The 57,671-nt window shown below is 69.9% G+C and carries 37 protein-coding genes and 1 tRNA gene (1 of these 38 only partly in view); 12 read left to right on the forward strand and 26 right to left on the reverse strand.

Going from position 1 to position 57,671, the window contains the following annotated elements:
- Positions 1 to 137: 137 nt before the first annotated feature.
- The 10 genes from treY to GO999_RS23260 all read right to left on the reverse strand — a co-directional run bounded on the left by treY (position 138) and on the right by GO999_RS23260 (position 24,962).
- Positions 138 to 2,960: a malto-oligosyltrehalose synthase gene (treY, locus tag GO999_RS23215; RefSeq protein ID WP_211906937.1), complete on the reverse strand. Its 2,823-nt coding sequence runs from the start codon at positions 2,958 to 2,960 to the stop codon at positions 138 to 140.
- Positions 2,957 to 5,281: a 4-alpha-glucanotransferase gene (gene malQ / locus GO999_RS23220; protein ID WP_211906938.1), complete on the reverse strand. Its 2,325-nt coding sequence runs from the start codon at positions 5,279 to 5,281 to the stop codon at positions 2,957 to 2,959. The genes treY and malQ overlap by 4 nt, the downstream gene beginning before the upstream one ends.
- A complete protein-coding gene (gene treZ / locus GO999_RS23225; protein WP_211906939.1) occupies positions 5,278 to 7,146 on the reverse strand; it encodes a malto-oligosyltrehalose trehalohydrolase in 1,869 nt (622 codons plus the stop codon). Before treZ ends, malQ begins: the two co-directional genes overlap by 4 nt.
- Positions 7,143 to 9,401: a glycogen debranching protein GlgX gene (gene glgX, locus GO999_RS23230; RefSeq protein WP_211906940.1), complete on the reverse strand. Its 2,259-nt coding sequence runs from the start codon at positions 9,399 to 9,401 to the stop codon at positions 7,143 to 7,145. Before glgX ends, treZ begins: the two co-directional genes overlap by 4 nt.
- Positions 9,402 to 10,056: 655 nt before the next feature.
- The gene (glgB, locus tag GO999_RS23235; RefSeq protein ID WP_211906941.1) at positions 10,057 to 12,384 is read right to left on the reverse strand and encodes a 1,4-alpha-glucan branching protein GlgB; all 2,328 of its coding nucleotides are present in this window, start codon (positions 12,382 to 12,384) and stop codon (positions 10,057 to 10,059) included.
- On the reverse strand, positions 12,381 to 15,863 hold the full coding sequence (treS, locus tag GO999_RS23240) for a maltose alpha-D-glucosyltransferase (protein WP_211906942.1): 3,483 nt from the start codon (positions 15,861 to 15,863) through the stop codon (positions 12,381 to 12,383). The genes glgB and treS overlap by 4 nt, the downstream gene beginning before the upstream one ends.
- The gene (locus GO999_RS23245; RefSeq protein WP_211906943.1) at positions 15,860 to 19,465 is read right to left on the reverse strand and encodes a maltotransferase domain-containing protein; all 3,606 of its coding nucleotides are present in this window, start codon (positions 19,463 to 19,465) and stop codon (positions 15,860 to 15,862) included. Before GO999_RS23245 ends, treS begins: the two co-directional genes overlap by 4 nt.
- Positions 19,466 to 19,565: 100 nt before the next feature.
- Complete coding sequence (gene glgA / locus GO999_RS23250; RefSeq protein WP_211906944.1) at positions 19,566 to 21,191, reverse strand: glycogen synthase GlgA; 1,626 nt, start codon at positions 21,189 to 21,191, stop codon at positions 19,566 to 19,568.
- A gap of 380 nt (positions 21,192 to 21,571) precedes the next feature.
- Positions 21,572 to 22,711 (reverse strand): hemin-degrading factor, encoded by a 1,140-nt coding sequence (locus tag GO999_RS23255; RefSeq protein ID WP_211907210.1) that lies wholly within the window; start codon positions 22,709 to 22,711, stop codon positions 21,572 to 21,574.
- Between the two features lie 25 nt (positions 22,712 to 22,736).
- The gene (locus tag GO999_RS23260) at positions 22,737 to 24,962 is read right to left on the reverse strand and encodes a TonB-dependent hemoglobin/transferrin/lactoferrin family receptor (RefSeq protein ID WP_249215094.1); all 2,226 of its coding nucleotides are present in this window, start codon (positions 24,960 to 24,962) and stop codon (positions 22,737 to 22,739) included.
- Between the two features lie 401 nt (positions 24,963 to 25,363).
- Here GO999_RS23260 and ahpC point away from each other — a divergent pair, with 401 nt between their 5' ends.
- From ahpC to GO999_RS23280, 4 genes are all read left to right on the forward strand, one after another.
- Positions 25,364 to 25,927: an alkyl hydroperoxide reductase subunit C gene (ahpC, locus tag GO999_RS23265; RefSeq protein ID WP_011003559.1), complete on the forward strand. Its 564-nt coding sequence runs from the start codon at positions 25,364 to 25,366 to the stop codon at positions 25,925 to 25,927.
- A gap of 116 nt (positions 25,928 to 26,043) precedes the next feature.
- Positions 26,044 to 27,618 (forward strand): alkyl hydroperoxide reductase subunit F, encoded by a 1,575-nt coding sequence (ahpF, locus tag GO999_RS23270; RefSeq protein ID WP_211906946.1) that lies wholly within the window; start codon positions 26,044 to 26,046, stop codon positions 27,616 to 27,618.
- A gap of 436 nt (positions 27,619 to 28,054) precedes the next feature.
- Positions 28,055 to 28,510: a ferric iron uptake transcriptional regulator gene (gene fur / locus GO999_RS23275; RefSeq protein ID WP_011003561.1), complete on the forward strand. Its 456-nt coding sequence runs from the start codon at positions 28,055 to 28,057 to the stop codon at positions 28,508 to 28,510.
- Between the two features lie 122 nt (positions 28,511 to 28,632).
- Positions 28,633 to 28,878, forward strand: coding sequence for a hypothetical protein (locus GO999_RS23280; RefSeq protein ID WP_016724923.1), 246 nt, complete (start codon positions 28,633 to 28,635; stop codon positions 28,876 to 28,878).
- 39 nt (positions 28,879 to 28,917) lie between these two features.
- Here GO999_RS23280 and GO999_RS23285 read toward each other — a convergent pair whose 3' ends face one another.
- The 5 genes from GO999_RS23285 to GO999_RS23305 all read right to left on the reverse strand — a co-directional run bounded on the left by GO999_RS23285 (position 28,918) and on the right by GO999_RS23305 (position 34,649).
- Positions 28,918 to 29,223, reverse strand: a complete 306-nt coding sequence (locus tag GO999_RS23285) for a hypothetical protein (RefSeq protein ID WP_011003563.1) — start codon at positions 29,221 to 29,223, stop codon at positions 28,918 to 28,920.
- 90 nt (positions 29,224 to 29,313) lie between these two features.
- A complete protein-coding gene (locus tag GO999_RS23290; protein ID WP_011003564.1) occupies positions 29,314 to 29,631 on the reverse strand; it encodes a DUF6587 family protein in 318 nt (105 codons plus the stop codon).
- A complete protein-coding gene (feoB, locus tag GO999_RS23295) occupies positions 29,628 to 31,487 on the reverse strand; it encodes a ferrous iron transport protein B (protein WP_019719222.1) in 1,860 nt (619 codons plus the stop codon). The genes GO999_RS23290 and feoB overlap by 4 nt, the downstream gene beginning before the upstream one ends.
- A 45-nt stretch (positions 31,488 to 31,532) precedes the next feature.
- Complete coding sequence (locus GO999_RS23300; protein ID WP_011003566.1) at positions 31,533 to 31,844, reverse strand: FeoA family protein; 312 nt, start codon at positions 31,842 to 31,844, stop codon at positions 31,533 to 31,535.
- A 354-nt stretch (positions 31,845 to 32,198) separates the two neighbouring features.
- Complete coding sequence (locus tag GO999_RS23305; RefSeq protein WP_028854022.1) at positions 32,199 to 34,649, reverse strand: sensor domain-containing diguanylate cyclase; 2,451 nt, start codon at positions 34,647 to 34,649, stop codon at positions 32,199 to 32,201.
- A 277-nt stretch (positions 34,650 to 34,926) separates the two neighbouring features.
- Between GO999_RS23305 and GO999_RS23310 the strand changes: the two genes are divergently transcribed.
- On the forward strand, positions 34,927 to 38,463 hold the full coding sequence (locus GO999_RS23310; protein WP_197361769.1) for an EAL domain-containing protein: 3,537 nt from the start codon (positions 34,927 to 34,929) through the stop codon (positions 38,461 to 38,463).
- A gap of 18 nt (positions 38,464 to 38,481) precedes the next feature.
- On the opposite strand, the gene GO999_RS23315 is transcribed toward GO999_RS23310, so the two are convergent.
- Positions 38,482 to 40,071, reverse strand: coding sequence for a methyl-accepting chemotaxis protein (locus tag GO999_RS23315; RefSeq protein WP_211906947.1), 1,590 nt, complete (start codon positions 40,069 to 40,071; stop codon positions 38,482 to 38,484).
- Between the two features lie 193 nt (positions 40,072 to 40,264).
- Between GO999_RS23315 and GO999_RS23320 the strand changes: the two genes are divergently transcribed.
- Complete coding sequence (locus GO999_RS23320; RefSeq protein ID WP_011003570.1) at positions 40,265 to 40,519, forward strand: hypothetical protein; 255 nt, start codon at positions 40,265 to 40,267, stop codon at positions 40,517 to 40,519.
- Positions 40,520 to 40,533: 14 nt separating this feature from the next.
- On the opposite strand, the gene GO999_RS23325 is transcribed toward GO999_RS23320, so the two are convergent.
- The 4 genes from GO999_RS23325 to GO999_RS23340 all read right to left on the reverse strand — a co-directional run bounded on the left by GO999_RS23325 (position 40,534) and on the right by GO999_RS23340 (position 43,396).
- The gene (locus GO999_RS23325; RefSeq protein ID WP_011003571.1) at positions 40,534 to 41,367 is read right to left on the reverse strand and encodes a siderophore-interacting protein; all 834 of its coding nucleotides are present in this window, start codon (positions 41,365 to 41,367) and stop codon (positions 40,534 to 40,536) included.
- A 119-nt stretch (positions 41,368 to 41,486) separates the two neighbouring features.
- The gene (locus tag GO999_RS23330) at positions 41,487 to 42,143 is read right to left on the reverse strand and encodes a PadR family transcriptional regulator (RefSeq protein ID WP_011003572.1); all 657 of its coding nucleotides are present in this window, start codon (positions 42,141 to 42,143) and stop codon (positions 41,487 to 41,489) included.
- 108 nt (positions 42,144 to 42,251) lie between these two features.
- Entirely contained in the window at positions 42,252 to 42,899 is a 648-nt protein-coding gene (pcp, locus tag GO999_RS23335; protein ID WP_165592127.1) for a pyroglutamyl-peptidase I, read from the reverse strand.
- 77 nt (positions 42,900 to 42,976) lie between these two features.
- The gene (locus GO999_RS23340) at positions 42,977 to 43,396 is read right to left on the reverse strand and encodes a MarR family winged helix-turn-helix transcriptional regulator (RefSeq protein WP_019719217.1); all 420 of its coding nucleotides are present in this window, start codon (positions 43,394 to 43,396) and stop codon (positions 42,977 to 42,979) included.
- Positions 43,397 to 43,852: 456 nt separating this feature from the next.
- Here GO999_RS23340 and GO999_RS23345 point away from each other — a divergent pair, with 456 nt between their 5' ends.
- Positions 43,853 to 44,233, forward strand: a complete 381-nt coding sequence (locus GO999_RS23345; protein ID WP_043898003.1) for a DUF3757 domain-containing protein — start codon at positions 43,853 to 43,855, stop codon at positions 44,231 to 44,233.
- A 180-nt stretch (positions 44,234 to 44,413) separates the two neighbouring features.
- Here the strand turns inward: GO999_RS23345 and GO999_RS23350 are convergent, their stop codons facing one another.
- On the reverse strand, positions 44,414 to 46,027 hold the full coding sequence (locus tag GO999_RS23350; protein ID WP_211906948.1) for an OpgD/OpgG family glucan biosynthesis protein: 1,614 nt from the start codon (positions 46,025 to 46,027) through the stop codon (positions 44,414 to 44,416).
- Between the two features lie 372 nt (positions 46,028 to 46,399).
- Here GO999_RS23350 and GO999_RS24900 point away from each other — a divergent pair, with 372 nt between their 5' ends.
- Together GO999_RS24900 and GO999_RS23360 are read left to right on the forward strand one after the other, a co-directional pair.
- Entirely contained in the window at positions 46,400 to 46,894 is a 495-nt protein-coding gene (locus GO999_RS24900) for a serine hydrolase (RefSeq protein WP_249215095.1), read from the forward strand.
- A gap of 170 nt (positions 46,895 to 47,064) precedes the next feature.
- Positions 47,065 to 47,613, forward strand: coding sequence for a GNAT family N-acetyltransferase (locus GO999_RS23360; RefSeq protein WP_211907211.1), 549 nt, complete (start codon positions 47,065 to 47,067; stop codon positions 47,611 to 47,613).
- Positions 47,614 to 47,794: 181 nt separating this feature from the next.
- On the opposite strand, the gene GO999_RS23365 is transcribed toward GO999_RS23360, so the two are convergent.
- Positions 47,795 to 49,015, reverse strand: a complete 1,221-nt coding sequence (locus tag GO999_RS23365) for a M20/M25/M40 family metallo-hydrolase (protein WP_211907212.1) — start codon at positions 49,013 to 49,015, stop codon at positions 47,795 to 47,797.
- 466 nt (positions 49,016 to 49,481) lie between these two features.
- Positions 49,482 to 49,566 (reverse strand) — tRNA-Leu (locus tag GO999_RS23370).
- A gap of 219 nt (positions 49,567 to 49,785) precedes the next feature.
- On the opposite strand from GO999_RS23370, the gene ggt reads away from it, so the two are divergent.
- On the forward strand, positions 49,786 to 51,522 hold the full coding sequence (gene ggt / locus GO999_RS23375; RefSeq protein ID WP_211906949.1) for a gamma-glutamyltransferase: 1,737 nt from the start codon (positions 49,786 to 49,788) through the stop codon (positions 51,520 to 51,522).
- A 70-nt stretch (positions 51,523 to 51,592) separates the two neighbouring features.
- On the opposite strand, the gene GO999_RS23380 is transcribed toward ggt, so the two are convergent.
- Complete coding sequence (locus GO999_RS23380; RefSeq protein WP_016727418.1) at positions 51,593 to 52,798, reverse strand: chitinase; 1,206 nt, start codon at positions 52,796 to 52,798, stop codon at positions 51,593 to 51,595.
- Positions 52,799 to 53,063: 265 nt separating this feature from the next.
- Positions 53,064 to 54,038: a cysteine synthase A gene (locus GO999_RS23385; RefSeq protein ID WP_019719206.1), complete on the reverse strand. Its 975-nt coding sequence runs from the start codon at positions 54,036 to 54,038 to the stop codon at positions 53,064 to 53,066.
- 314 nt (positions 54,039 to 54,352) lie between these two features.
- On the opposite strand from GO999_RS23385, the gene treA reads away from it, so the two are divergent.
- Positions 54,353 to 56,008: an alpha,alpha-trehalase TreA gene (treA, locus tag GO999_RS23390; RefSeq protein ID WP_211906950.1), complete on the forward strand. Its 1,656-nt coding sequence runs from the start codon at positions 54,353 to 54,355 to the stop codon at positions 56,006 to 56,008.
- Between the two features lie 138 nt (positions 56,009 to 56,146).
- The gene (locus GO999_RS23395) at positions 56,147 to 56,521 is read left to right on the forward strand and encodes a 2OG-Fe(II) oxygenase (protein ID WP_043876919.1); all 375 of its coding nucleotides are present in this window, start codon (positions 56,147 to 56,149) and stop codon (positions 56,519 to 56,521) included.
- Between the two features lie 315 nt (positions 56,522 to 56,836).
- Here GO999_RS23395 and GO999_RS23400 read toward each other — a convergent pair whose 3' ends face one another.
- Positions 56,837 to 57,671: the 3' portion of a TolB family protein gene (locus tag GO999_RS23400; RefSeq protein WP_019719203.1), read on the reverse strand. 593 nt of this gene lie beyond the right edge of the window; only the last 835 of its 1,428 coding nucleotides appear in the window; the start codon falls outside the window, past its right edge; its stop codon occupies positions 56,837 to 56,839.

A 57,671-nucleotide genomic window follows, 5' to 3' on the forward strand; every position in this document is an offset into this window, starting at 1 on the left:
TCTCCTCCGGGTGACAGGCGCGCCGCGTCTCGGACGCAGTGCTCTAGTCATCTATATGAATGAAGGAATTCTAGGGAGCGGCCGTGGCCGGCGCAGTTGGTGTTAACCCGCGCGGCGGCTACGGCGGGTGTTGTCAACTAACCGTGCAGCAGGGCGACGGGCAAGGCGCCCAGCGTTTGCCCCAGGGCGAGGCGGGCGCCGCACAGCGTCTGGCCGTCGAACACGCTGTGCAGCGGTATCGACGCCAGCGGCGCGGGCAGGCAGACCGTCGTGTCGCGCCATGCGCCCGCGGGAAACACCGGCACGGCGGCGTGGCCCAGCAGCGCGGCTGCGTGCAGCGGCACGATCGCCACCACCCAGCGGCCGGCATGCTCGCGCGCGAAGGCCAGCGCATGGGCGCCGCCGCTGCCGCTGAGGACCAGCGGCAGGTATCGGCCCGCCGCAAAGACCTCGGGCATGGCGGCGCGCACGCCCAGGGCGCGCGCCAGCACCGCCTGCTTGATGCGCCCGTCGGTCCAGTGGGCAAGCAGCGGGGCGAGGCTGTGCTCCGGATGGGTCTGCAGCGCGCGCAGCGAACGGTGGCGCACCGCGAAGTCGACGGGGCGACGGTTGTCCGGATCGACCAGGCTGGTGTCCCAGAGGTCCGTGCCCTGGTAGAGATCGGGGACGCCCGGCACGGTCACGCGCAGCAGCATTTGCGCGAGCCCGTTGACGGCGCCGGCCGGCGCGATGGTGCGCACGAATGCGGCCAGCGACGGCAGGAACGCCGGGGCCGCCTCGCCGGTGAGCAGCGTGAAGACGAAATCGTGGCAGGCCTGCTCGTAGTCGAGGTCGGGCGCGAGCCAGTCGGTGCGCAGCTTGGCTTCGCGCAGGGCCTTGTGCTGCCATTGCGCGATGCGCTCGGCGAAGGCGCGCACGCCGTCGGCATCGCGCCAGTCGAGGCCGGGCGGCCAGGCGCCGACCAGCGTCTGGTAGAGCATCCATTGCGCATCGGGCGGGGGGGCCTGGCCCTGCGGCAGCGGCCGCAACCAGCGCGCGTGCGCGGCGCGCCATGGCAGCGCGGCGGCCAGCCAGTGCGCGGGCCGCTCCGACAGCACGGCCAGCCGGGCGCGCACGTCTTCGCCGCGCTTGTGATCGTGCGTGGCGGTGGCCAGCATCGCGTGCGGCCACAGGCGCGCGCGCGCCGCCATCGCCTGGTGGAAGGCGGCGGCATCGAGCGTGAATGCACCGGGGTCGGCGCCGACTTCGTTGCGCGACAGCAGCCGTCCGTAGCGGTAGCACGCGGTGTCTTCCACCGCCTTGGCCGCCACCGGCGACGACAGCTGCTGGCCGCGCCGCAGCGCAAGCTGGCGCAGCCGGTCGTGCCCGGCCGGCTCGCCGCCGAGCCAGGCGTCGAGCCGCGCCAGCAGCGGCTGGTCGACGCGCCGCAGGTGCGGCATCGCGTCGTGGATGGCGCGCCGCACGATGGCGGTGTCCTGCGCATCGCGGCCGTGCGCGTCGGCATAGGTGCGGTAGACGCTCAGGTGCACGACCAGTTCGGCGAGCGCGCGGCGGATGGCGTGCCAGGTCACGTCGTGCGCGTCGCGCTGCTGCTGCGCCACCGCATGCAGGGCCCAGGTCGCGGCGTCCAGTTCGGCGGCGAAGTGTTCGTGCAGGATGCGGCGCCGCGCCGCCAGGGCCGTGACACGGAAGTGCGCTTCGGCGGCCGGCCTGCCGGTCCAGTCGAGCCAGGCTTGCGTCAGCGTGGCCTCGCCGGCGGCATCGTGCAACAGCGCACCGGCCTGGTTCATGAAGTCGTAGCCGCTGGTGCCGTCGATATCCCAGCCGGTGCGCATGGGTTCGTCGGCGGCGAGGATTTTTTCCACCACGATCCAGGGCCGGCCGAGCCGGCGGTCGGCGGGGCGGTGGGCGTCTTCGGCGGCGAGCCGCTGGCGCAGCGCGCGGCAATAGCCGGCGGGGTCGGCCAGGCCATCGACGTGGTCGATCCGCACGCCGTCGATCCAGCCCTGCCGGTAGAGCCGGAAGATCAGCGCGTGCGTTGCCTCGAAGACGTCCGCCCGCTCGACGCTCAGCCCGGCCAGCGAACCGATGTCGAAGAAGCGGCGCCAGTTGATCTCGTCGTTGGCGCAGCGCCAGTGGGCGAGCCGCCAGGATTGGCGCGCCATCAGGGCATGCAGCTGTTCCGGGGCGGCGTTGAGGGCGGCCACGGCGCGGTCGATGCGCGCGCGTCCGGCGTCGGTCGCGGCGAAGTCGCGCAGGGCGGTGCGCGCGGCGTCGGCGTGCTCGCGGCGCGCGTGGAGGGCACGCGTCGATTGCAGCGCCGCGAAGCGCTCGGCCACGGCATCGAGCGCGGCATCCGTATCGCGTTCGCCCGACGGACCCGCGCCGCGCAGGACGCAGGCGTAGTCCGCCAGCGCGATCGGGAAGCGATGGTCGTGGTAGGCGATCGCCAGGCGCGCGGCCCCGGGATCGTAGTGCAGCGTCAGGCGGCCGCCTTGCAGCGCTGTGTCGTACGGCTCGCCCAGGAACGGCGCGAGCACCTTGCCGTGCAGCGCCGGCTGCGGCGGCTGCCACTGGATGTCGAAGGCGTGCGCCCAGGCGCTGGCCGGGCCGTTTTCGAGCACGTCCAGCCACCAGGCGTTGTGCGCGCCGCCCACGGCCATGTGGTTGGGCACGATATCGACGATGAGCCCCATGCCGCGCGCGTGCAGCGCCGCCACCAGCCGGCCCAGCGCATCTTCGCCGCCGAGCTCGGGGTTGACGCGCGTCGGGTCGACCACGTCGTAGCCGTGCATCGAGCCGGGCTGCGCCGTGGTGATGGGCGAGACGTACAGGTGCGAGATGCCGAGCGCGGCGATGTCGTCGAGCAGCGCGCGGGCATGGTCGAAGGTGAAGGCGCGGTGCAGTTGCAGGCGCAGCGTGGCGCGCGGCACCGCCGCGGGCGAGGCGGGCGGCGTCATGGCGGGGAATCCGGGTCGGCGTTCGCGCGCGAGCGCGCCAGGGCCGCCAGCCGCGCCCGGATGGCGGGGGCCGCCAGCAGCCCGGCCGCGGGCGCGGACAGGCGGCGGCGCCAGTTGGGATGCGTCTCGATGGTGCTGGGCAGGTTGGGCTGCTCCAGCAGGCCGAGCAGGTCTTCCATCGGGGCGATCGCCAACGGCACCGGCGCGGCCGCCGCGTAGGCGAGGGCGGCGGTGGCGAAATCGCCCGCGGTGGCGGCCAGCAGGGTGTCCACTTGCGCGGGGGGAGCGGTGCGTGCCTGCGCGAGCGCGGTCTGCAGGGCGGCGATGCGCTGTGCCGCGTCGTCGCCGGCCGTGGGCACGGTGGTGCGATGGTGTTGCGCGAAGGCGCCGACCAGGGCGCGCCGGTCCGCCATGCGGCGCGTGCGCGCTTCGGTTTCGTTCATGCCGATCGGCAGCAGCCCGAGCCGGGCTTGCCAGTGCAGGTCGTGGCCCGTCCACCAGCCTGCCACGGTGGGCAGGTCGTGCGTGCTGGTCATGGCCACCGAGGCGGGCGACCACGCTTGCGGCGGGCGGAACGGCGCCTCGGGCCGCGCATCGTCGCGCTCGAACCACAGGATGCGCATGCCGAGCAGGCCCGCGTCGGCCAGCTGTTCGCGCAGGCCCGCCGGTACGGTGCCGAGATCTTCGCCGATGACGATGCAGCGGTTGCGCCACGACTCCAGTGCGATCAGCCGCAGCAGGTCGCGCAGCGGATACCGCAGGTATACGCCGTCCAGCGCCCGCGCGCCGTCGGGAATCACCCACAGCCGCATCAGCCCCAGCACATGGTCGATGCGCACGCCGCCGGGCACGGCCATCACGGCCCGCAGCATCTCGAGGAAAGCGGCGAAGCCCTGCGTGCGCATCGCGCGCGGGCTGAAGGTGGTGAGCCCCCAGCTTTGTCCCTGCGCGTTGAACACGTCCGGCGGCGCGCCCACCGTCAGGCCGATCAGCAGGTCCTGCTGCCGGCTCCACGCATGGCTGCCGGCGCCGTCGGTGCCGACCGCGAGGTCGGCGATCAGGCCGATGGCCATGCCGGCGTCTTCGGCGGCGCGCTGCGCGGCGGCCAGCTGGCGCGCCGCCGCCCATTGCAGGAAGCGGTGGAAATCCACGGCGTCGGGGTGGTCGCGGGCGAAGGCGCGCACCGCCAGGTACGACGGCGACCGGTAGGGCGCGGGCCAGTGCTGCCAGTGGTGCAGCGGCGGATGTGCCTGGCGCAGGTGGGCGTCGAGCGCCTCGAAGTGCGCGTGGTCGAGCAGGCTGCTGCCCTGGCCGGCGTAGTGGGCGAGCATGTCTTCGTGCCGGCGGCGCGCGGCGCTGTCTCCGGCGGCGGCCTGCATCCGCAGGCGGCGATGCAGCGCGCGCAGCACCGTCAGCCGCGCGGCGGCGCTGGCGGGCCAGTCGATCAGGGCATTCGCCTCCAGCCGGGCGCAGTCGTCCGCCAGGCCGGCGTCGCTCACCGCCTGCCGCGCGGCCTCGGCGCCGAGCAGCGCGGCCGGGTCGATCATCCATGCGTTGAGGAACAGCCGGCTCGATGGCGAGTAAGGGGCGTAGCGATGCGTGTCCGCACTGAACATGGCGTGCACGGGGCTCAGTGCCAGCGCGTCGGCGCCGTGCCGCGCCAGGCTGCGCGCCAGCAGGCCGGCCGCGGTGTAGTCGCCCAGCCCCGCCGAGAGCGCGGCCCGCTCGCCGTCGTGGCGCAGGCCGTAGAGCTGCGCGGAGCCGCCCCACAGCCGCGCATCGGGCGGGCGCCCGCGCGCCTGCAGCGCATCGGACACCGCGTAGCAGCGCGCCGGCGCGATGGCCAGCGTGGTCTCGATGGCGGTGCGGCTGCCGGTGTCGATGCGCAGCCGGTGGTAGCCCGGCGCTGGCACCGGCGCCAGCCGCAGCGTGGCCCGGTCGTGCCCGATGCTCGCGTGCACCGTGCCTTCGGTGCCGCCGCCGTGCTCGAAGCCGATCCGGTAGGGTCGTCCGCCGAGCGTGGCCGCCCACGGTGGCGCGGTTTCCAGCAGGACGGCGTGTCCGGCCACCCCGGTGACCAGCGGCGGCACCGCGTGCTCGGCCGCTTCGACCAGCAGCCTGCCCCGGCTGTCGGCCTCGTCGGCGGCGCTGTCGGCGGGCAGGCCCAGGCAGCGCAGCACGGCGCGCAGCACGTCGTCGCTCACGCGCATCGGGCGGCCGGCGGCGTCTTCCCAGTCGACCAGCAGGCCGGCGTCCAGCGCCAGCCGGTGCAGCGCGCTGGCGGCATGCGGGGACGAGGGGGGCGCGGGGCGTTGGCTCATCGCTGCAAGTCAGGGGGCGATGCCGCGTGCAGCAGGGCGATGCACGCGCGGGGCGGCACGCGGTGCGCGGCGAGTGCCGCGGCGACGCCATCGCGCGATTCATGGAGCAGGTCGGCCGGGTTGCCGGCCAGCGCGGTCGGCACCGCCACCGGCTGCGTGCCCAGGTTGATGGCCAGCGTCAGCACGCTGCCGTCGCCCAGCCGCCAGCGCGCCAGCGCCCCCGTGGCGCCGAGCGGCACGGCATCGAGTGCGCGCGCACCGGGCAGGCGCGGCACGATGCGGGCATGCCGCAGCGCCAGCAGGCCCTGCGTGCGGTTCAGCCAGTCCAGCTGCTCGGGCAGTGTGGGATCGGTGCTGCCGGGCTGGGAGTCGAGGAAGGTGCGCTCGTCGTTCGGGTCGGGAATGCGTTCACGCTGGTGCGGATCGGCAAAGGCGGCGAACCGCGCGAATTCGCGCCGCCGGCCTTCGCGCACGGCCTCGGCCAGCGCGCCGTGGTGGCTGGTGAAATACAGGAACGGCCGCAGGCAGCCCCATTCCTCGCCCATGAACAGCAGCGGAATCTGCGGACTCAGCAACAGCAGCGCCTGCGCGGCGCGCAGGGCGTCGGGGTGCGCCAGGCGCGTGAGCCGCTCGCCGAAGGCCCGGTTGCCGATCTGGTCGTGATTCTGCAGGAACAGGACGAAGGCGGTGGGCGGCAGCCAGCCGCTGGGCTCGCCGCGCGGTGCGCCGTCGTGGATGACCGATGGTTCGCCCTGGTAGCAGAAGCCGTCCTGCAGCACGCGCGCCAGCCGCTGCGCGGGGGCGTCGGCATAGGCGGCGTAGTAGGCCTCGTGCTCGCCGGTCAGCAGCACGTGCAGCGCGTTGTGGCCGTCGTCGTTCCACTGGGCTTCGAAGGCGCCGGTGCCCAGCGTGCCGGGCGGGGCGCCGCGCAGCAGCGAGGCGGTGTTGTGCTCGTTCTCCAGCACCAGGTGCACGTGCCGCCCGGGCTCGACCGCCTGCCGCACGCGGGCGGCAAGCTCCTCCAGCCAGTCGCGCGCGCCGATGGCGTGCACGGCATCCAGCCGCAGCCCGTCGAAGCGATATTCCATCAGCCACATCAGCGCGTTGTGGAGGAAGAACGCGCGCACTTCCGGCTGGCGGAAGTCGATGGCGGCGCCCCAGGGCGTGTGCACGTCGTCGCGGAAGACGCGGCGGGCGTAGTGGTGCAGGTAGTTGCCCTCCGGCCCGAAGTGGTTGTAGACGACGTCGAGGAACACCATCAGCCCCAGGCCGTGCGCGCTGTCGATCAGGGCCTTGAGCGCATCGGGCGGGCCGTAGCCGGCCTCCGGCGCGAACGGCAGCACGCCGTCGTAGCCCCAGTTGCGCGCGCCGGGAAACTCCGCCACCGGCATCAGCTCGATGGCCGTGATGCCCAGGCGCGCCAGCTCGGGCAGGCGCGCGCGCACGCCGTCGAAGCCGCCCAGCGCGCCGACGTGCAGTTCGTACAGCACGGTCTCGTGCCATGGCCGGCCCATCCATCCGGGGTGCTGCCACGCGTAGCGCAGCGGGTCCACCACCAGGCTCGGGCCGTGCACGTCCTGCCACTGTGCGCGCGCTGCCGGGTCTGGGACCGTCAGCGCGATGCCCTCGCGGTTGGTGACCCGATAGCGGTAGCACGTGCCGGCGCCGACCGGCACGGTGGCGGCATGCCAGCCGCCGGGCTCGGGCGCCATGCGCACGGCCTCGCCCTGGTCGATGTCGACCCAGGCCTCGACGGCATCGGGCGCCCACAGGCGGAAGCGCGTGCGGTCCGGGCCGAGGCAGGCAGCCCCGAACGGCAGGTCGTGCGCGTGGCGGACGGGCGGCGCGGAGGTGGTGTCGGTCATGGCAAGGCCTCTCCCTGGCCGGTGGCGGGCACGGTTGCGTCGGGATGGGGCTGCACGCCGGCACCGGCTTCGACCGGCCTGTCGGGCACGCGGCCGACCGTCTGGCCGGCGGCTTCGCGTTCGGGCGCCGAGGCGATCTGCGCGATCGCGGCGAGCTGCGTGGCGAGCAGCAGCACCACGCTGCGTCCCTGCACCCGCACGGTCGGTTCGGCATGGGGCCGTGCCTCGCGCTCGGGCGCGGCGCTGTCGATGGCGAGCAGCCAGTCCATGGCGGGCCCGGGCAGCGTGAAGATCAGGTCGGCGGCGGCGCCGTTGATCAGCGTCAGCGCCACGTGCGGCCGCGCCTCGCCGTCGATGGTCTCGATGCAGGCGCGGCGCAGCGCCAGCGCGCGGGCTTCGGCGTCGTTCCAGGCGTCGGGCGTGAGCGGGTGGCCGCGCTCGTCGAACCAGGCGATGTCCGGCACGCCGGGCAGCACCTCCGCCTCGCCGTGCACGAAGTGCGGCCAGCGCAGGGCGGGGCTGGTCTTGCGCAGCGCGATCAGGCGCGCGGTGTAGGCGAACAGCGCCCGCCCTTCGGCCTGCGCGCGCATCGACCAGTCCAGCCACGAGATCGCGTTGTCCTGGCAATAGGCGTTGTTGTTGCCCTGCTGCGTGCGGCCGAATTCGTCGCCGCCCAGCAGCATCGGCGTGCCGTTGGAGAGCAGGACGGTGGCCAGCAGCGCGCGCGCCACCCGGGCCCGCTGGGCCAGGATGGCGGTGTCGTCGGTCGGGCCTTCGACGCCCCAGTTGGCGCTGCAGTTGTCGTGGTGGCCGTCGCGGTTGTCTTCGCCGTTGGCTTCGTTGTGCCGGTGGGTGTAGCTGACCACGTCGCGCAGCGTGAAGCCGTCGTGCGAAGCGGCATAGTTGATCGAGGCCCACGGCCGCCGGTAGCGCCGCCCGAACAGGTCGCCGCTGCCCGTGAGCCGCGCGGCCAGCTCCGGGCGCTGCCCGGCGTCGCCGCGCCAGAAGCGCCGGACGCCGTCGCGGAAGCGGTCGTTCCATTCGGCGAAGCCGGGCGGATGGTTGCCGAGCTGGTAGCCGTCGGGCCCGACATCCCACGGCTCGGCGATCGTCTTGACGGTGGCGAGTACCGGGTCCTGCCGCACGGCATCGAAGAACCCCGAGCCCGGATCGAAGCCGAGCCCCTCGCGCCCCAGCGTCACGCCCAGGTCGAAGCGGAAGCCGTCGATGTGGCAGGCGTTGACCCAGTAGCGCAGCGCATCCATCACCATCTGCAGCACGCGCGGATGCGACAGGTTGAGCGTATTGCCGCAGCCCGTGTCGTTGATGTAGTAGCGCTCCTGGCCCGGCACCAGCCGGTAGTAGCTCGCGTTGTCCAGCCCGCGGAACGACAGCGTCGGCCCCAGCTCGTTGCCTTCGCAGGTGTGGTTGAACACCACGTCGAGCAGCACCTCGATGCCCGCCGCGTGCAGCCGCCGGATCGCCACCTTCATCTCGTGCAGCGTGGGCGTCGACAGGTAAGCCGGCTCCGGCGCGAAGAACGCCAGCGTGCTGTAGCCCCAGTAGTTGCGCAGGCCGCGCTCGACCAGGAAGCGGTCCTGCAGGAAGGCGTGCACGGGCAGCAGCTCCACCGCCGTCACGCCCAGCGCCCGCAGATGCTCGATGAAGACCGGATCGGCCAGGGCCGCAAAGGTGCCGCGCTCGGGCGGCAGCAGATCGTCGCGCAGCATCGATGCGCCGCGCACGTGCATCTCGTAGATCACCGTGCGCGACCACGGCGTGTTGGGCCGCACATCGTTGCCCCAGTTGAACGACTCGTCCGTCACCACGGCCTTGGGGCAGGCGGGTGCGCTGTCGCGCCGGTCGAACGACAGATCGGCGCGGGAGGAGTTCAGGCGATAGCCGAACAGCGCATCGGACCAGCGCAGCGCGCCCACCAGGCGGCGGGCATAGGGGTCGAGCAGCAGCTTGTGCGGATTGAAGCGGTGGCCGCGGTACGGCTCCCACGGGCCGTAGGCACGGTAGCCGTAGACCAGGCCCGATTCCACGCCGGGCAGGTAGCCGTGCCAGACTTCATCGGTGCACTCCGGCAATGGCAGGCGCGCCAGCTCCTTGCGGCCGGTGGGGTCGAACAGGCAGAGATCGATGCGGGTGGCGTTGGCCGAGAAGACGGCGAAATTGATGCCCAGGCCGTCCCATTGGGCGCCCAGGGGATAGGGCTTGCCGGGGGAGAGGGTGCTGGGTAGGCGTAGCATGGTTTGGGTCTTGTTGGGTTATCTGGTTGGTTCTCCTGCCAGGGTTTGGTGTTGGTGGTGCATCTCCCGTTTCGTCCCCTGCCGGGGCCGACCTACTTTCTTTGTCTTGCCAAAGAAAGTAGGCAAAGAAAGGCGCGCCCGAGATGGCGACCCCCTCCTTGAATTTTTGTTACGGGGAGGGAGAGGGGGCAAACTCGCTGCGCTCAGACAGCCCCCTCTCTTTTTCCTCCCCGTAACAAAAATTCAAGGCGCCATCTAGGGCAGGAACGGCCAAACCGACGCAAAGCCAGCGTGGACGCCAAGATCAGCCTTGGTAGTAAGCCTAGTGTCAGATTGTTTGCCTTTCCCTTGCCCTATGCGGCGCCTTGAATTTGTGTTGCAGGGAGGAAAAAGGAAGGGGGCTGTCTGAGCGAAGCGAGTTTGCCCCCTTCCCCTCCCTGCAACACAAATTCAAGGAGGGTGTCGCCGCATCGGGCGCGCCTTTCTTTGCTTACTTTCTTTGGCAAGACAAAGAAAGTGAGTCAGCCCCGGCAGGGGATGAAACAAGGGATGGACCACCAAGCCCAGCCCCGCCAGGGGACGAAACCAGGGATGCACCACCAACAAAAAAACCAGCCCATCCCCACAACAAACAAATCAACACCCATCACCAGATTCAAACCTTCAACACCACAACAGCCAACGGCGGCAACCGCACCACCACCGACCGCCGCCACCCGTGCGACTCCACATCCTCTACATCCACAACACCGCCATTCCCAAGATTGGTCCCGCCATACACCGCACTGTCGGTATTGAGCATTTCGCGCCACCGCACCGCGCCATCGACATCCGGCACGCCGATCCGGTAGCCGTCGCGCGGCACCGGGGTCATGTTGGCCACGATCAGCATCGGCGTGCCCGCGGTGTCGAGCCGCAGGTAGGCGAAGACGCTGTTGGCGCGGTCGTCGCCGATCACCCAGCTGAAGCCTTCGGGCGCGCAGTCGCGCGCGTGCAGGGCGGGTTCGCTGCGGTAGAGGGCGTTCAGGTCGTGCACCAGCCGCTGCACGCCGCGGTGCCGCGGGTCGTCCAGCAGGTGCCATTCCGGCGCGGCATCGTGGTTCCACTCGCCGAGCTGGCCGAACTCGCCGCCCATGAACAGCAGCTTCTTGCCGGGATGCGTCCACATGAAGGCCAGGTAGGCGCGCAGGTTGGCCAGGCGCTGCCAGTCGTCGCCGGGCATCTTGCCCAGCAGCGAGCCCTTGCCGTGCACGACTTCGTCGTGCGACAGCGGCAGGATGAACCGTTCGGAGAAGGCGTAGACCAGGCCGAAGGTCAGGCCGTCATGATGGTGCTGGCGGTAGATGGGGTCGCGCTGCATGTAGTGCAGCGTGTCGTGCATCCAGCCCATGTTCCACTTGTAGTCGAAGCCCAGTCCGTTGACTTCGACGGCGGCGGTGACGCCCGGCCACGCGGTGGACTCTTCGGCGATGGTGATGGCGCCGGGGCAGCGCGCGTGCACCACGGCGTTCATCTGCTGCAGGAAGGCGACCGCCTCCAGGTTCTCGCGGCCGCCGTAGCGGTTGGGCACCCAGGCGTCGGCCGGGCGGGAGTAGTCGCGATAGAGCATCGAGGCCACCGCGTCGACGCGCAGGCCGTCGATGTGGAAGTGCTCGAGCCATTCCAGCGCGCTGGCGATCAGGAAGCCGCGCACCTCGTGGCGGCCGAAGTTGTAGATGAGGGTGTTCCAGTCCTGGTGGAAGCCTTCGCGCGGGTCGGCGTGCTCGTAGAGCGCGGTGCCGTCGAAGCGCGCCAGGCCGTGCGGGTCGCTGGGAAAGTGCGCCGGCACCCAGTCGACGACGACGCCCAGCGCCGCCTGGTGGCAGCGCTCGACAAAGCGCGCGAAGGCCTCCGGCGGGCCGAAGCGCGCCGACGGCGCGAACAGCCCCAGCGGCTGGTAGCCCCAACTGCCGCCGAACGGATGCTCGGCCACCGGCAGCAGTTCGACATGCGTGAAGCCGAGCCCGGCCACGTACGGAATCAGCCGCTCGCCCAGCGCGTCCCAGTCCAGGCTGCGGCCGCCGTCTTCCACGTCGCGCAGCCACGAGCCCGCGTGCACCTCGTAGATGGCGATCGGCGCATCGGGCCGCTGGCGCGCGGCGCGGGTTTCCATCCATGCCGCGTCGGACCATCGGAACGGCAGCGGATCGGCCACCACCGAGGCGGTCGCGGGCGGCGCTTCGGTGCGGCGTGCCACCGGGTCGGCCTTGACCAGCAGATGCCCGTCGGCGCCCACCAGCTCGAACTTGTAGCGCGAGCCCGGGCCCGCGCCCAGGCCGGCGGGCACGAACAGCTCCCACACGCCGGTGCCGTGGCGCAGCCGCATCGGGTGGCGGCGGCCGTCCCACTGGTTGAAGTCGCCGACCACCGACACGCGCCGGGCATTGGGTGCCCACACGGCAAAGCGCACGCCGGCCACATCGTCCTGCCGCATGGCCTGGGCACCCAGGCAGCGGGCCAGTTCCCAGTGCCGGCCTTCGGTGATCAGGTGCAGGTCCAGGTCGCCCAGCAACAGGCCGAAGGCGTAGGGGTCTTCCGCTTCCTGCACCGCTTCATGGCCGGCGCCGGCCGGCCAGATCACGCGCAGCCGGTAGGCGCCGGGGTGGCCGTCGGCATCGGGCGCGTCGTCGGGCAGCCGTCCGTGGAACAGCCCAGTGCGCCCGACCGGCGCCAGTTCGGCCATGACCTGGCCGCGCGGGTCGATGGCCTGCACGCGCCGCGCGCCGGGATGGAAGGCGCGCACCATCCGGTGCGGCCTCTCCCCCTCGGCCGTCTCCAGCCGATGCGGCCCCAGCACCGCGAACGGGTCGCCCAGCCGGCCGTGCGTCAGCGCGTCCAGCGTGTTCCGGTCGAGGCCGGGCGGCAGCGCGGGCGCAGGCTCCTGGGCCGCCGCGCTGGGCGTGGCCGGCCGGGTGGCCGTGGCGAAGTCATGGGCCGAGGTCACGGCGGGCCTCCGAGCGGATCCCGCGCCACGGGCGGCGCCACGTCCGCCGGCAGCAGCCGGCGCGCCACCCGCGCCAGGCCCGCCAGCGGGATCGGCAGCCACGTCGGCCGGTTGGCCGCTTCGTAGTTGACCTCGTAGGCCGCCTTCTCCAACAGGAACAGGTCGAGCAGGTCCAGATCGAGCATGCAGGCGCCGTCATCGGAACCGGGGGCCAGGATGGCGGCCGCGTAGGCCTCCAGGAAGCGCTCGGTGGACGCATTGCGGAAGCGTTCGAGCAGCTGGTCGCGCCGCTCCTGCGCCGGTCCGGCCACATGCTCGGGGCCCTGCCGCATGGCGCCCACCACGTAGTCGAGCGAGCGCACCAGCCCGGCCACGTCGCGCAGCGGGCTGGTCTTGCGCCGGCGCTCGTCCACCGGCCGCGACGGCTCGCCCTCGAAGTCGATCAGGTAGGCATCGCCCTGCGCCACCAGCACCTGGCCGAGGTGGAAGTCGCCGTGGACGCGCGCCAGCATCGCGCCCAGGCCGCCCTGCGCGCGTTCGCGGGCGGCTTCCAGCAGGGCATCGCGCTGCGACAGCAGCCAGCCGACCTCGGCGCGCGGTCCGTTGGCCGCCTGCCATGCCGCGAGGTGGTCGAGCGCGCGGGCCAGCTCCTCGTCCACGCGCGCGGTCCAGAAGGCTGCGTCGTCGGCGTCGGCGGCGCGGGTGCCGAAGGCCGGATCGTCAGACGGCCCGGCCAGCGCGACGTGCAGCTCGCCCAGCCGCGTGCCGATCGCGCCGATGAAGGCCAGGTAGCCCGCCAGCGCTTCGTCGGTATCGGTGCGCGCTTCCGAGACGGCGGTGGGCGCCGCGTCGCCGTCGCCGGCCGAGACGGCCTCCGTCAGCACCGCCAGCTCATCGATGGTGCGGCGCAGGTAGTCGAGTGCCCATGTCCACGCATCGCCCTGGTTGGGCACGAAGCTCTGGAGCACGGCCAGCGTGCTGCGCTCGCCGTCCGCGCCCTCGTGCGCGATCTCGCCGATCAGCGCGGCCGTGTTGGCATAGCCGATGCGCGTGAGGTGGCGCGTCATCTCCACTTCCGGATGCACACCCGCCGCCACCCGGCGGATCAGCTTGACGATGACCGATTCGCCGATCACCAGCGAGCTGTTGGACTGCTCCGCCGCCAGCCACTGCACCGGCGCGTCGGGCGCCAGCGGCAGCGGCGCCGGGCGCACCGCCGCGGTTTCGGCGGCCACCGGCGGCTCGGCCAGTTCGGCCAGGTGCGGCTCGGGCTCGAAATGCACGCGGCCGTCGCTGGCCTCCAGCGTGACGCCGCGCACCAGGTTGGCCAGCAGCACACGGGCGAAGGTCTCGGTGGTGAAGGCATCGGTCAGGTAGCCGACATGGCGGCCGCGCCGCACGCGCGCCAGCGCCAGCTGGATCGGCAGCGCGGGCAGCGTGGCGCTCTCCCACGCGATCGACAGCGGCAGCAGGTAGCGCTCGGTGCGCTCGGTGCCGTCCGCGTCGCCCAGCGTGACGGCGATCTCGTTGATGAACACCTCGGGCCGGGTCGCCCCCGCCAGCGGCCGGTTGGTGGAGGCCGCATCCACCGGCAGCTCGGTGCCCCAGGCGAAGTGCGCGCCGCGCAGCACGCTGTCCTTGGCCGCGAACCAGCGGCGCTTGGGCAGGTAGGTCGGCAGGATCTCGCGCTCGACCAGCTGGCGGTGCGCCTCGCGCTGGCGTGTGTCGGCCAGCGCATCGAGCCTCGCGCGCAGCACCAGCGTGGTGAACTCGGGCAACTGCTCCGCGGCCGGCTGCGCCCACGACGGGCCGGGCTCGTTCTCGCGCAGCTCCAGCCAGTAGAACGCATAGGGCGGCAGCGTCAGCAGATAGGGCAACTGGCCGATCGGCGGGAAGGCCGTCCCGCCGATCAACTCCACCGGCACGCGCTGCGCATAGGCGGCCAGGTCCAGCTCCACCGCCTGCGAGGCCCGGGACAGATTCGCCACGCACAGGATGGGGGCCTCGCCTTCCAGCGCGCGCGCATAGGCCAGCACCTTGCGGTTGGCCGGCTGCAGGAACTGGATGCTGCCGCGCCCGAACACGCGGTGGCGCTTGCGCGTGGCCAGCAGCCGGCGCGTCCAGTTCAGCAGCGAATGCGCGTCGCGCGTCTGCGCCTCCACGTTGACCGATTCATAGCCGTACAGCGAGCCCATGATGGCCGGCAGCACCAGCTGCTCCGGATCGGCGCGCGAGAAGCCGCCGTTGCGGTCGGGCGACCACTGCATCGGCGTGCGCACGCCGTCGCGGTCGCCCAGGTGGATGTTGTCGCCCATGCCGATCTCGTCGCCGTAGTACATCACCGGCGTGCCGGGCATCGAGAACAGCAGGCTGTTCATCAGCTCCACGCGGCGGCGGTCGCGCTCCAGCAGCGGCGCCAGGCGCCGGCGGATGCCGAGATTGAGCCGCGCGCGGCGGTCGCTGGCGTAGACCTCCCACAGGTAGTCGCGCTCCGCGTCGGTCACCATCTCCAGCGTCAGCTCGTCGTGGTTGCGCAGGAAGATGGCCCACTGGCAGGTGGGCGGCACCTCGGGCGTCTGCCGCATGATGTCGGTGATCGGGAAGCGGTCCTCCCGCGCGATCGCCATGTACATGCGCGGCATCAGCGGAAAGTGGAAGGCCATGTGGCACTCGTCGCCGTTGCCGAAGTATTCCTGTGTGTCTTCGGGCCACTGGTTGGCTTCGGCCAGCAGCAGGCGGTTCTTGAATTCCGCGTCCATCGCCGCGCGGATCTTGCGCAGCACGGCGTGCGTCTCGGGCAGGTTCTCGTTGGCGGTGCCCTCGCGCTCCACCAGGTAGGGCACGGCATCGAGCCGCAGGCCGTCCACGCCCAGGTTGAGCCAGAACTTCATCACGCCCAGCACGGCCTTGAGCACGCGCGGGTTGTCGAAGTTCAGGTCGGGCTGGTGCGAATAGAAGCGGTGCCAGTAGTAGGCGTTGGCCACCGGGTCCCAGGTCCAGTTGGAGGGCTCGGTGTCGATGAAGATGATGCGCGTGCCGGCGTATTTCTTGTCGTGGTCCGACCACACGTAGAAGTCGCGCAGCGCGGAGCCCGCCTTGGCGCGCCGCGCGCGCTGGAACCACGGGTGCTGGTCCGAGGTGTGGTTGATGACCAGCTCGGTAATGACGCGCAGGCCGCGCGCGTGCGCCTCGGCAATGAAGCGGCGCGCGTCGGCCATGGTGCCGTAGTCGGGGTGCACGCCGCGGTATTCGGCGATGTCGTAGCCGTCGTCGCGGCGCGGCGAGGGGTAGAACGGCAGCAGCCAGATCGCATCCACGCCCAGCTCGGCGATGTAGTCGAGCTTGGAGATCAGGCCCGGGAAGTCCCCTACGCCGTCGTTGTCCGAGTCGCAGAACGATTTGACGTGCAGCTGATAGATGACCGCGTCCTTGTACCAGAGCGCGTCGTCCACCAGCAGCACGGTCGGGTTGCGCGTCATGACGGTTGCTCCTCCGAAGGCAGCGCGGGTCGTACGCGCCAGATCGCGAACGGTTGCTCGGGCGCCAGCCGCACGTGCTGCCGCTTGCCGCGCCACACGAAGCGCGCGCCGTCGACGAGGTTCTCCGCCATCAGCGCGCCGTGGTCGGGCAGGCCCCACTGCCACAGCGGCAGCTCGATGTCGGCCTCCTGCGGGTGATGCGGGTCGAGGCTGATGGCGACCAGCAGCGTGTTGTCGCCGAAGCGCTCCGGCGCGGCATCGGCGGGTTCGGCCGGGTGGGTCGGCAGCGGCGCCGGCGTCGATTTGCTGAAGTACAGGATGCCCTCGCCCGAGGCCGGCTGGAACTGCACGCCCAGGTGCGAATGCAGCGCCGGATTGGTGCGGCGGATGCGGTTGAGCAGCGCGATCTCGGCGACGATGTTGCCCGGCCGGTCGTGGTCCCACGCGCGCAGCTGGTACTTTTCGGCGTCCAGGTATTCCTCCTTGCCGGGCAGCGCCTGCCCCTCGCACAGCTCGAATCCGTTATAGACGCCCCACAGCCCGGAGAGCGTGGCCGCCAGCGCCGCGCGGATCAGGAAGCCCGGCCGCCCCGAGGTCTGCAGGAACACCGGATTGATGTCGGGCGTGTTGACGAAGAAGTGCGGCCGGAAATACTCGCGCACCGGCGTGCGGGTCAGCTCGGTCAGGTAGTCGATGAATTCCTGCTTGCCGTGGCGCCACGTGAAGTAGGTGTAAGACTGCGAGAAGCCCACCTTGGCCAGCCGGTACATCACCTTGGGCCGCGTGAACGCCTCCGACAGGAAGATCGCATCGGGGTAGCGCGCGCGCACCTCGCCGATCATCCATTCCCAGAACGGCAGCGGCTTGGTGTGCGGATTGTCGACGCGGAACAGCCGCACGCCCTCGTCGGCCCAGAACATCACCACGTCGCGCAGCGCGAGCCACAGCGCGGGCTTGGCGCTCGCGGCGTAGAAATCGACGTTGACGATGTCTTCGTATTTCTTGGGCGGGTTCTCGGCGTACCGGACGCTGCCGTCGGGGCGCCAGGCGAACCAGCCCGGGTGCGCGCGCAGCCAGGGGTGGTCGGGCGAGCACTGGATGGCGAAGTCGAGCGCCAGCTCCAGCCCCTGCCCGCGGGCGGCATCGCGCAGCCGGCGGAAATCGTCCAGCGTGCCGAGCTGCGGGTGGATGGCATCGTGCCCGCCTTCCGCCGCGCCGATCGCGTAGGGGCTGCCCGGGTCGTCGGGCTCGGCGCGCAGGCTATTGTTGCGCCCCTTGCGGTGGGTGCGCCCGATGGGGTGGATGGGCGGGAAGTACAGCACGTCGAAGCCCATCGCGCGGATCACCCCCAGCCGGCGCGCCACGTCGCGGAAGGTGCCGTGCCGCTGCGCGTCGCCGCTGGCCGAGCGCGGGAACAGCTCGTACCAGCTGGCGAACGCGGCGCCGCTGCGCTCCACGTCGAGCGGATACGGTGCGCTGCGCACATGGAACGGCCGGAAGTGCGAGGCCTGCGCCATCACGTGCGCGGTGGCCGGGTCCAGCAGCAGCTTGAGCCGGTGCGCGGGGTCCGGGGCGGTGGCCCGGAGCAGGTCCGCCAACTGGTGCAGTGCGTCCACCGGGGCGTCCTTGGGCGCGTGGTCGGCCGCATGCGCCACCAGCTGCGCGCCTTCTTCCAGCTCGACGGCCACCTCCACGCCGGCTGCGTGCTTCGTCTCCAGCTCGGCGCGGAAGGTGCCGAAGGCATCGCGCCAGGCGGCCACGGCATAGGCATGCCGCCCCAGCCGTTCGGGCCGGAAGGCGCCGCGCCAGCGGTCGTTGCCCAGCGGCACCATCGGCACGCGCTGCCAGGCGTCGTCATCGTCCGCGCGCCACTGCAGTTCTACAGCCAGCTGGTCGTGCCCGTCCATCAGCACGTCGGCTTCGACGACGATGTCGTCGCCCACCAGCCGCTTCACGGCAAAGCGGCCGTCGTCCACGGCAGGGGCCACGTGTTCGATGGCGATGCGCGGCGCGGCCACGGCGGTGCCGGCGCGCCCGCTGTCTGCATCGCCCGGGATTGCCCGCTGCCCGCCGGGCGCCACGATGGGGCGCCACCGGACCGGACGGCTGCGGAACACGCGCCAGGCCTGCACGCCGCCCGGCGGCAGGTCGATCTCCGCCAGCGCGCGCGCCTTGGCGCGCAGGGCCTCGTCGCGGCTGCCGGCCGGCTCGGTCAGCAGGTCGAGCGCCACGCCGCGCGTGAAGCCGCCCGCCACGCCGGGCAGGAAGCGGTCCGCCTGCGCCGCGACGCCGGTGTGCAGGTCGGGGTTGATGACCAGCAGCGTCGCCGCATCGTCCGCCCGCAGGTCGGGGCCGTCGGCGCGCAGCAGGGCGCTCATGCGTGCGTCGGGGCCGGTCAGCATGCGCAGGTCCGCGCGCGCGGCCACCGTGCCGGCGGCCTGCGCGGCACGCAGCGTCGCGTTCACGTCGCGCACCGCGTCGGACAGGTCGAAGGCCGCATGCGCGTCGATCCACTGCGCGTCGGTCGGGTCGCCGCGATCGGGCTGCATCGGCAGCAGCGCGCCGCGCTCGAAGCCGAACGGCATCAGCCAGCCGGCACCCAGCACGTCCGCCACGTCGAGCATGCGACGGTAGGCCCGCTCGCGCGTCATGGCATCGCCGAAGGCCTGGCCGTAGCGCGTGCCGAACGGCGCCTCCACCGTGGCGATGGGCGGCGCGACGGCGGCCAGCCGCGCGTGTTCCTCCACCATCCAGCCGGCGCGGAAATCCCACCAGCGCAGCGACGAGAAGGTGGCATCGAAGCCGGCGTCGGCCAGGGCCTCGACGGCCCGGCCGTCCAGGCCCGGCGTCCAGGCCAGGAAGCGCACCGGCCGCGCGCCGGCGCCCTCGCGCGTGGCCGCGATCAGCGGGTGCCAGCGCGCCGCCGGCAGGCGGGCCGGCGCCTCGCAGCGGAAGCCGCCGATGCCGAGCGCCGTCCACGCGCGCAGTTGCTGCATCCACCACGCGCCGATGGCCTCGGCGCAATGCGCATCGTCGTGGCGGAACGAGGCCACCTCCAGGTGCGACGGCGGCAGGCGCGGGTCCAGCGCGTCGCCGTGCTCGGCGCGGCAGTGGAACCAGCCGGGGTGGTCGGCGCGCAGCGGGGCGTCGGTCGCCACGCGGTCGATCACCAGGTCCATCAGCAGGGCCAGGCCGCGCTGCCGGCAAGCGTCGGCCAGCCGGCCCAGCGCCGCATGTGCGGGTCCGCCGCCGAGCGCGGCATGCAGCCGCGCGTGGTCGCGCGTGACGAACACGTTGCCGCCCGCGCCCACCGCAAACGGCGGCGCGATCAGCACGTGGTCGAAGCCGAGCGCGGCGATGCGGTCCAGCAGACCGCCCCACTGGTCGAGCGGACCCTGCTGCAAGGGATGGAGATAGCAGATCGCCGGCGTGAATGCCGCCGCGCTCCACTGCGCCTCGGGCCGGGCGTGCGGGGCTGCCGCGGGAGGTGCTTGCGTGGGCGTTTGCGCGGCGGCCGGCTGCTGCGTGTCTTCCGCCGCGCGGGGCGGCGGGGCGGGCGGGGTGCGGGAGGCGGGTGCCGCGAACGTCTTCGGATCGGTCATGCGTCGGTGCCGTTGGAGCGTTGAGCGCCGGGCGCGTCGAAGGCAGCGTCCGGCCGGATCGTGATGGCCGGGCGATGGCCCGGCCCGTGCCGCCGGCATGTCATGCGCGGATCTTTTCCCGGCCGGCGGCGCGCGCCACCGGGTGCGCGCGGGCCGTGGTGGACAACGCCGTCGTCCGGCGCCGGCGCGCGGGTTTGCCCACCGGCGCCGTGTCCGGGGGGCTCGCGGGCCGCGCAAGCGTGCGCATCGGCCAGTGCTGCAGATGCGGCATCGGCGTGGCGCGCGGTGCCAGCGAGGCATACAGCGCCAGGTACTCGCGCGCCGGCTGCGACCAGCCGAAGTCCGTCGTCATGCCGTTGTATTGCAGGACGCGCCATGCGCGCGGCTGGACGAACACGCGCAGCGCGCGCGCCACCGCGCCCGCCATGGCCTCGGGCGTCTCGCCGTCGAACAGGAAGCCGGTGGCGCCGCGCAGCGCCGCCTCGGGCGAGCCGCGATCGGCGATGGTGTCGACCAGCCCGCCCACCCGCGAGGCCACCGGCACCGTGCCGTAGCGCATGGCATACAGCGGTGTCAGGCCGCACGGCTCGAAACGGCTGCCGTGCAGCAGCAGGTCGGCGCCGGCGTGCAGCATGTGCGCGTTGCGCTCGGTATAGCCGATCACGGCCGCCATCCGGCGCGGATATCGCTCGGCCAGGGCGGCCATGGCGCTTTCATAGCGGCGCTCGCCGCAGCCCAGCACCGCCACCTGCAGGTCGGGATGGGCTTCCAGCATCTGCGGCAGCGCCTGCAGCGCCACGTCCGCCATCTTCTGGTGCGTCAGGCGGCTGCCCAGCGCCAGCAGTGGCGCATGCGCGTCTTCCGGCAGGCGCAGCAGCGTCTGCAGCTGCAGCTTGGCGGCGTGCTTGCCGCTCAGGTTGCCCGCGAAAAACGGCCGCGACAGGTAAGCATCCTTCGAGGGATTCCACACCGCGTTGTCGATGCCGTTGAGAATGGCGACGAGGTCATGCCGGCGCGCCCGCAGCACGTCCTGCATGCCGTAGCCGAAGGCGTCGGTCAGGATCTCGCGCGCATAGGTCCGGCTTACGGTGGTGATGCGGTCGGCCCACATCAGCCCCGCTTTCAGGAAACTGAACTGCCCAAAGAATCCGGCCCCGCGCACCGCCTCCGGGGGAAGACCGAGGTCCTGCGCGATGCGCGGCGGGAAGTTGCCCTGGAACGCCAGGTTGTGCACGGTCAGGACCGTCTTGACCGGCCGTCCCGCGCGCTTGACCAGCAGCGGCACCAGCGCGGCATGCCAGTCATGCGCCTGCACGATGTCGAATGCGGGCAGGTCGGGCACGCCGCCGGCCACGTGCGCGGCCGCATGGCTGAACGCGGCGAAGCGCAGCGCGTTGTCGGCGTAGGGCTCGCCGCAGGCATCGAGGTACGGGTTGCCCGGGCGATCGAACAGCGCCGGGGCGTCGAGCAGAAGCACCGGCACGCCGGTATCGGGCATCGCGCCCAGCAGCACGCGCGCGGGGCCGCCCGGCAGATCGGGCAGCGCGCAGGCCACCCGGGCATCGCGCAGCTGCGCCTGCGCGGCGGGGTACCCCGGCAGCATCACGGTCACGTGCAATCCGGCGCGCTGCAGCGCGCCGGCGCATGCCCCGACCATGTCTCCCAAGCCACCGGTCTTGGCCAGCGGCACCGCTTCCGATGCGACAAAGAGGACGTTCAGCGACAAGATCGTGCTCCCAGCGAAGGCCACCGGCGCCGGACCGAAGCCCGTCCCTGCGTGTCGCTGGGCTGGCATCAACCGTCGGCGCGGGCGGCGAGTTTGCGATCTCCCGGGTCGCGCAAGTCCTATGCCAGTCGGACAGACACCGACACGCAGGCGCGGGCATCCGCCTGTTTGCTGGCCGCCACGCGGCACCTCGCCGCCGGCGCCCACGTGCGGTGCGTGCAACCCGTGCGCGCGCCGTGTAATTTCGCCTATGCCGCCGGGCGCACGTGCGCAGGGCACCGCGCCGTCACCTCGCGGCGACGATGGCCGGGTGCCGGGCCGTCAGCGCGAAGCGGGCCCGGCCATGGCCAGCCATGGGCGGCGGCCCGCATCGCCGGCGCTCATGCCGAACCCGCCATCGCGCAACCCAGCGGCAGGCATGCCGGCCGCTCGTCCAGCAAGCGGCGCATCAGGTCGCGCCAGGCGGGCCGCTCCGGCTCACCCGGCTTGCGTGCGCCGAACAGCATGGCGATGGTCTCTCCTTGCGCATCGAACAGTTCGAGCGCGGTCACCACGCCGTCCGAGGTCGGCTTGCAGACCACCCAGGCGCGGTCGATCAGGTCGCCGCGCACATGCAGGCTGAAGCCGGGATCGAGCACGTTGACCCAGCCGTCGAGCCGCCGCACGGTCGTGACCGGTCCGGTGTGGATCTGCACCATGCCCCGGTTGCCGACGAACACCATGATCGGCAGGCCGGTGGCGGCCGCTTCCTCCAGCACCGCGCTCAGCGCAGTCGGCGCCACGGCCAGGGTGAAGCGCCCTTCGGCCAGCCGCAGCGCCTGCGTGCGCGCCACCTCGTGCGCCTTGAGCAGGCCGAAGAACTGGTGCGTGTCGGTCATCGCTTCCCATGCGGACAGCAGCGCGGGCACGTCGATGGCACTGTCCGGGCGCGGCGCGTCCGGGGCGGGGCGCGCCTGCATGGCGTCGCCGGGCGCTTGGTCATCGGCGCGCCATTGCGCCACCAGGCGGTCGCAGGCGGCGTGGTCGCTGTGCTCGCGCAGGTAGACCTTGTGCACCGCCTCGCCACAGGCATCGTAGAACTGCAGGCTGTGCAGCGTGCCGCGCGGCGAGGTGTCGGTCACGGCATAGGCATGTGCCCAGTGCGCGTAGAACATGCGCAGGTCGATCTCCGCGCCGAGCGCCAGCCCGACCAGGCCTGTGTGGCTCAGGCTGGTGAAGGTGCCGTCCTTCTCATGCACGGCGGCGGCATTGCGCGTGAGCGCCATCACGCGGCCCAGCGCGCCGAGCTGCTCGAACAGGCCGATGAAGTGGCCGTCCTCGCCGGCACGCAGCCGCGTGACATCGGCGCCGACACGCGCGGCGACCAGTTCGCCTTCGGACACGCCCAGCTCGGCGGCGGCATCGCGCTGGCGCAGGCTGCGTTCGGCGAGCAGGGCGCGGTGGCGCTCGCGCAGTCGGGCCGCGCGGGCGATGCGTTCGTCCGGCGTGCCGGTGGGCAGGGAAGGGGCGGGCGGGTTCATCATCACATCACTCCTTGTCGGCGGGTCAGAACTCGATCTTCACGGTGGCCGCGAAGGTGCGGCCGGGCGCGGTGTAGGCGTCGAGGGCGGTCGAGCCGGCCAGGCCCAGGCCCGCCACGTCCGACCAGTTCCACACCTTGCGGTCCAACAGGTTGCGCACGGCCAGGTAGAGCGAGGCGTGCTTGTTCAGCCGGTAGCCGCCCGCCACATCCACCACGAGCGACGACGGCGTCGCGAAGTCGGCCGTGGCGCCGGTGCCGGGCGGGCGGATGGTGCTCGGGCTCTTGGCCATCTGCCAGGTCATGTCGGTCTGCGCGAACCAGCGCTCGCCGGGCTCGTAGCGCACGCCGAACACAGCCTGCAGCGGGTTGATGCTATTGAGCGGCGTGGTAGCGCCGCCGGCGTCTTCGGCCGTGCCGCGCGTATAGGCCGCCGCCGCGCGCAGCTTCACGCCGGCCGGCAGCCGCCATTCGCCGCGTGCCTCCACGCCGCGGATGAACGCGCGGCTGACATTGACGTACTGATAGGTCAGCGGGTTGGTCGGGCTGGTGATGCTGCCGCCGACCGTCACCTGATCGATGAAGTTGCGGTAGCGCCCGGCAAAGGCGGCCACGCTGTATGCGATGCGGCCCCGCGTGATATCGAGCTTGCCGCGCAGGCCCACTTCCACCGTGTCGCTGGTCTCCGGCTTCAGGCGGGGGTTGCCGATGCTGCGGTAGTACACGCGCGAACCGGCGGTGCTGGTGAAGCCGTTGTTGACCTGGTCGGGTGTCGGCGTGCGGAAGCCGCGCGCGTATTGCACGTAGGCGGTGGCGGCCGGCGCGAAGGCATACATCAGCGCCAGCTTGGGCGACAGCGCACCGTCGCTGCTGCCCGCCTGCACGCCGGTGTAGAGCGGATCGCCCGGGTTGCGCGGCTTCAGCCGGTATGTGTCGTAGCGCAGGGCCGGAATGACGCTCAGGCTGCCGCGGCGGATCTCATCCTGCATGAAGGCGCCCAGCAGCGCGTATCCGGTGTCGGGGAAGACCTTGTTGACGAAGTTGTCGGACGCCGCCGGCCCGGTGCCCGAGCGGTCGCTGTCGATGCGCGAGAAGCTGGCGTCCGCGCCGTACACGAGCTTGTGCGAGAGCGAACCTGTGCGGAAGTTGCTTTCCAGTTGCGACGACAGGCCGAAGGTGTGGTCGCGGTAGTGGTTGTTGCGCGAGCGCTGCGAGGCGACGCTGATCTCGTCCTGCGCTTGCCCGATCTCGGCGCGGCGGAAGTAGACCAGGGCATGGGCGTTCTGGAACCAGCGGTTGTCGGCGTCGGCATGGTCGTAGTCGAGGCTGACACGCTGGCTCTCCAGCCGGTCGGCCGAGCGCAGGCTGCGCAGCGTCGGGGTGACGGCCGACAGCGCGTCGCTGTCGATGCGCTGGCGCACCGACTCGCCGGTCAGCTTCAAGGTGTCGCGGGCCGTGGCCTTGAACACCAGCTTGCCGAGCAGCGCGGTGTTATCGGTGTCCTGCGGGTTGGGCGTGGTGCGGGCCGCCCCCGCGCTGCCGTTGCTGCCCTGGTTGTCGACAGCGTGTCCGCGCCGGCCGTCGGCGATCAGCGTGCCCTGGAACCGTTCGCCGCCCAGGGCGGTGGAAACCGTGGTGCCGAAGCTGCGATCGGTCGAGTCATAGCCCGAGCGCAGCCCGAAGTACGACGCCTTGCCGAACACGTCCAGCAGATCCTGCGGGTCCTTGGTGAGGAAATTGACTGCGCCGGTCAGCCCGTCGCTGCCGTACAGCGACGAGGCCGGCCCGCGCAGGATCTCGATGCTGCGCAGCAGCGCCATGTCGGCGTAGTCGCCGCGGCCGGCATTGAGCGGCCCATAGGCAAAGGCGGCCGGCAGGCGGATGCCGTCTTCCATCAGCAGGATGCGGTTGCCGTCCAGCCCGCGAATGTTGATGCCCTGGTTGCCGCCAAAGCCGCCGGCCGATCCGCTGGACGCCGCCGATGTCGGCCGGAACGCGCTGCGGCGCACGGTCACGCCCGGTTCGTAGCGCAGCGCTTCCTTGATGTTGTCGGCCTGCTGTTCCTCCAGATCGGTGTCGGTGATCACCGAGACGCTGGCCGGCGTGCGGCTCAACGCCGTTCGCGACCGCGTGGCGGTGACGATGACCGGGTCCAGCGTCAGGTCGGCGCGTGTCGCCAGTACCGGGGCGTAGGCGGGGGGGGACGGTTCAGCACCCGCCGCCGGTGCGCACAGCAACGCGGCGGCGGTCACGATGGGCGCCATCCGGCACGGTGGCCGAACGCCACCGGCGGAATCGGTGGCGCAACGGAAACGGGCAGGCGCGCCCGGGGTGCCCTGACGGGGCGGGTACAACGGCATGTCGTGCTCCAGTGTCGAGAAGGGGAAATCCCGTGGCTGGCTGGAGCGCGGCGCGGGCCGGACGCATGGCTTGCAGAGGGAAGTGCCTTAAATGCAAATAAGAATCATTATCAATAATGGTAACAAAGCGTGAAGAAGGCAAGAAATAGGATTGATGAATCACTTTTGTTGGTGATCTTGACCGCGCAATAGGAGTGGGTAATCGGTGTAATCAGATCAATCAATTTGTGCAATGCGGCGGACCACGTTACGATCACTCCCGTTGTCAACCACGCAACCAACCGAAAACCACCATGTCGCTGATCAACACCCAAGTGCAGCCTTTCAAGGCACAAGCTTTCCACAACGGCAAGTTCGTCGAAGTCACCGAGCAGAACCTCAAGGGCAAGTGGTCCGTGCTGATCTTCATGCCGGCCGCCTTCACCTTCAACTGCCCGACCGAAGTCGAAGACGCTGCTGACAACTACGCCGAATTCCAGAAGGCCGGCGCCGAGGTCTACATCGTCACCACCGACACGCACTTCTCGCACAAGGTGTGGCACGAAACCTCGCCGGCCGTCGGCAAGGCCCAGTTCCCGCTGGTGGGCGATCCGACCCACGTGCTGACCAACGCCTTCGGCGTGCACATCCCCGAAGAAGGCCTGGCCCTGCGCGGCACCTTCGTGATCAACCCGGAAGGCGTGGTCAAGACCTCGGAAGTGCACGACAACGCCATCGCGCGTGACGTGAAGGAAACGCTGCGCAAGCTCAAGGCCGCCCAGTACGTCGCCAGCAACCCCGGCCAGGTCTGCCCGGCCAAGTGGAACGAAGGCGCCAAGACGCTCAAGCCGTCGCTGGACCTGGTCGGCAAGATCTAAGCGGTAACCGCAGCCCTCTCCTCGCGCGGCCGGCTTGCCCGGCTGCTGCCCCCCGGGGCGCGGCGCGTGCCGCGTCCCCGCACCGAATTCCAACGTAGCCAAGAAGAGAAATCGCCATGCTGGACGCTGATGTCAAGGCCCAACTGAAAGCCTACCTCGAACGCCTTGTGCAGCCCATCGAACTGGTTGCCTCGATCGATGACAGCGAAGGCTCCCGCGACATGATGGACCTGCTGCGTGATGTCGCCGCGCAGTCCGGCATGATCGCGCTCACCGAACAGCGCGACGACGCCGAGCGCAAGCCGTCGTTCCTGATCCGCCGCACCGGCACCGATGTCGGTGTCCGTTTCGCGGCCATCCCGACCGGCCACGAGTTCACCTCGCTCGTGCTCGCGCTGCTGCAGGTGGGCGGCTACGCCCCCAAGCTCGATGACGATGTCATCGAACAGATTCGCAACATCGAAGGCGATTTCCGCTTCGAGACCTATATGTCCCTGACGTGCCAGAACTGCCCGGACGTGGTCCAGGCGCTGAACGTCATGTCGGTGATCAACCCGCGCATCCAGCACGTCGCCATCGACGGCGCGCTGTTCCAGGACGAAGTGGAAGCGCGCAAGATCATGGCCGTGCCGACCCTCTTCCTGAACGGGGAAGTCTTCGGTCAGGGCCGCATGGGTGTGGAAGAGATCCTCGCCAAGATCGACACCGGCGCCGCCGCCCGCGACGCCGAGAAGCTCAACGCCCGCGCACCGTACGACGTGCTGATCGTCGGCGGCGGGCCGGCCGGCGCGGCGGCGGCCGTGTATGCCGCGCGCAAGGGCGTGCGCACCGGCGTGGTGGCCGAGCGCTTCGGCGGCCAGGTGCTCGACACGATGAGCATCGAGAACTTCATCTCCGTGCCGGAGACCGAAGGGCCGAAGTTCGCCGCCGCGCTGGAGCAGCACGTGCGCCAGTACAACGTCGACATCATGAACGTGCAGCGCGCCGTCAAGCTCACGCCGGCCGACGAGCCGGGCGGCCTCGCCGAGGTGACGCTGGCCAACGGCGCGGTGCTCAAGGGCCGCTCGATCATCGTGTCGACCGGCGCGCGCTGGCGCAACGTCAACGTGCCGGGCGAGCAGGAATACCGCAACCGCGGCGTGGCGTACTGCCCGCACTGCGATGGTCCGCTGTTCAAGGGCAAGCGCGTGGCCGTGATCGGCGGCGGCAACTCCGGCGTGGAAGCCGCGATCGACCTGGCGGGCATCGTCAGCCATGTCACGCTGCTCGAGTTCGGCGACCAGCTCAAGGCCGATGCCGTGCTGGTGCGCAAGCTGGAAAGCCTGCCCAACGCGACCATCCTCACCAACGCCCAGACCACCGAGATCACCGGTAACGGCGAAAAGGTCAACGGCCTGCGCTACAAGCACCGCACCAACGGCGCCGAGCACGACGTCGCGCTGGAAGGCGTGTTCGTGCAGATCGGCCTGGTGCCCAACACCGAGTGGCTCGACGGCGTGGTGGAGCGCAACCGCTTCGGCGAGATCATCGTCGATGCGCGTGGCCACACCAGCGTGCCGGGCGTGTTCGCGGCGGGCGATTCGACCACGGTGCCGTTCAAGCAGATCATCATCGCCACGGGCGAGGGTGCCAAGGCCGCATTGTCCGCCTTCGATCACCTGATCCGGGTGCCGCTGGCCGAAGCCGCCTGAACTGATTTCGACCCTGTGTTAGCAGCCGGGCCGCGCGCAAGCGGGCCCGGTTTTTTTTTGTTTGCCGTGCGGAAACCGGGTCGCCGGCACGGACACAAAAATAGTTCTTGTAATGCGAATGATTCGCATTTATAGTGTGTCCATCGACGCCGCTGCTGCATCGGCAAATACCGCAGCACCGGCGCATCGAACCGAATTCCGTCGTGCCGCGCCGCTCATGGCGCCAAGACAACCGGTCTTTTGTGGGGACCGCTCTGATACACAGAGCGTTTGGCCGTAGCAAGCCGCCCGACAGTCGGGAAAGCACTCAGACCCCGCTTTCCCGACTGCGACTTTCCCGGGCTGCCAGCCATGCCGCTTTTTTTCGGAAACCCGATCCGCCGGATCCCCGTTTCCGCGCCCCAGGGCCGTATCTCGCACTTCTCGCCCCAACACCATGCCTAATTCGACCGACCTGCGCCGGGCCGGGCTCAAAGCCACGTCGCCGCGCGTCAAGATCCTGGAAATCCTTGCCGCCGGCACGGACCACGGCCGCCACCTGAGCGCGGAAGACGTGTACCGGCAACTGCTGTCGACGGACATCGACATCGGCATCTCGACGGTCTACCGCGTGCTCAACCAACTGGTGGATGCCAGCGTGCTGCTGCGTCATACCTTCGAGGCCGGCCATGCGGTGTACGAGATCAACGAAGGCGCGCACCACGATCACCTGATCTGCCTGAGCTGCGGCCGCGTGGAGGAATTCCACGACGACGCCATCGAGTCGCGGCAAGAGAGCGTGGCGGCCGAGCGCGGCTTTGTGCTGCGCGAGCACGCGCTGGCGCTGTATGGGGTGTGCCCGGCATGCCAGGCCCGTGCGGGGGCGGGCAGTGCTGTCGGCCTGAATGCATAGGCGTTGCACGCGCTTCACACTGGTGTGACGCGGTAACGTCCTGAAACATCATCGTCGGGATCATGCGGAAACTCACCCTGTGTCAGGCGGTTCCAACCCTGCATGTTAGCCAGGAGATACCGATGCGACGCCGTCTGAAGTCCGAAGATGAACTCAAGACCCTGCTGGCCCGCTGTGTCCAGCAACATCCCGAATGCGAGCACTGCGAACTGCGCGCGATGTGCATCCACCGGCCGGATCACACCGGCTGCAACTGGAGTGCCGAATTCGATTTCCTGAGCGACGACGACGACGCGGCCATCCGCGGCCTGTCGGTCGCCAAGCGCTTGCTGACGCGGGCGCGTACGCAGTACAACGTGGCCCGCTAACTCCCCGGGCCGCATGCCGGCGCGATGCCGGCCGCGGGCTCAGCCCCGCGCCTGGCGGGCGATGCGCTCCAGCAGTTCGCGTGCGCTTTCGCCGTGCCCCTGCAGTGTCAGCAGGCGCGCATTCAGCACGAGATTTTCCAGCACCAGCTTGGCGATGCTCGCAGACAGCGAGGCGATCACATCGTCCTGGCTGAAGTGCGCCGCTTCCATCTGCGACAGCTGATGCGCCACCAGCTTGCAGACCAGGTTGCGCAACATCTGCTCGTCGAACGGCAGGTTGGCGAAATCCACCGGGTCTTCCTTCTCGATTTCCGCGATCAGCTGGACCAGCAGGTCTTCGGTCATGGCGCGTTCCCCCGTGAAGGTTAGGGTCAGTCTACGCCTGTCGTTTGCGCAAGCACAACGGGCCCGCTGGGTGCGGCGGCGCCGTGTCCGTTACCGGTGGCGCACGATGCGGATCGGCTGCTCGGCCATCTGCGCGGGCGCTTCACCCGACGCACAGCCGCTGCAGCCGCTGCCGCAGGCGCTGCCCGACAGCGGATCGGAGTGGCACGACGGTGCCGCGCCCGGCACCAGCAGCCGCCGGCCGAAGGCACGCACCCAGCCCGGCCGCGACGGACGATCGCACCAGAGCGCCATGCGCGCCACCGTGCGGGCGCGCATGGCCGGCGCGTAGCGGCCGGTGATCGACAGGGCGCTCAGCGCCACGAGCGTTGCGACGACGCCGGTTTCGACCACGTGATACACGCTCATGTCAGCACCCGTGCGATCTGGTAGGTGGCGAAGGCGGCCAGGTAGGCCAGCACGAAGAGGTAGCCGGCGGTGGCGGCCATCACCTTCCACGAGTTGGTCTCGCGACGGATGGCGGCCAACGTCGAGATGCACTGGGGTGCATAGATGTACCAGGCCAGGAAGGCCAGCGCCGTCGCCAGCGGCCACTGCGCGGCGATGACCGGTGCGAGCTGCGCGGCGGCGTCTTCATGCGTGGCGGACAGCGAATACACCGTCGCCAGCGCCCCGACGGCCACCTCGCGCGCGGCCATGCCGGGAATCAGCGCGATGCACATCTGCCAGTTGAAGCCGATCGGCGCGAATACGACTTCCAAGGCGTGGCCGATGTAGCCGGCGAAGCTGTAGTCGATGGCCGGTCCGGTCGCGCCGGCGGGCGGCGACGGAAAGGTCGACAGGAACCACAGCACCACCATCATCTTCAGGATCACGGTACCGATGCGGCGCAGGAAGATGCGTGCGCGCTCGATCAGGCCGATGGCCAGGTTGCGCGGGCTGGGCAGGCGGTACGACGGCAGCTCGAGGATCAGCGGATGCTCGGCGCGATCGCGCTTGACGTACTTGAGCACGTACGCCACCACCAGCGCGGAGACGATGCCCGCCATGTACAGCCCGAACAGCACCAGCCCTTGCAGGTTGAAGGCGCCCCACACCTGGCGGGCCGGAATGAAGGCGCCGATCAGCAGCGCGTACACCGGCAGCCGCGCCGAGCACGTCATCAGCGGCGCGACCAGAATGGTGACCAGCCGGTCGCGCGGGTCCTGGATCGTGCGCGTGGCCATCACGCCCGGGATGGCGCAGGCAAAGCTCGACAGCAGCGGGATGAACGAGCGGCCCGACAGGCCCGCGCCGGCCATCAGGCGATCCAGCAGGAACGCCGCGCGCGGCAGGTAGCCGGACTCTTCCAGCGCCAGGATGAAGAGGAACAGAATCAGGATCTGCGGCAGGAACACCAGCACGCTGCCCGCACCCGCAATGATGCCGTCCACCAGCAGGCTCTTGAGCATGCCGTCCGGCAGCAGGGCACCGATCCAGATGCCCGCGCTTTCCACGGCGGCCTGGATGCCGTCCATCAGCGGCTTGGCCCAGGAGAACACCGCCTGGAACATGAAGAACATCAGCACCGCCAGCAGCACGAGGCCCAGCACCGGATGCAGCACGATGCGGTCGAGCCGGTCGTCCAGTTCCGCCGTGCTGCGCGGCATGGTGACGGCGGCATCCAGCAGGCGCTTCACTTCGCGGTGCGGATCGGCATCCGCCGGCAGGGCGGTCGGGACGGCGGGCAGGCGCTCGCGGTCGATGTGCGCGACCAGGTCGGCGGCACCGTTGCGCTTGATTGCGACGGTCTCCACCACGGGCATGCCCAGCGCTTGCTCCAGTTTCGCGCGGTCGATGCGGATGCCGCGCCGTGCCGCCGCGTCGACCATGTTCAGCGCCAGCACCATCGGCAGGCCCAGGCGCTGCAGCTCCAGCACGAAGCGCAGGTGCAGCCGCAGGTTGGTGGCGTCCACCACGCAGACAATCAGGTCGGGGCGCGGCTCGCCGTGGAACGTCCCCAGGCAGATGTCGCGCGTGATGGCTTCGTCGGGGCTGGTCGCCACCAGACTGTAGGCGCCCGGCAGGTCGAGAATCTGCACATGCTGTCCGGAGGGCGAGACGAAGCGGCCTTCCTTGCGCTCGACCGTCACGCCGGCGTAGTTGGCCACCTTCTGCCGGCTACCCGTCAGCAGGTTGAACAGCGCGGTCTTGCCGCAGTTCGGATTGCCGACCAGCGCAACGCGCAGTGCGGGTGCGGAGGGCGGAGAGGAAGAAGCGTGCATCTGCAAAGGCCTGAAAGCGAAGGGCCGACAATTACCCGGCGGACGTCATGCCGCCTTGCGCACCTGCGCGGGCGGTGCGGTCTCGGACGCCATCACGACGGGCTGGGCCTGCTGGGTCGCGGCCTCGGCGCGCACGCGCACGCGGGCGGCCTCCTGTTTGCGCAGCGCAAAACGGGTAAAACCCACCTGAACGACGAGCGGATCGCCGCCGAACGGGCCGACCGCCACCACGCACACCTGTTCGCCCATCACGAAACCGAGTTCGCGCAGGCGCTGGCTGATGGGATCGGCGGGCTCACGGTCTTCAACGTGGTCCACCACCGCCGTGGCCCGGCGGGAAAGCTCGGAAAGCCGCATCGTGCGTGGTCCGTGACTCAATAGCGTACGTAATTGCCTAGGGCGTAAATGCGAATCGTTTTCATTATATCGCAACATTGCGCGATTCCGCGTGGCACCTGCTTTGGCAGAGGGTATTTTCTGCAAACCGGGGGCGTTGTACAGTCTCCACATCGGACGGTCTCCGTTGCCCGCAAAACCTGCAGTGGCGCAGGGTTTTTGCCAAATTACCTTATCCTGGGTATTGGCGGGGTTGGCGACCATTGCCTATGCTTCAAGTGCGCTGAACTTCCCCGTTCAAAGCGTATTCTTCGAGCCACCGGGTACTACTATCCGGTGGCTTTTTTCATGGGCGCACGCCTGTACCCGTTCCTCTCAGCCCGTGGCGATGGTGTTGCGGCCTTCGCTCTTCGCGCGGTAGCAGGCGGTATCCGCGCGTGCCAGGAAGGCCGCGGCATCGGCATCGCCGGCCAGCAATTCCACCACCCCCTGCGACAGCGCGACCTGGGCGCGTGCTCCGGCGGCCAGCACCGGCTGGCGGGCAAGCGCCGCGCGGATGCGGTCGGCGAAGGTCACGGCGGTCTGCAGGTCGCAATTGGGCAGGATCACGGCGAACTCGTCGCCGCCCAGCCGGGCGACGTGATCCTGCGTGCGCGTGTTCTGCACCACCCGCTCGGCGATGCCGCGCAGGACGTCGTCGCCGGCGGCATGGCCGTAGCAATCGTTGATCGCCTTGAAGCCGTCGAGGTCGATCATGAGCAGCGCCAGCGGTGCGCGTGGCGCGCCGCGGGCTCCGCGATGGGCCTCCACCTGCGCATGCAGGATGGCGTCGAAGCCGCGGCGGTTGAGCAGGCCGGTCAGCACGTCGTGGGTGGCGTCCCAGGCGATGCGCTGCACGGTCTCGCGTGTGGCGGAGACATCCCGCAGCACCAGCACGCCGGCGCCCGACGTGCCGGGCAGCGGCCCCCAGGACAATTCCACATCGTGCCGCCGGCTGTCGGCGGCCTCCATGCGCAGTCCGCCCGGCAGCGTGCCGCCCGCGCGCAGCAACTGCGTGGGGATGACGCGCCGGTTGGTCTCGTGCTCGATCAGGTGCAGCAGCCGGTTGATCGACTGGCCGATCGCGCTGGCGGGGTGCGTGCCGGTCAGTGTCTCGATGGCGCGGCTGGCATGCGTGACGATGCCGTCGCCGTCGATGGTCAACAGGGGTTCCTGGATGGCGTCGAGCACGAGCAGGGCGGCACGCACCTCCTGCTCCAGCGCTTCCTTGGCGCGCTGCTCGGCCGTGGCATCGACCACGGCGATGATCCAGCCGACCGGCGGTGCGCCCGCGCCGCCCGCGGGCCGGGCCGTCAGCAGGACGGCACCGCTGCCGGCGCCTTCCCCAGTTGCGATCACCACGGGGCGGTCCGCCAGCGCCAGCGGCACGCGGGGCAGTTGCCGCAGCACGGCCGCCACGGCTTGCGCCGCAGGGGAGGTTGTCGTGCTGTCACCGTCGTGCAGGGCGCGCACGATGGTGGCACTGCTGGCGCCCACCAGCCGTTCGAAACGGACATTGGCAAACGGGACCGCCAGCGATCGGTCCAGGAAGGCCAGCCCCACCGGCGCCTGCTCGGCGATCGCGCGGAAGAACGCGGCTTCCTGCTCGGCGGCGCCCAGCGCCCGTTCCCAGTACTGCACCAGCCGGCCCACGCTGCCGGCCAGGGCGCCGACCTCGGTGGCGGGGTCGAACGTCCGGGTGTCCGGCTGGGCAAGATCGGCCAGCCGCGCGAGCGGTCCGGGCGCAGGGGACTCGCTCAGGATTGGCCGGCCGATGGGGGCCGGCGGCGTGTGGATCGGCATGCCGGCATCCACCTCGTGGCGCAGCCGTTCGAGCGGGCTGGTTGCGCGTTCGAGCCAGAACCAGGCGAACAGCAGGCAGGCCGCGCCGAAGGCCAGCCCGGCGGCCACCAGCGTGCGCGTGGTGCGCGCGGCGCCGGCATAGGCTTCCTGCGCGGGCCACCAGGCGCCGATGCTCCACGGCACGGCGTTCAGCGCGCGATAGCTGACGATGACCGGCGACTGCCCGGGCCGGTGGATTTCCGTGCTGTCGTTCCAGCCTTGCGCCCGCGCGCGCGCTGCCGGCTGTCCGTCGGCCAGGTCCGGGGCCTGCTGCAGCAGGCGCGCGTGGTCTGGCCCGACGATATAGCGGCCCCGCTCCGAGACCACCAGCAGATGCCCGGTGCGGCCGATGCGCGTGTTTTCCACGTCCGCCAGGATGGGATTGCGCGCCAGTTCGATCGAACCGATCACCAGTCCGGAGAAGCCGCCATCCGGTCCATGCAGCGGCGCGGCGAACGAGGCTACCGGCCGCTGTCCCGCCGACGACAGGAAGGGTTCGGGGATCTGGAGGCGCCGCGACTCGCGCACCGCCTTGAAGATGGGATGCCACGCCATGTCGGTGCCGCGCTGTTGCGGCAGGGCGGGGGCGTCGGCCAGCACGATGCCGCTGGCGCTGACGACGACCAGGTTGTCGAAGACGCCGCGCAGGTCGGGGTGGGCATCGAGCCAGGCCTGGCCTTCCGCGGTGCTGGTCGGGGCGGTGTCGGCCTCGGTGGCGGTGGACAGGCGGTCGATGGCATCGGTCAGGTGCGCTTCCAGCGGGCGGGCCGCCTGCGTGATGGCCTGTTCGAGGCGGCTGTCGATCTCCCTGCGCGTATCGTCGTAGACCGTCGAGATCGCCACCGCGATCAGCCCCACGAACGGTAGCAGGGCGGCAAGGACCACGCCGGGCAACAGGCGGAACAGCAGGCGGCGCGGGGCGGAGGGCGGTTGGGCGGTTGACATGTCGCGGCATTGTAGAGCCAGATGGCCGCGCCACGGCGTGGAAAGGGCACGATTCGCTTGCTGTCGCGGCGCCGTGCGCCTACGGTTCACAAGTTGCGTGCGATAGGAATTGCAAGCAAAATGCTTGCGCACTGCGTCAGCCGTGGATTTCGCGGCTGTTGAGCCGCGCTCGCATCCGAGATGCGCAATCAAGGGCAGAAGGTGTCGTTCCCATGCGGGAACCGCTACGCTGGATCCTGATGCGCTTCCCAATCCCCAGGCTCTACCGGTCATCCAAGTGCCGAAGCATGCTTTCTTTCCCACCACGCTGCGCGGTCGCTTGCTCGCCTTGGCCGCTGTGGCCGCGTTGCCGGCCGTCGTCGTGGCGATCGCCGGCGTGGCGCTCTATCGGGACCGGCTGACCGATCACCTCGAACAACGTCTCTCGTACGAAACCCAGAGCGCCGCGGCGCGCGTGGGCATGGTGCTGTCCAACGCGGACCAACTGCTGTCGGTCGTGGTGGCGGACGAATCCGTCTTGCGCCTGGACCGCGACGAATGCACCCGCTTCGTCAGCCGCGTCATCCACAACCAGAGCGACTTCGCCACGCTGGGCGTTGCCGATGCGCACGGCAAGCTGGTGTGCACGCCGGTGCCGGGGGCCATCGGGCTCGATGTTGCCGACCGCGAGTTTTTTCGCGAGCTGATTGCGACAGGGCGTCCGTCACTGTCGAATTTCCTGACCGGCCGGACTTCGCACCAGCCCGTCATCGTTGCGACGCGCGCCGTGGTCGGCCCCGACGGCGGCATCCGGGGCGTGGCCTACGCGGCGATCCGGCAGAGCGCGCTGATGGTGGCGGCCGGCAGCGCGGCGTCGGGGCCGGTCTACCTGGTGGACGGCGCGGGCACGGTGCTGTCCGGCACGCATGCCGCCCTGTCCGGCGAGGGGCCCGGCGTGACTCGGGGCGACCTGGTGAGCGCGGCCGGCCCCGAGCCCGGCGCCACGGTCTTCGAGACCGACGCCGACGGCACGCTGCGCGCCTATGCCGCGATGGCCGTGCCCCATGCGACCAGCGGGCGGCTGCGCCTCGTGCGCGGCATCGATGCGACCGACATGGCGCGCCAGCAGCGCGACGTGACGCTGGCCGGTGGCGGCGCCATCGTGCTGATGCTGGTGTTGCTGCTGGCGCTGATCCAGATGGCGATGCGGCGCCTGGTGCTGCCGCGCGTCGATGCGCTGGTCGATGCCGCCCGGCACTATGCCGCGGGTGACTTCTCCGCGCGCGTGGCCGAGCAGGGCGGCGCCCGCGACGAGCTGTCGCTGCTCGAGCGCACCTTCAACGAGATGCGCACGGCCATCCTGCGCCACGACGAGACCGTCCACCACCTGACCGAGCGCTTCCAGCGCGTGGCGCGCGCCACCAACGACTGGATCTTCGACTGGGACATCGCCACGGGCGAGTCCTGGGCCAACGCCAGCCTGCACCGCCTGCTCGGCAGCGACGCGCTGCTGGCGCAGGGCGACGAGGACGGCGTGTCGCGCACGCTGACCTTCCAGCAGTTCGTGCATCCCGAAGACATGGCGGCATTCGGCCGGGGCCTGCGGGCCGCGCTGCATTCGGATCGCGATGCCTGGCACCACGTCTGCCGCGTGATCGACGCCAGCCGCGCGGTGCGCACGGTGGAGATCCGCGCCAGCATCTATCGCGGCAAGGACGGGCGCGCCGTGCGCATGGTCGGCGGGGTCACCGACATCTCGCAGCGCTCGGCCATGGAGGCGGATCTGCGCGCCAGCGAGGCCAACCTGCGCGTGGCCGAGCAGATCGCCCTGCTCGGCAGCTGGCGCTGGGACGTGCTGCGCGACACCGCCACCTGGTCGTCGGGCATGTACCTGCTGACCGGCGTGTCGCCGGGGCCGCCGCCGTCGTTCGCGCAGCAGGCGCAGTTCTTCACCGGCGACAGCTACAACCGCCTGCGCGAGGCGGCCAGCCGCGCCGTCACCGAGGGCGTGCCGTACTCGCTGGAGCTGGAGATGATCCGCCGCGACGGCGAGCACCGCTGGGTGCTCTCGCGCGGCAACATCGAGCGCAACGAGCGCGAAGAGGTGGTGGCGCTGTTCGGCACCATGCAGGACATCACCGAGCGGCGCGAGTCCGATGAGCAGTTGCGCCTGCTGCGGCGCGTGGTCGAGTCGGTGCCGTCGGGCATCACCGTGGCCGATGCGCAGCAGCCGGACCTGCCGCTGGTCTACGTCAACCCCGGCTTCGAGCGCATGACCGGCTACCGCGCGGAGGAGGTGCTGGGCCGCAACTGCCGCTTCCTGCATTCGTCCGAGCCGGGGCAGCCCGCGCTGAACGAGGTGCGCGCCGCGCTGCGCGATGCCAGCGAGATCCGCGTGCTGCTGCGCAATTTCCGCAAGGACGGCCATGCGTTCCTCAACAACTTTCTGCTCTCGCCGGTGCGCGACAGCCAGGGCGTGGTCACGCACTACGTCGGCATCCAGGACGACGTGACCGAGCAGGAGATGACACGCGCGCGCCTGGCCCAGCACGCCACCGTCGATCCGCTGACCGGCCTGCCCAACCGCACGTTGCTGGCCGACCGCGTGCAGCAGGGGGTGGAGATGGCCGCGCGCCAGCGCAGCCGCTTCTACGTCGCGCTGATCAACATCGACCGCTTCAAGGTCGTCAACGACAGCCTGGGGCACCTGCTGGGCGACGAGGTGCTGCGCCGCATCGCCGAGCGCCTGCGCGATGCGGCCGACACCGTCGATACGGTGGCGCGCTTCGGCGGCGACGTCTTCGCGCTGGTGATCTCGCACGCGGGCTCGCACGGCACCGATCTCGGTTTCGACCTGTTCGCCGAGCCGATCCGGGTGGAGGGGCACGAGGTGTTCGTGACCGCCAGCATCGGTGTGGCGGAGTATCCGGCGCACGGCTCGGACAGCGAGACCCTGGTGCGCCACGCCGAGATGGCGATGTATTTCGCCAAGCAGAACGGCCGCAACCGGCTGGAGTTCTTCGCGCCCGAGATGGATATCGGCGTGTCGTACCGGCTGAACCTGGAGCACCAGATTCGCGCCGCGCTGGAGCAGGGCCAGTTCCGCCTGCTGTACCAGCCGCAGATCGACACCAAGACCGGCCGCATCTGCGGTCTGGAGGCGCTGATCCGCTGGATCCACCCGACGCGCGGGCTGCTGCCGCCGGCGGCGTTCATCCCGGTGGCCGAAGAGAGCGGGCTGGTGGTCGAGATCGGCAACTGGGTGCTGGCCGAAGCCGCGCAGCAGCGTGCCGCATGGCATGCGCGCGGGCTGGGCGAGGACCTGACCATCGCGGTCAACGTATCGCCGCTGCAATTCAAGCGCGGCACCGTGCTGCCGACGCTGCTGAGGCTGCAGCGCCAGCATGGCCTGGGCTCGGGCTTTCTCGAGCTGGAGGTGACCGAGTCGATGCTGATGGAGGGCACCGAGCGCACCATCGAAGACCTGACCGCCATCCGCCAGCTGGGGGTGCGCATCGCCATCGACGACTTCGGCACGGGCTATTCCAGCCTGGCGTACCTCAAGCGTCTGCCGATCGACCTGATCAAGATCGACCGTGCCTTCGTCAAGGACATCGACCGCGACTCCAACGACGCGGCCATCTGCACGACGGTGGTGGTGCTGGCCCACAACCTGGGCGTGAAGGTGTGCGCGGAAGGCGTCGAAGACGCGGCGCAGTCGGCCTTCCTCGCCTCCCACCAGTGCGATGTGCTGCAGGGCTATTACTTCTCCGAGCCGCTGCTGCCCGAAGCCGTGACGGCGCTGCTGGAGCGCGACGCGCGCTTCACGGTGTAGCCCGCGCGCGGGAGCGGCTCAGGCGCGGAACACCGCCACGGCGCGCTTGAGCGCTTCCGATTGGCCGGCCAGGACCGACGCGGCCGCCGCCGCTTTCTCCACCAGCGTGGCGTTCTGCTGCGTCACGCCATCGAGCTGCGATACCGAGGTGTTGATCTGCGCGATGCCGCTGCTCTGCTCGCGCGAACTGGCCGAGATTTCCGATATCAGCTGTGTCACGGTCTGCACGGACGCGACGATCTGCTGCATGGTCGCGCCGGCCTGCTGCACGAGGGCTTCGCCGTCGCGCACCGACTGGTCGGAGGCCTGGATGATCGCCTTGGTCTGCGCGGCAGCCTGGGCGCTGCGCTGCGCCAGGCTGCGCACCTCGCCCGCCACCACCGCGAAGCCGCGCCCTTCCTCGCCCGCGCGGGCCGCCTCCACGGCGGCGTTGAGCGCGAGGATGTTGGTCTGGAAGGCGATGCTCTCGATGGTGGCGATGATGTCCGTGACGTGCCGGCTGGAGCCGCGGATAGCGCCCATGGTGTCGACCACGCGCTGCACGATCCGCCCGCCGTCCGTCGCGACGGAGGAGGCCTGTTCGGCCAGGACGCTGGCTTCGCGCGCATGGTCGGCATTGCGGGCCACCATCGACGTGAGCTGCTCCATGCTGGAGGCCGTCTCCTGCAGCGCGGCGGCCTGCTGCTCGGTGCGCGCCGACAGGTCGTGGTTGCCGGCCGAGATCTGCAGGGTACTGTGCGCCACGTTGGCCGCGCCGTCCTGGATGTCGCGCACGATGGACCACAGGCTCGCGCGCATCGTGCCCATGGCGCGCACCACGTCGCCGATCTCGTCGTTGCCGCGGGCCTCCAGCGTGGAGGTGAGGTCGCCGGCCGCCAGGCGGGTGGCGAGCGCGGCGGCCTGCTCCAGCGGGCGGATCAGCGTGCGCGCCAGCAGCAGGCCGGACAGCGTCGCCAGCCCGGCGCAGCCCACGCCGGTGAGCCACAGCCAGTCGCGCGAGAGCACCAGCCACGGCATGCCGCGCAGGTCGGCGGCTTCCAGCGCCAGGTGCGCCCACAGCGTGCCGATCAGGATGGCCACGGCGATCAGGCTCTGCAGGCCGATCACACGCAAGCGCAGGCTGTCGATCCGGAACAGGTTGAACAGGCGCCGCCAGCCCGTGCGCAGGATGCGTTCCGAGCGCACCGCGTATGACGCATCGCCCGCGCGGATGGCGGCATAGACCCGCCCGGCGCGCGCGATCTGCGCCGGCGTCGCCATCGAGCGCACCGAGGTGTAGCCCGCGATCGCGCCGTCCTGGAGCACCGGCGTCACGTTGGCTTGCACCCAGTAGAAGCCGCCGTCCTTGCGCCGGTTCTTGACCAGTCCGCGCCACGGCTGCCCCGAGCGCAGGGTGGCCCACAGGTCGGCGAATGCGGCCTCGGGCATGTCGGGGTGGCGCACCACGTTGTGCGGCGCGCCGATCAGCTCGGCTTCGGTGAAGCCGCTGATGCGCACGAAGGCCGGGTTGGCGAAGACGATGCGGCCGGCCGGGTCGGTGCGGGAGATCAGGTAGTCGGCGGGGGCGAGGGTGGTTTCGGCGTCGGTGACCGGGAGATTGTTTCGCATGGTGAGGCCGCACGGAGGCGGACAAAGCGGGTGTTCCTCCGAGGAACGACCGCGCGGCGCGGCGGCTGAAGGGCCGGTGCGTGGCGGGATTTGATGGAGATCAAGCAGGGGCGGGCCCGGGCACCCGGCTTGCTGCCTGCCTTGCAGGGCGTCCGGCAGCCGCCGGCGCGATTGGGCGAGCGGAGGAAAACGGGTGTGGAAGATCGAGGGTGACCTGGAGATCGTGCCGCGCGTGGTTCCGGTCGGCTCGCGCGGCTGGCAGGCGTGGATCGACGTGGTATTCCGGGATGCGGCGGGACAGTCGGTTTCCGGCTCGCGGCCGGTGCGGCCGTGCTGCACGTTTGGCTCGCCGCGTGAGGCGCTGGATGCCGCGCGGCTGCATGGGCAGCGGCTCCTGCGGGAGTGGGTGCAAGGCGCCGCGGCTGCCGACGGCCGTGCGGCGAGGTAGGGTGATCGCCTCGGCTATCGGCCTTCCAGTGCGCGCCGCGCTTCGCGCGACAGGCCGATGGTCCAGTAGCCCTTGGCGCTGATCGCGTCGCGCGGAATGCCCCAGGGGCCTTCCAGCAGGGCGCGCACCTGCTTGAGCAGGGCGGCCTCGCCGGCGAGGAACACCTGCGGCGCGCCGGCCGGCAGCGCTTGCGCGTTCAGCGCGGCCACCATCATCGCGCCGGCATGCGCGGCGTCGGACTCGACCCAGTGGAGCTCACCGCTGCGCGCATGCGCGCCGACCGCGTTCGCTGCGGTTTCCAGCGGCAGCCGTGCGCGGGCGTCGCCGATGGCGATGAAGGCACGGGCGGGCACATCGGCCGGCAGGGTCTCCAGGACGGCAAAGATGGCCGGCATCGCGGTCTCATCGCCGATCAGCAGGACCCAAGGTGTACCCGGATCGAGTTGGAAGCCGCGCTTGGGGCCGGCGAACTCGATGGTGTCGCCTGGCGCGGCGCGTTGGAGCCAGCGCGCGGCGGGGCCATGCTGGTCGGCGGGCGTCTCGTCGTGGACGACGAAGTCGACTTCAAGCTCGGCGCGCCCGGCATGGTAGCGGCGGATCGTATAGGCGCGCCCGATGGTGCGCTGCGTGCCGGAGGCGGCATCGAGCGGAAACATCAGCTTGATCGCGGCGCCCGGCGGGGCGTCGGCCAGATCGGCGCGAGCGGCCGGCGTGTCGCCGGCAAAGACGACCCGGCGCATGCGCGGCGACAGGGTGTGAATGGCGCGCACGCGCACGCGGCGCGTCGCGGGTTTGAGGGGAGCGAGCAGCTGCGACATGAGACCTTGTGTGCGGTTGAAGATGAACATCGGCGGGCTGCGAAAGCGTGGCTTGAAGGACGCGGCTGCCGGCAACGCGCGACGGCCGCGGTCGGGGCGCCGGCGCGGCCGCGACGGGCCGGTCACCGGCATCGTTCCGGCCGGATGCGTCAGCGGCCGTTGATTTCCTTGAGGGCGCGCAGCAGGATGTCCGCCACGCGCTGCTGTTCCTCGCGGGAGGCGAAGCGCTTTTCCATCAGCGCGAACTTCAGGCGCCAGCGCGCGGTGCGCAGCGGATCGCTGCCGGCATCGCTCCAGTCGGCGGCTTCGGTGTCGCGGTCGAAGGCCATGGCCTCGTTCATGCGCTGCATGCGTTCGCCCATGGCGCGCAGCTGCGCGAGGATGGCATCGGCGGCCTGCTGGCGTTCGGCCAGCCACGCCGCGCCCTCGGGCGTGATGGCGTAGCGCTTCTTGTTGCCCTCGGCGACCACCGACGCGAAGCCGTGGTCCTCCAGGTACGACAGCGCCGGGTACACCATGCCGGGGCTGGGCGCGTAGAAGCCGAGCGAGTGCTCTTCCACCGCCTTGATCAGCTCGTAGCCGTGGCGCGGGGCGTCCTTGAGCAGCGCCAGCAGCACCAGTTGCAGGTCGGCGGAACTCAGCCGGCGGCCGCGCCACGGGTTGCCGCCTTCGCCCTCATCGCCTTCGCCAAAGCCGCCCGGGCCGCCGAAGCCCCGGCCGAAACCGGGCCGGCCACCGTGGTGACGGCCCATCATCCAGTGCGCTTCCATCCACATCTTGCGGTGGCGTCCAAACCATCCGTGCATCGTCGTTCTCCTGCTGGAAGTCATTCGATATATCGTAAGATACATCGAATGATAGTGGCGATGCCCGGGAAGTCAAGGAAGCGGGCGAAAAAAATCGCGGGCCGGTGTTCAGTGCAAGGTGCCGCCGCTCAACCGCAGGTCGCCCTGCGTGGCCAGCGCGGTCCGCACCGCCACGCGCATGCCCGCGATCTGCGCGTCCAGCCGCAGGCTGGGTCGGCCGGGGTGCCGGGCCGCCAGTTCCGGCGTGGCCGGCACATGGATGAAGCCGCCCCGCATCCGTGGCGCGCGCGTGGCGATGTGGTGCATCAGTCCATAGAACAGATGGTTGCAGTTGTAGGTGCCTGCGCTCTGCGACACCGCCGCCGGCACGCCGGCCGCGCGCAGCGCATGCACGATGGCCTTGATCGGCAGGCTGGAGAAATACGCGGCCGGGCCGTCCGCCACGACCGGCACATCGACCGGCTGGTTGCCGGCGTTGTCCGGAATGCGCGCGTCGATCACGTTGATGGCGACGCGCTCCACGGAGAGTTCGCTGCGCCCGCTGGCCAGGCCCAGCGCCAGCACCAGCGACGGCTGCGTCGCCTCGATGGCGGCCACCAGCTCACGGTTGGCGCAGCCGAACACGCACGGCAACTGCCGTGCGACGAGGGTCGCGCCGTCGATGCGCTCGCCGTCCAGCGCCCGCGCGATGTCCCACGAAGGGTTGGTGGGGTCCGATTCGAACGGTTCGATGCCGGTGATCAGGACGGTGGTCATGGTGGTCTCACGGTCAATGTCAGTAGGGATGCAACTATCTGGGCAAGTCATCGGGCGGCTTTGCCGTCCGGGAGTGGTCAATCGCTGAGCGTGGTGCGGACTTCGCGGATGGCCTTGACGGCGCCGTCGAACGCCTCCGCACCGATGTGCTCGCGCAGCTTGCGCGCCACCCTGGCGCTGGCTGTCTGCAGCGGCACCGCCAGCGCGTGAGCGGCGTCGGTGGGAAACAGATTCCATTCGCGGCCGTCGTCCGCCGATGGGCGGCGCTCGGCCAGGCCCTTGGCGATCAGGCCATCGACCAGGCGCGTCGCGGTCGGTCTCGCGATGCCCAGCGTGTCGGCCAGCTCGCGGTTGAGCACGCCGGGCTGCTTGAGGACGACGCGCAGCACGAAGCCTTGTGGCGGCGTGAGGCCGAACGGCGCATACGTGGCCGTCCATTCGCGCTCGACGGCGCGCGCCAGCGCGGTGGTGTTGAAGTAGAGGCAATGATCGAACATGGCGCAGAGTCTAGTGCCAGATCATTAGGGATGCAACGAATTTCGCCGCAGGATAAAGCGCTGTCGCTGTCGGCCTGGGCGAACTGTGCATGTTAGAGCGGCAGGCAACTGACCCGGAAACACAGCGGGTGATGACGATGGTGCCCGCGTTGTGCGCCAAGTCGCGTGTGACAGGCGTTGCACTGGCAAAGCGGCTCGCATTTTGAATATCAGTGATTAATGAAAATAATATCCATTGCGCAATGCATTGCAATCAATCCTGGGATTGGGTTGGTGGTGAATGTAAGTAAGTGTTAATTGGAGCGGAGGATCGATTTGGTCTATTTAAACTGTCTTGCCGCTTTTGAATGATAGGGGCGGCCCCAGTTGGCATTGCAATATCGCCCATTTCAATATCTCAATAGGAGTCAGATCTTGGCTATTGGAATCAAGCAATCTTTGGCTGGTTTTGCCTTCATGGCCGCATTGACGGGCCATGCGCATTCGGCGGTCATCAGTTGCCCATCCGTCTCCGATATCAAACAGGCGCCGGGCGAATACGGCGGATTCGCCTATACGGCGCAATTGCCGAACGGGCAGCAGTGGACCGGAGAGAACCCGATGGCGGATGAGGCGGACCTGGGGCGGGTCGTATTCCAGGAGGCCTATATCGTCAATGCCAAGAATTTCGTGGCTTGCGATTACGTTGGCAAGAAGGCGGCGGGCATGAGAATGGTGCTGAAAACCGCCTCTCCCATCCGGCCTGCCGGTGCCGCGTGGAAGTGGCAGCGGCAATCGGATGGCACTGTGTTGCCGCACTGTGTCGGGCCGAACCCCACGCAGTGCACATTTGAGTAAGCCGACAGCAATGGACGCCATCCCCGGACTGGTGTGCCGGGGCCTGGCATTGCATGGGTGACTTGCGCCCGGATTCAGCCGCGAAGCGTGTTTCCGGGGCCTGTTTTCACGCCGACGCTCGGGCAGGCATGGCGCGGGCGCGGTGTCGCTGCCAAGGTGACGCCGCGCCCCGAGTCGATGTCAGCTCGCCACCGGCCCCACCGGCGACTGGAACGGGTGGTACTGGTACAGCCACGTCTCGGACAGCGGTTTGCCGTCCAGGCGCAGGAACAGGCGCATGTCCACCGGCTCCTTGTCGTCGACCGTCAGGTCGAACTGCGCGCGCCAGTGGCCGGGCACGCCGTTGGGCACGGCCTCGGTGAACACGTACGAGAACGTGCCGCGCGAGCTGGTCAGCACGGCCTCCGGCTTGACGCCGAAGGGCACTTTCTCGAGCGGGCCGCCCTTGAACTCCACCATGAACTTGCGCACGCCGCGCGGACGCGGCTGGCCAGGCTGGCCGCCGTTGCCCAGGCGCGTGGCCACGCAGCGCGCCAGCGGCGTCGGATACGGCTCGTCGGCCAGCCAGTGCAGGCGGTAGCGCAGGCGGTAGTGGCTGCCGGCGCGCGCCGGTGCCTTCGGCACCCACATGGCGACGATGTTGTCGTGGATCTCATCGTCGGTGGGGATCTCCACCAGCTGCACGGCGCCTTCGCCCCAGCCTTCCAGCGGCTCGACCCACAGGCTCGGACGGCGCTCATAGTGCACGCCGTCCATGTAGTTGTTGAAATCGCGGTCGCGCTGCAGCAGGCCGAAGCCGCGCGGGTTGTTGTCGGAAAACGCCGAGGTCATGACGCGCGGCGGATCGTTCAGCGGGCGCCAGATGCGCTCGCCGCTGCCGGTCCACATCGCCAGGCCGTCGGAGTCGTGCACTTCGGGGCGCCAGTCGGTCGCGGTGCCCTTGGCGGTTTCGGAGAACCAGTACATCGACGAGGCCGGCGCGATGCCGAAGCGGTCGATGTCGCGGCGCAGGAAGAGGGCCGTGTCGATCTCCATCACCACGCCCTTGCTGCGGTGCATGACGAAGCGGTATGCGCCGGTGATGCCCGGGCCGTCGAGCAGCGCGTAGATCGTCACCGAATCGGCGTGCTCATTGGACGGCGTGTCGAACCACACGTGCGTGAAGTTGGGGAATTCTTCCGCGCGGCCGGCCTGCGCCACGTCGAGTGCGATGCCGCGCGCGGACAGGCCATATTGATACAGTTCGCCGATGGCACGGAAGTACGACGCACCCAGGAAGGCGACCCAGTCGTTCTTCTTCCAGTCGAGCTTTTTCTGGTCGCCCAGGCGGCTTTCCTGGAAGCGGAAGCCCGCGAAGCCGCTGTTGCGCGGGAGCTTGCGCGCGGGGCTGTCGGCGGGCATGTCGAAGTACGACTCGTCGTAGACGATCTCGCGCGCTTCGCCCTTGTCCACCACGTGCATGCGCACCGGTGCGCGGAAGAACGTGCCCAGGTGGAAGAACGTCACCGGAAACTGGCCGGGGCCGTCGGCGAACAGGGCGTGGGCGGTGTCGAACTTGATCTTGCCGTGGGCTTCGTAGTCGATCTTGGCGAGGATGTCGGCCGGCGCGGTGGCCGGCGGCGTGTAGGGCTGGCCGGCCATGGCGCGGGCCCGCTCGATGAGGGCATCGAAGTTGAACGGTGCGGCATTGCCGAGCTTGACGCGGCTGGCGGCCAGCGCCTCGGGCGTGATGCCGAGCGCGGCCAGCGTGGCGGAGAGGGAAGCGGAGGCAAGAAGGTGTCGGCGCGTGACCATGGGTGCCTGGGACGTAACGTCGGATTTGGAACAATCCGACATGGTAACAAGGGTGGGCGACCGGGCTGTGAGACGGAGGCTTCGCCGTGATCGCCGTCCGGCCGCCGCCGCTGGAGACGCCGGCCCTGTCGCTGTTTCCCGACCTGGCGGCGCTGGACCGCGACGGGCGCGAGGCGATCACGCTGTCGCAGATGTTGTCCATGACCAGCGGCCTGGCGTGGAACGAATGGCGGGCCACCAGCCTGCTCGACAACGACGAGTTCGGCCTGTTCTGGCGCGGCTCGCAAGTCCGCTACACCTTCGACCGGCCGATGGCGGCGCCGGCCGGCACCCGCCGGCACCCGCTTCGACTACAGCGGCGGCAACATCGCCGTGCTGGCGCAGATTCTGGCCGAGCGGGTCGGCATGCCGTTGCCCGAGTTCGCGCGCCACGCGCTGTTCGAGCCGCTGGGCATCACCGACTGGGAATGGGTGGCGGACTACCGTGGTCGCCCGCTGGCCTTCGCCGGGCTGCGATTGCGCCTGCGCGACCTCGCCCGTATCGAGCAGATGGTGCTGCAGCATGGGCAATGGCATGGCCGGCAGATCGTGCCCGCCGAGTGGATTGCGGAATCGACCCGCCCGCGCATCGATACCGGCCTGGGCCTGCAGTACGGCTACCAATGGTGGCTGGGCAAGGTGGAGGCGGCCGGCGCACAGCAGGCCTGGATCGGCGGCATCGGCAACGGCGGGCAGCGCCTGTGGATCGTGCCGGGGCTCGACATGGTGGTGGTCGCGACCGCCGGGGACTACAACCAGCGCGCCATCTGGCAGCAGGCCGAGGCGCTGTTCAGGCAGGTGACGGCGACGGTGCGGCCGGAGGACTGAGGTGCGCTGTCCTATGATGGCGGCTCATCGATCCGACCGACCCTCATGTTGACCGCCATGTCCGATTGCATCCCGTGCGCCCCCGGCGAGCCTGCCCTCGATCCTGCCTGCGCCACGCGCAGCCACGCATGCCGCGACGGCCTCGCGACGACCGGGGAGGGCCGGTGAACATGGCCGACCGCGACACCATCGTGATCCGCCCGCTCGCCGAGGGCGATGCCGCGGCGTTCAAGGCGCTGCGCCTGCAAGCCATCCAGGACGCGCCTTCGGCCGTGCAGCCGACCCACGAGGAAGAGGCCGCGCACACGCTGGAAGACATGCGCCGCTGCATCCGCGCGACCGGGCACGAGGTCGTCTTCGGCGCGTTCCTTGGCGATGCCCTGGTCGGCGTGACGGGGCTGCGGCGTTTCGTGCCGGTGCAGGCCGCGCACAAGGCGGTGCTGTGGGGTGTGTTCGTCGATCCCGCTCACCGGCGCGGCGGTGTGGCGCGCCGGCTGCTGGACGCGGCCATCGGGCATGCCCGTTCAGCGCGGGTGCTGCAGATCCAGCTGTGCGTGAATACGGAGAACCCGCGTGCCCAGGCGCTGTACCGCAGTGTCGGCTTCGAGGTATTCGGTGTGGAGCCGCGCTCGCTGTGCGTGGGCGGCCGGTTCTACGACGAGGCGCACATGGTGCTGCGGCTGGATGCGGGAGACGGCGCGGCCGTGTCTGCGTGCTGAGCATCGGCGAAGTGTGGTCGAGATGATGTCGCCGGCACGGGATGCGGGCGCATCCTGGCCGGCTATCCCGCATCCATTCTGAAGCCACCCGATTGCGATGCCGCGGCAGGCGTCGGCACAAACGGGTGACCGCAGTCATTTCTGTCACCCGCTTTCACGTGCGGCGCACTCCGTGGTGCGCTCACTTGGCGCCTGCAAGCTCCATGATCATCCGCGACAGCAGATAGAGCCGGGGCACCACGCTCTCGACCTCGGCGTATTCCTCCGGCGTGTGAATGCCGCCGCCGACGATGCCGAAACCATCGAGCGTGGGCGTGCCGGCGCCGGCGGACAGGCTGGCATCGGCGGCGCCTCCACTGCCCTCGAGGGTGAGCTTGCGCCCGATTTCGCCATAGATGGCTTGCGCCCTGGACGCGAGCTGGTCCGACGCGGCGTTGCGCGGCATCGGCGGGAAGCCGCGGACCAGCAAGGTCTTGACCTCGGTATCCGGGATCAGCTTGTCGGCCGACACGCGCGCCAGGTCCCGCTCGACGCGGTCGAATTCCTCCGGCACGGCGACGCGCACGTCTGCGTAGGCGGTCGCATGGTCGGGGATGACATTGGTGGCATCGCCGGCTTTCAGCACGGTGAAATTGACGGTCGTCTGCTTTGCACTGTCGCCAAGCTTGCCGAGCTGAAGGGTCTGGTGCGCCAACTCGGTGGCCGCGTTGCGGCCTGACTCGGGCGCAATGCCCGCATGGGCCGCCTTACCCTTGACATCGACCTGCGCCGTGCCGCTGCCTTTGCGCTGCACAACGAGCCCGTCGGCCGGCCGCCCAGGCTCCAGGTTGAGGGTGACGTCATGCTGTTTGGCTTCGCGCTCGATCAGTGCGCGCGTGCCCTTGGAGCCGGTTTCCTCATTGGTGTTGAGCAGCAGCGTGACCTGACCGTATTGCCTGAAATCGAGCTGCTGCAGGATCTTCATGGCGTACAGTCCCGCGACGATGCCGCCCTTGTCGTCCATCACGCCGGGGCCGTAGGCGCGCTTGTCCTCGATGTAGAAGGGTTTGGCGCGGGCGGTGCCGTCCTTGAACACGGTGTCCATGTGCGCCATCAGCAGGATGCGCGCTTTGCCGGTGCCTTTCCAGGTGGCGAGGATATTGTTGCCCGCGGCTGGCGCCGCGGAGGCCGTTTCCACCTGTGCCCCGGTCTTGCGCAGTTCGTCGACGACGATCGCACTGACCTGGCTGAGCCCCGCCTCGTTGCCGGTGCCCGAGTCGATGTTCACGAGACGCTCGAGCAGTTGCAGCGCATCGCCGCGATAGCGCTCCGCGGCGGCCAATACCTTGGGGTTGGCGTCGGCATGGGACAGCGGCGCGGCGCACAACAGGAGCGCCGCGAGGGCGAGGCGGGATGGCTTCATGCGAGACCTTGGGGTCGGAGTGGCAAAACAGCCATTACACACAAGATCCGCACATCCGGGGCGGTCGCGTTGCTTCGGTCGCATCGGTGTCTGCCGCAGCTTGCCCTCTGTACCGACTCGTGCTTCGGTCGGCATTTTTGAGGGGCGATCTTGGCTTGCGACGATTGCGTGGTGTTTCCGAGCGCCGGATGTCAACGCTGTGGCAAGCCGCTTAAACGAGCCCTCGCGGAAAGCCCTGAACGACGAAACGCCGGTAGAACGATTCCATCAACCTGTTGCATCCACCGGTTGAATCTGCGGCCCAGCGCGGACGTCGCCAAGCGAGATGTGGCAACGCTTCCCGCCGGTCGCCGGCCGTTCACATCAGGCTGGGGGCTGCATCGCATCTCCCTGGGCAACAAAAAACCCGCGAGGCTTTACGCCACGCGGGTTTCTGTACGTCCTTGAACTGCTTCGGACGGTAATCTGGTGCCCAGGAGAGGACTCGAACCTCCACGGAGTTACCCGCTAGTACCTGAAACTAGTGCGTCTACCAATTCCGCCACCTGGGCTAGATGAGCGGCGCATTTTACGCAACTTTTTGGAATTTGCAAGCGTCCGGATGAAAAAAGTGGATTCGCTCCCTCCGTGCACCGGTTCCATGCCGGGAAGACGGGTGGCTGGCAATGCGGGGTAGCGGTGATGGTGCGCCTGGTTGCATTTTGGTAGGGTTCAGATTCGTTTTTAAGCGATTGCCGAATACAAGGCATTTCATACGCGAGGAGAATCCTATGAACCCGAAACCAGGCTTGCGGTGGGGCGCCGCAATTGCGTCTCTTTGGCTGACGACGAGCTTTGTGCCGTCGTCGTACGCGGCGTCCGTCGCGCCGGTCGCCGCCGAGAACGGCATGGTCGTCGCGGCCCAGCACCTGGCCACCCGTGTCGGCGTGGACGTGCTCAAGCGCGGCGGCAATGCGGTGGATGCAGCGGTGGCGGTGGGCTACGCGCTGGCCGTGGTGTATCCGGCCGCGGGGAACCTGGGTGGCGGCGGGTTCATGACCATCCAGTTGGCCGACGGCCGCAAGACCTTCCTCGACTTCCGCGAGGTCGCTCCGAAGGGCGCCACCGCCAACATGTACCTGGACAAGGACGGCAACGTCATCAAGGGCCTGTCCACCAAGGGCCACCTGGCCGTGGGCGTGCCCGGCACTGTGTCGGGCATGGAATACGCGCGCGAGAAGTACGGCACCCGGAGCCGCACCGAACTGATCGCGCCGGCGATCCGGCTGGCCGACAAGGGCTTCGCGCTCGACCAGGGCGACATCGACATGCTGCTCACCTCCACCAAGGATTTCCAGGAGGACCCGGCTTCGGGCGCCATCTTCCTGAACAAGGGGCAGCCCTACCAGGTGGGGCAGAAGCTGGTGCAGCGCGACCTCGCCAGGACGCTGCATGCGATCAGCGTCAAGGGCACCGACGGCTTCTACAAGGGCTGGGTGGGCAAGGCCATCGTCGCCTCCAGCCAGGCGGGCAAGGGCCTCATCACGCAGGAAGACCTGGACGGCTACAAGACGCGCGAACTGGCGCCGGTCGAGTGCGATTACCGTGGCTACCACGTGGTGTCGGCGCCGCCGCCCAGCTCCGGCGGCGTGGTCATCTGCGAGATGCTCAACATCCTGGAGGGCTATCCGCTCAAGGACCTGGGCTATCACTCGGCGCAGGGCGTGCACTACCAGATCGAAGCCATGCGCCACGCCTATGTGGACCGCAACAGCTACCTGGGCGACCCGGACTTCGTGAAGAATCCGCTGGACCGCCTGCTCGACAAGAACTACGCGGCGAAGATCCGCGCGGTGATCGACCCGAAGAAGGCCGGCGTGTCCAAGGACATCAAGCCGGGCGTGGAGCCGCATGAGGGCAGCAACACCACGCACTACTCGATCGCCGACCGGTACGGCAACGCGGTGTCCGTCACCTACACGCTCAACGACTGGTTCGGCGCCAAGGTCACGGCCGCGAAGACCGGCGTGATCCTCAACGATGAGATGGACGACTTCACCGCCAAGGTGGGCGTGCCCAACCTGTATGGCCTGGTGCAGGGCGAGGCCAATGCCATCGCGCCGGGCAAGCGGCCGCTGTCGTCGATGAGCCCGACCATCGTCACCCGGGACGGCAAGCCCGCCATGGTGGTGGGCACGCCGGGCGGCAGCCGCATCATCACGGCGGTGCTGCAGACCATGCTCAATGCGATCGACTACGGCATGAACGTGCAGGAGGCCGTCGATATGCCGCGCTTCCACCAGCAGTGGCTGCCGGACCTGACCAACGTGGAGAACTACACGCTGTCGCCGGATACCCGCCAGATCCTGGAAGGCATGGGCCACAAGTTCGGCCCGCCGCAGCCGGCCAACCACCTGGCCGCGATCATCGTGGGGGCGCCGTCGCTGGAGGGCAAGCCGGTGGGCAAGAACCGCTTCTACGGTGCCAACGACCCGCGCCGCAACACGGGGCTGGCCGCCGGGTATTGAACGCGCTGACGCGCATTGCGCGATCGGGCCCGCTTCGGCGGGCCCTTTTCTTTGCAGTGACGCTACGGCGTTACGACTTGGCCCAGACGCCGCCGGCGTTGGGCACGTCGCCCTGCGTCCACCAGCGGGCGCAATACTTCGCGTCCTGGTACGTCACGCATTGGCCGATCCGGTAGACCGCCGTGGCCGACCAGGCGGGCGCGCTGCCGCCGGTCGCATTGCCGTAGCTCGGGTCGCGCAGCACGCCTGTGCCCCAATGGCCGTGCAGCTGCCGGAAGATCGAGGCGAAGGCATAGGGGCGCTGCACGATGCCCGAGCAGGTGGGCGAGACCACGGCGCCGTTGTCCGGGCAGGCCTGGTCGCGGCCGACCGACCAGTTGGACACCATGCCGTAGCCGTTGCCGTACGCGGCGCCCAGCACGGTCAGCGCGTTGGGGAGCGTGAAGGTCTCGCTCTGCACGTCGTTCATGCCGATCATGGGCGTCACGCCGACCAGCCGCCACAGCTGCGCATCCGTCTTGACCTGGCCGACGGCCTTGTAGGCGGTGTCCAGCTGGGCGTACAGCCCCTGCGCCGCGCTGATGGCCGCCGCGCCCATGTCGATGTCGGCCGGGCCGTAGTCCATGGTCATCACGTTGACGGTGTCGAGCGCGACCTTGTTGGCGATGGCGGCATTGAGGGTGTTGATGCCGTCCTGCACGAGCCCGGACGGCAGGACCGGCAGCGTCAGGGTGACATGCAGCGCCCGGCCCTTTGCCGCGAAATCCGACTGCAGCTGCGCGATGGCCTGGAAGTTGCGCGCGACGGCCTCGGTGTCCTTCTGGACGGAGCCTTCGATATCGAAATCGACATGCGTGAGCTGATAGGTATCGATGACGGTCTGGTACGCGGCCTTCAGCGCCGGCACGGTGGTGCAGGCCTTCATCAGCGGCGTGCCGGCCGCGCCGCCGAACGACACCGACACCTCGCCGCCCCGGGCCCGGTAGCGGGTGATCGAGGCGGCGATCGTGGTCAGCAGATCGCCGCTCGCGCCGTTGCCGATGGCCTGGATGCCGCCCCACGACGGCGTGCACCCGTCGCCGGCAATCACGAAGGCGAGATGGAACTGCTGGATGCCCTGCCGCACGCCGATCTGGTCGATCAGCGGGGTGGGGTCGAGCGTCATGTCGATGTACGGCGCATAGACGCCCGCCGCATGCGAGGCACCGGCGGCAGCGGACAGGCAGAGCGCGGCGACTGCGCGCGCGGCGAAGCGGGGGGACACCCTGGGTTTCATCGTTTTCCCTCTCTGGCTAGCGTGATGTGAGGATCGCCGTTCCGTGCGCCTGCCGGTGTGGCCGGCTGCCGTCGCGTCGGGACGGCACGGGCGGCGGGATCGCGCCGGCCTGGAGGGCGCGGGCGGACCCGATCAGGAGCTTAGGCAGGCGGGAATCGACCCGCGAGGCCTGGTAAGAAAAGTTGAGAGATGGTCCGGCGGCGGCCGGGCATGCCCGATGCCGGTGCGGGGTGGTGGCTCGCGGCGCGTGGGCCGCGCGCGGGTCTCATCCCGCCACCAACCCCTTCTGCGCCAGCCATGCCCCATTGAACAACCGCGCAAAGTACAGATTGCCCCGATCGCACAGTAGCGTGACGATGGTATGACCCGGCCCCAGCTCGCGCGCCAGCTGCACCGCCGCGGCGACGTTGATGCCGGTCGAGCCGCCCACGAACAGGCCTTCTTCCCGCAGCAGCCGGTAGACCATCGTGACGCAGGTCTGGTCATCGATGCGTACGGCATCGTCGATGGGCGTGCCTTCGAGGTTGGCGGTGACGCGGGTGGAGCCGATGCCCTCGGTGATGGAGCTGCCTTCGGCCTGGATGCTGCCGGTCTTCACGAAGCTGTACAGGCCGCTGCCGTGCGGATCGGCCAGCACGGTCCGCACGGCCGGGTTCTGTTCCTTGAGGTAGCGGGCGACGCCCGCCAGCGTGCCGCCGGTGCCGGTCGCGCAGACGAAGGCATCCACCTTGCCGGCGGTGTCGCGCCAGATTTCCGGGCCGGTGGTTTCATAGTGGGCCTGCCGGTTGACGAGGTTGTCGAACTGGTTGGCCCAGATCGCGTTGGCGGTTTCTTGCGCGAGGCGGCCGGCGATCTTCTGGTAGTTGTTGGGGTCTTTGTACGGTACGGCCGGCACCGGGCGCACTTCGGCGCCGAGCGCGCGCAGCAGGTCCATTTTTTCGGGCGATTGTGTCTCGGGGATGACGATCACGCAGCGGTAGCCGCGCGCCGCGCAGAGATGGGCCAGCCCGATGCCCGTGTTGCCGGCGGTGCCCTCGACCACCGTGCCGCCGGCCCTGAGCGTGCCGCGCCGCTCGGCGTCCCGGATGATGTAGAGGGCCGCGCGGTCCTTGACCGATCCGCCCGGGTTCAGGAATTCGGCCTTGCCGAGGATCTCGCAGCCGGTTTCCTCGCTCAGCCTCGCCAGCCGGATCAGCGGCGTATTGCCGATGCTGCCGGAAAACCCGTCCCGTATGGCCATGATGCCTCCCACTGTGCGGATGCCTGGCAACGTGCCCGCGCTTCTACAGGATAGTGCGGCAAACGGGCACCGGCGGATGTGGGCCCCGCCGGGCGCAGGCGGCATGTCGGGCCCGGCGCTCCCGCCGGCTGCTCAGCTTGGGCGGGACGCCGGGCACGTTGTTTGCCGGCCGGCGGCGCGATCGGCACCGCCCCCGCGTGCCTTGACATCGGGGGCGAAGCCGCCTTTTCTGGACAGCAAACGCAGGCAAGGCCACGTCATTGCATGGCCTTGCATCGTCCCGGGGTGGGAGCAGACCAACGCAGGAGAACAGCATGCTCGATCCCCGTGGCCTTGCACGGCCATCCCGGTTTTGCCCGCGCATCATCTACGCCGGCACCTCGCACATTCGCCGCGCCACCGCCGCAGCGCTGCTGGCGGCCAGCCTCTGTGCCCTGCCTGCCTGTGCCGATGTCGGCGTTGGCGCGGCGTTGCCGCTTTCGCCGGACAAGCTCTATGGCGAACTGTTCGTCGCCGTGCAGACCGCGCAGGTCTATCCCGACCAGAAGACCTTCGTCGATACGGTGCCCAAGGCGGACCCGGCGGTCATCCTGCAGGCCTATCGGGCGCAGAAGGACGTGCCCGGCTTTTCGCTGAAGGCGTTCGTCGACCAGTACTTCACCGTGCCGTCCGAGACTGTCATCACGCCGCCCGCCGGGCAGTCGCTGCGCGCGCACATCAACTGGCTGTGGCCGGCGCTCACGCGCACCACGGCCACGGCGCCGGACAACAACTCGCTGATTCCGCTGCCCAAGCCCTACGTGGTGCCGGGCGGGCGCTTCCGCGAGGTCTACTACTGGGATACGTATTTCACGATGCTCGGGCTGCAGGCGTCCGGGCGCGATGATCTCGTCGACAGCATGCTCGACAACTTCGCCTACCAGATCAACCGGTTCGGCCACATCCCCAACGGCAACCGGACGTACTACCTGAGCCGCTCGCAGCCGCCGTTCTTCGCGCTGATGGTGGAGCTCGCGGCCACGAAGGAAGGGGAGGCCGCCTACACCCGCTACCTGGCCCCGCTGCGCAAGGAGTACGCCTACTGGATGCGCGGCGCCGCCGGCACGGCCCCCGGGCAAGCCAGCGGCAACGTGGTGGTGCTGCCCGACGGCACCGTGCTCAACCGCTACTGGGACGATGAGGCCACGCCGCGCCCCGAGTCGTATCTGCAGGATGTCGCCACGGCGCAGCAGGCACCGGACCGCCCCGCCGCCGAGGTCTGGCGCGACCTGCGTGCCGCCGCCGAGAGCGGCTGGGACTTCAGCTCGCGCTGGTTCGGCGACAGCGCCACGCTGGCCACCATCCGCACCACGTCCATCCTCCCGGTCGATCTCAATGCGCTGATGTTCCAGCTGGAGAAGACCATCGCCAAGGGCTGCGCCGTGGCGCGCGATTTCGCCTGCACGGTCGAGTTCGGCAACCACGCGCGCAAGCGGGCGGTTGCGGTCGAGCGCTACCTGTGGCATCCCGCCGGCTACTACGCGGATTACGACTGGAAGCTCGGCAAGGTGCGCGACAACCTGTCGGCGGCCGCGACGTATCCGCTGTTCGTGCAGATGGCGCCGTGGGGGCGGGCCCGGCAGACGCTGCGCCAGACGCAGACGGCGCTGCTGCAGGTCGGCGGCTTGTCCACCACGACGCTGCACACGCAGCAGCAGTGGGATGCCCCGAACGGCTGGGCGCCGCTGCAGTGGATTGCGCTGCAGGCCAGCCAGCACTATGGCCAGGCGCTGCTGGCCCAGACCATCGGCGAGCGCTTCCTCGGCAGTGTCGAGCGCCTGTATGCGGCCGAGCAGAAGCTGGTCGAGAAATACATCGTCGACGGCAGCGGCACGGGCGGCGGCGGTGGCGAGTATCCGCTGCAGGACGGCTTCGGCTGGACCAACGGCGTGACGCTCAGGCTGCTCGACGCATACGGGCGCGGGCAGTGACGGGGCATCCCGGCGGGCGGTGGTTCATCGTCCGCGCGCCGGTATGATCGGGCATGGCGCCCAGCGGGCCGCAGATTGCCGATACGCAAGACGTGCGGCATCCCGCGGTCCCGCGGCGCGGATCTGCCTGCCTTCGCCATGCCGTCACTCCGCTCTTACCTCGACAACGCTTTCCGCTGGCGGCGCGGCCGCCAGGGCACGGGCTACGACAAGATGCTGCTGGCCACCGCGACGTGGCCCATCTGCTTCGACAGCTACCTGATCCGCTACCCCGAGGGGTCGGAGATTCCGCCGCACACGGACCCGGTCTCGGACGGGCGGCACTATCGGCTCAACATCGTGCTCAAGTCGCCCCGGTCGGGCGGCGAGTTTGTCTGCGCGAACCCGATCTTCCAGACGCGCCGCATCAAGCTGTTCCGGCCCGATGCCTGCGAGCACAGCGTGACGCGGGTACAGGGCGGCAGCCGCTATGTGCTGTCGATGGGGTGGGTGATCGGCGGGCGGGCGGCCTGACGGCAGCCGTTCTGGCCGGCATGCGGGCGCCCCGATCCGGTTGCGTTGGCGCCGGGGTGGCATCGACCGGGCCATCGCAACCCGGGGCGGCGAACACCTCGTTCAGATAGCGCGCCAGCCGCAGGCCGCCCAGGCCCAGCTGCTGGTCGAGGACGGGTAGCACGGCGCTGTAGTCGCGATCGTCGAGCGCGCCGTCCGCGGCGACGAGGCCGGCATTCCAGACCTGTGCGGCCATGGCATGCGTCCGGACCGCCCGGTCGGCGGGCGCGCCGCGCACGGCTGCGCGCCGGATCAGCGCCGGCGCGCGGCCTGCCGTCAGTACCCCCAGACCTGCATCTCGTCGATCGAGTAGCCCCACTGCGTGGCGCGCTGCGTGCCGTACATGCGCACGTAGCGGCCGCTGCCGCGCAGGTTCGACAGCACGGCGTGGCCGTAGGCGATGCCGTTGGACGTGCTGTAGATGCTGGTCCAGTTGACGCCGTCGCTGGAGGTCTGGATGGCGTAGGTCTTGGCGCCCGCGTCCCAGTACAGGTCGACGCCGTTGATGGTGCGCACGGTGCCGAGATCCACCATCAGCCATTGCGTGCCGGCGGCGCTGCCCTCGATCGAATCCCAGCGGGTGTTGGCGGTGTCGCCGTCGAAGGCATTGGCGGCGCCCAGGCTGCTGTTGTAGCTCGACGAGGCGCTGGCCGGCATGCCTTGCGAGAGCAGCCGCGTCGTCTGCCCCGACGTGCTGGCGGTCGTGCCGCCGGCGTAGTAGTTGGAGCCGAGCTTGGCTTTGGTGGTGTCCGAGTTGACGCCGAACTGCGACAGGCTCCAGCGCTGGCCCGTGCTCACATCGCCGAGGTAGAGCTGGTAGCCGCCCGCGGTGGTGGACGAGAAGAACACGTAATTGGTGCCGTTGACCGGCGCCGGGTCGGAGTTGTTGCTGTTGCAGTCGTTGATCGACAGCTGGTTGGGCGTGTCGCCCGGGTTGACCTTGGTGTAGATCTGGTCGGCCTGGCTGGCGGCGTCCTTCCAGCGGGCGTAGAACACGGTGCCGTCGGCGCGCACGATCGGGTAGTAGGTCTGCAGCCCGGCCGGCGTGTCGAAGGCGACCGTGGCGTGGGTGGCGATGGTTTCCTTGTATAGGCCCATGCCGGCGCCGGTG

The organism is Ralstonia nicotianae, assembly GCF_018243235.1.
GTDB classification, from domain to species: domain Bacteria; phylum Pseudomonadota; class Gammaproteobacteria; order Burkholderiales; family Burkholderiaceae; genus Ralstonia; species Ralstonia nicotianae.

Excerpts from the sequence above, each read along its gene's own strand:
- treY (WP_211906937.1), bottom strand. The coding sequence starts at position 2,960 with ATGACGCCGCCCGCCTCGCCCGCGGCGGTGCCGCGCGCCACGCTGCGC.
- malQ (WP_211906938.1), bottom strand. The coding sequence starts at position 5,281 with ATGAGCCAACGCCCCGCGCCCCCCTCGTCCCCGCATGCCGCCAGCGCG.
- treZ (WP_211906939.1), bottom strand. The coding sequence starts at position 7,146 with ATGACCGACACCACCTCCGCGCCGCCCGTCCGCCACGCGCACGACCTG.
- glgX (WP_211906940.1), bottom strand. The coding sequence starts at position 9,401 with ATGCTACGCCTACCCAGCACCCTCTCCCCCGGCAAGCCCTATCCCCTG.
- treS (WP_211906942.1), bottom strand. The coding sequence starts at position 15,863 with ATGACGCGCAACCCGACCGTGCTGCTGGTGGACGACGCGCTCTGGTAC.
- GO999_RS23245 (WP_211906943.1), bottom strand. The coding sequence starts at position 19,465 with ATGACCGATCCGAAGACGTTCGCGGCACCCGCCTCCCGCACCCCGCCC.
- GO999_RS23255 (WP_211907210.1), bottom strand. The coding sequence starts at position 22,711 with ATGAACCCGCCCGCCCCTTCCCTGCCCACCGGCACGCCGGACGAACGC.
- ahpC (WP_011003559.1), top strand. The coding sequence starts at position 25,364 with ATGTCGCTGATCAACACCCAAGTGCAGCCTTTCAAGGCACAAGCTTTC.
- ahpF (WP_211906946.1), top strand. The coding sequence starts at position 26,044 with ATGCTGGACGCTGATGTCAAGGCCCAACTGAAAGCCTACCTCGAACGC.
- fur (WP_011003561.1), top strand. The coding sequence starts at position 28,055 with ATGCCTAATTCGACCGACCTGCGCCGGGCCGGGCTCAAAGCCACGTCG.
- GO999_RS23280 (WP_016724923.1), top strand. The coding sequence starts at position 28,633 with ATGCGACGCCGTCTGAAGTCCGAAGATGAACTCAAGACCCTGCTGGCC.
- GO999_RS23285 (WP_011003563.1), bottom strand. The coding sequence starts at position 29,223 with ATGACCGAAGACCTGCTGGTCCAGCTGATCGCGGAAATCGAGAAGGAA.
- GO999_RS23290 (WP_011003564.1), bottom strand. The coding sequence starts at position 29,631 with ATGAGCGTGTATCACGTGGTCGAAACCGGCGTCGTCGCAACGCTCGTG.
- feoB (WP_019719222.1), bottom strand. The coding sequence starts at position 31,487 with ATGCACGCTTCTTCCTCTCCGCCCTCCGCACCCGCACTGCGCGTTGCG.
- GO999_RS23300 (WP_011003566.1), bottom strand. The coding sequence starts at position 31,844 with ATGCGGCTTTCCGAGCTTTCCCGCCGGGCCACGGCGGTGGTGGACCAC.
- GO999_RS23305 (WP_028854022.1), bottom strand. The coding sequence starts at position 34,649 with ATGTCAACCGCCCAACCGCCCTCCGCCCCGCGCCGCCTGCTGTTCCGC.
- GO999_RS23315 (WP_211906947.1), bottom strand. The coding sequence starts at position 40,071 with ATGCGAAACAATCTCCCGGTCACCGACGCCGAAACCACCCTCGCCCCC.
- GO999_RS23325 (WP_011003571.1), bottom strand. The coding sequence starts at position 41,367 with ATGTTCATCTTCAACCGCACACAAGGTCTCATGTCGCAGCTGCTCGCT.
- GO999_RS23330 (WP_011003572.1), bottom strand. The coding sequence starts at position 42,143 with ATGCACGGATGGTTTGGACGCCACCGCAAGATGTGGATGGAAGCGCAC.
- pcp (WP_165592127.1), bottom strand. The coding sequence starts at position 42,899 with ATGACCACCGTCCTGATCACCGGCATCGAACCGTTCGAATCGGACCCC.
- GO999_RS23340 (WP_019719217.1), bottom strand. The coding sequence starts at position 43,396 with ATGTTCGATCATTGCCTCTACTTCAACACCACCGCGCTGGCGCGCGCC.
- GO999_RS23345 (WP_043898003.1), top strand. The coding sequence starts at position 43,853 with ATGGCCGCATTGACGGGCCATGCGCATTCGGCGGTCATCAGTTGCCCA.
- GO999_RS23350 (WP_211906948.1), bottom strand. The coding sequence starts at position 46,027 with ATGGTCACGCGCCGACACCTTCTTGCCTCCGCTTCCCTCTCCGCCACG.
- GO999_RS23360 (WP_211907211.1), top strand. The coding sequence starts at position 47,065 with ATGGCCGACCGCGACACCATCGTGATCCGCCCGCTCGCCGAGGGCGAT.
- GO999_RS23365 (WP_211907212.1), bottom strand. The coding sequence starts at position 49,015 with ATGAAGCCATCCCGCCTCGCCCTCGCGGCGCTCCTGTTGTGCGCCGCG.
- ggt (WP_211906949.1), top strand. The coding sequence starts at position 49,786 with ATGAACCCGAAACCAGGCTTGCGGTGGGGCGCCGCAATTGCGTCTCTT.
- GO999_RS23380 (WP_016727418.1), bottom strand. The coding sequence starts at position 52,798 with ATGAAACCCAGGGTGTCCCCCCGCTTCGCCGCGCGCGCAGTCGCCGCG.
- GO999_RS23385 (WP_019719206.1), bottom strand. The coding sequence starts at position 54,038 with ATGGCCATACGGGACGGGTTTTCCGGCAGCATCGGCAATACGCCGCTG.
- treA (WP_211906950.1), top strand. The coding sequence starts at position 54,353 with ATGCTCGATCCCCGTGGCCTTGCACGGCCATCCCGGTTTTGCCCGCGC.
- GO999_RS23395 (WP_043876919.1), top strand. The coding sequence starts at position 56,147 with ATGCCGTCACTCCGCTCTTACCTCGACAACGCTTTCCGCTGGCGGCGC.